We start from the raw sequence: 57671 nt of genomic DNA on the forward strand, positions 1-57671 counted from the left end.
CGTGCGGCTGCCAGGTGCCGCCCTGCGGCGGAACCCCGGACGACGGGCGGCCGCGACCCTTGCGGCGGCCGAGCAGCCGGCCCAGCCCGGAGCCGGTGTCCCGGCCGCCGAGCCGCGAGACGTCGTCCGTCTGCCGGGCGAACAACTCCGTGTCGATCACGCGCAGTTCCGCGCCGAACAGCGTCGACAGGGCCGGGCGCGGCCGGCCCGTCTGGAGCGCCACGACCTCCCGCAGCACCCCCGTCAGCTGCTCGGCCATCTCCGCGGCGGAGGCGAACCGGCGGGCCGGGTCCGGGTCGGTGGCCCGCACCAGCAGCCGGTAGAACGACTCGTAGGTGCGGAACACCTCGATGTTGTCCGGGTCCGGCAGCGAGTCCACGAAGACGTTCGTGTACCCCTGGAAGTCGAAGGTGAGGACCGCCAGCGTCCGGGCCACCGTGTACAGATCGGAGGCGACCGACGGACCGACCTCCGCGACCTCGGGCGCCTGGTAGCCCACCGTGCCGTAGATCGCCGACTCGTCGTCGTCCATCCGGCGCACCGCGCCCATGTCGATCAGCTTGAGCTGGTCCTCGGTCTGGATCGCGTTGTCGACCTTGAAGTCGCAGTAGAGGAGGTTGCGGCTGTGCAGATGACCGAGCGCCTCCAGCGCCTCGATCCCGTACGCGCAGGCCTGCTCGACCGGCAGCGGGTCACGCTTCCCGGCCGGGGTGCGGCGCTCGTTGGCGATCTCCTTGAGCGCCTTGCCGCCGACGTACTCCATCACGATGTAGCCGTCGAGCGAGCCGGTCCGCTGGTCCAGGTGCTCGACGAAGTTGTAGATCCGCACGATGTTGGAGTGCTCGATCTCGGCGAGGAAGCGGCGCTCGGAGATCGCGGCGGCCATCGCGTCCTGGTCGCCGGTGTCCAGCAGGCCCTTGAGAACCACCCAGCGGTCCGACACCGCCCGGTCCACCGCGAGATACACCCAGCCGAGCCCGCCGTGTGCCAGACAGCCCACCACCTCGTACTGGCCGTGCACGATGTCGCCGCCGGTCAGCTTCGGCACGAAGGAGTACGGGTGGCCGCACTTGGTGCAGAACCCCTCGGTGCGGCCCGCCCGCTCACCGCGCGAACGGCCCACCGGCGCCCCGCAGTCCGAACGGGAGCAGAACCGCTTGCGCTCGGGCACCTCCGGGTTCTCCATCACGGCCGTGCGCGGGTCGGGCCGCGGCACGTCCGGGACCTCCACCAGGCCGACGCCGAGCCGGCCCCGGGCCGAGGTCGCCGACGTCGAGCCCGAGGAACGCACCGAGACCGAACGCGAGGTGGACGCCCCGGACAGCGAGCGCGACAGCCGGCCGGAGACCGAACGGCGCGAGGTCGACGAACGGGACGAGGACCGGGCGGAGGCACGGGAGCCCGAGCGCTGCGAGGAGCTGTCCCGGCTGCTCGCCCGGCCGCCCCCGGCGATCCCGGTGGGCGGCGAGGAGACCATGCCCGTCGGCGAGACGACCGGCGCCAGACCGCAGGTGTCGCAGTACAGCTCACCGCCGCCCATGTCCTCGTAGTTCCCCTCGCACGCGGGGCGCTGGCACTGCGTACTCATCGTGTCTCCCCCTGCTGTTCGCCGCCGCCCGCGCCCGGCCGGTCCTGCGGTCCGTCCGGCCGGCGGGGCGTCAGCATGTCCGCGACCGCGTGCTGGTAGCGCAGGACGGCCTGCTCGGCGACGCGCAGATCGCACGGCGCGCTCCACAGCATCCGGCGCGCCGCGTCGTACCGCTCGATCAGCACCGGATCCTCCGCCAGACCGTGCCGGGCCACCTTCGCCTTGTACGCGTCGAGCCGGCCGCGCAGCTCCGCGCGGACCGCCAGCGGGGCCGTCACCGAGGTCAGCGACTCGCGGGCGCGCAGCAGTTCGTCCTCGGCTTCCTGCTCCAGCGACTCCAGCAGCGGTGAGAGCCGGTGCCACTGGGCGTGCCTGCGGTGGTCGGAGGCGGCCGCCAGACGCTCCTGGAGGGCGGTCGGCGGCCCGCTGACCGCGGGCACCTCGGAGGCGGCGATCTTCGCCAGCACCTCGCCGCGCGCCGCCCGGGCCTCCGTCAGGGTGCGGTCGGCCCGCGAGAGCACGTCCCGCAGCCGCACCAGCCGGGCCTCCGCGTCCTGCCGGACCGCGAGCACGGCCTCGATCTCCCGCCGTACGTCCTCCAGGGCGCGGGCGGCCCGGTCGTAGCGCGAGGTGTCGGGGCGGCCGCCGCCGGGCGCGGCGCTGCCCGGACCCGGTAGCCAGAACGCCAGCGGGTCGGAGATCACCTGCACCCGCAGCGTGGTCAGCTCCTCGGTGATCTCCGCCAGATCGTCCCCGGCCGGATGCTCACCGGGCCGCACCCCCACGGAGTGCGCCAGCGAACGCGTCCGGTGCAGCTCGGCCGCGAGCAGGTCGATCCGGGCGGGCAGCGCCGACCAGACGGAGTCGGAGGCGACGACCATGTCCAGGGACCTGGCGTACAGCTCGTTCATCCGGGCGACCAGCTCCTGGAGCGAGAACCGCTCGGAGAGCCTCGCCGGACCCGCGACCGAAGGCGGCGGCACGGCGGTCGGGTTGGCGACGGTGACGGCCTCGCCGCGCAGCAGGTCGGTCAGCGCGGCGAGGTCCTCCCGGTTCGGATGGCGGCGCCGCGCACGGATCTCCCGGGCCTCCGACAGGGCCCCCGCGTACGCGTCGAAGTACTCCCACAGCAGGGTGATCGACTGCTCGGTCGTGGCCCAGCGCTCCCGGGTGACACCGGTCAGCTCGGCGCCCTCCAGGAGCCGGCGGCCGGCATGGTCCTGGAGCGCGAGGAGCGAGGTCTCGATGGCCTCGTGCTCCGCACCGAGCCGGGCCAGCGCACGGTCCGCCTCCTCCCGGTCCATGACCGGGCCGGGGGGCCTCCCCGCGAAGCTGGGGAAGGATCCCGCGACGCCCATCGATCACCTCTCCGCTCTCCCCGCCGGGCCGGTGGGCCCGGCGGGATCGGTTGCTTCGGTCTGCTCCGGTCCGCTGCGACCGGTGCGTACTGCGGTGCGCCGGGTCAGTCGGTGCGGTACTTGGGCGCGGGCGGCCCCTTGATGCCGGGCAGCCCGGCCGCCAGCCACTCCTGGTAGGACGTCATCCAGGGGCTGTTCGCGCCGCCGGCGCGGTAGTCCACGAGGACCTTGTTCACCCGGGCCACCAGGTCGTTCGCGCCCTTCTTCGTCGCGACGCCGTAGTACTCCGTGGTGAACGGGGCCTTCCCCTTGAGCTCCACCGCCGGGTCCTGCGCCGCCTGACCGGCCGCCAGGGCGTTGTCCGTGACGACCGCGTCGACCTCGCCGAGCTGGAGCCGCACCAGGCAGTCCAGCTGGTTGGGCACGGTCAGCAGGTCCGGGTCGCGCTCGGTGCCGTCGAAGTCGTCCTTGTAGAGCGCGCCGAAGGACTTCTTCTCCAGCGCCTCGTACGCCGTGGAGCCCTCGGCCGAGCAGACCCGCTTGCCCTTCAGCGAGGAGTCGTAGCCGGTGATCGCCGACTCCTTCGGGGCGAGCACCTGCTGTCCGGCCTGGAAGTAGGCGGTGGAGAAGGAGACCTGCTCCAGCCGCTTGCAGTTGATCGTCATCGTCCGCACGACGACGTCGACCCGGTCGTTCTCCAGGGCGGCGATGCGCTGGTTGGTGGGGATCGCACGGAAGATCACCGCGTTCGGGTCGCCCAGGATGTCCTTGGCGATGGCCCGCACCAGGTCGATGTCGAACCCTTCGAGCTCACGGCTCTCCGGATTGCGGTAGCCCCAGCGGAAGCTGTTCTGGTCGACGCCCGCGATCAGCTTGCCGCGCTGCTTGATCGTGTCGATGTTCGGCCCGTCGTCGCCCGACGGGGGCAGGCTCGCCTCCGGCTCGGTGCACTCCTCGGCCCGCGTCTGGACAGCCGTCACCGCCCCGCCGCCCGAGGTGTCGCCCCCGGCCGCCCCGTCGCCGTGGCGGGCCAGCGGCAGCAGGGTGAGCGCGGCGGTGACCGCGCAGGCCGCCGCCATCCCCGTCACGCCGCCCCAGCCGCGCAGGCCGCCGCGCCCGGGCCGGTCCTTCGACCTGCTCATCGCTGCCCCTCTCACCGGTACTCCGAGAGCCTGCGGTTGACCCCGACGATCACGGCGGCCGCCCCCAGGACCGCCAGCGCCGCGGCCCCGGTCGGCAGGCCCCGCAGGGCCCCGCGCCCGTCCTTCGCCGCCGAGGTGAACTCGCTCTGCTCATGGGCGAGCGCCTTCTCCAGCGCGGCGTCCACCTGCTGGAAGGACTGCCCGGTGGACTTGTCGGTCCCGATGATCTGCTCCAGTGCGCCGTCGTAGTCGCCCTGGTCGTCCGTGGCACGGGCCTCGCGGTGGCGGACCTGCCACTCGGCCACGCCCTCGGTCGCGTCGGCCACCGGCGCGGTCCCGCGCTCGTCGTCCGCCAGCCCCTCGGCCTTCTCCAACTGGCCCTTCAACGCCTTCATCCCCGTGGCGTAGTCCGCCTCGTACTGGTCGGCGGAGCCGTCGGGGGTCAGCACCGCGCCGCGCGCCACCAGGGTGAGGTTCTCGTTGGCGCGTGCCTTCAGGGAGCTGATCCGGGCGTCGTTGAGCACATCCAGGGACGCCTGGCCGTGCACCATCGCCGACCGCAGCTCCGCCCGGGCCACCGCGTGCCCCACGGCCATCCAGAGCACCACCACCGAGGCGGCGGCCGTCGCCGCCAACAGCCCGTGGTTCAGCACCCGGTTCGTCCGGCGGTAGGTGCGCCGCTGCATCCACGCCAGGGCGCCGAGCACCAAAATCCCCGCGCCGAGCGACAGGAGCGGCCACTGCCGGGCGTCGGCGGAGTCGCTCTCCAGCCGGCCCGACTCCGCCGCGTACAGCCGCTCGGCGGCCGGCAGCATCTCGCCGGTCATCTTCTGGTTCGCGTACCGCAGATAGGCGCCGCCCAGCGGCAGGCCCTGGCGGTTGTTGGCGCGGGCGCGCTCGATCAGGCCCGTGTAGACCGGGAGCAGCTTGTTGAGGGTGGCTATCTCACGGCTGGACGCGCTGCCGGAGTCGGTGCTGCCCGACGCCTTCACCAGCAGCCGGGCCGCCTCCTCGATGTCCTTCCGATACTGCTCGCGCACCGCCTCGGGCTCCTGCGCGCCCGCGAGGAACCCACTGGCCGCCGTCGTGTCCGCGTCCGCCAGGAAGCGGTAGATGTCCGCCGCGTCGGCGCTGAGCGGCTGACTGCGGCTGACCACGTCGTCGGCCGCGGAGGCGCGCGAGGAGATCTCCAGCGTGGTCACCGCGCCGAACGCCACGACCAGCAGGGCCAGGACGGCCCCGATGATCTGGAGCCGGCCGGGCTCGGTCGTCGCCACGGCGCGCAGCCGCCCGGTCTGCGCGGCCCACGTGGTGCGGCGCTGTGCGGGCACGCCGACGGGCGCGGACACCGGGTCCGGCGTGCGCGACGTCTGCGTGCCGCCGCTCGGCGGGTGTGTCACTCGACCTCCCCCTCGGTCACTGACGGCGGGTCCCCTCACCGGTCACCGCATTCGATCAGGACGGACGCGGCCGATCAAGGCAAGCGGTGCAACGTGCCCGTATACATCCCCATAAGCGAACGGACTTGAGCGAACGGACTTCCCATCAGGTACACGTTCCGGAAGCCCGATCGGTTCCCTCAGGCCCCTCGCACGCCAGCCGTTCACCCGTACGAGGAACGAACGAGAAGCGTCCCCCCACACGAATCGCGCGGGGGGACGCTCCCTGACGTACGGCGAACCGCGAAGGCGCTCAGGCGTACTGCGCGCGCAGCCTCCGAAGGGCCTCCGGCGCCGCGCCCGTACGGTCCAGGCCCAGCAGCGCCGCGCCCAGCACCGGCGGCTCCGACACGACGCGCACCGAGGCCTTCGGGGCGCGGGCGGCGAGGAGTTCGGCGATCCGGTCGTTCAGCTGCGGATGGCGCGCGGCCAGCACACTGCCGCCCAGCAGCACCGGAACCTCCTCCTCCAGCAGGCCGAGCCGGTCCAGCGCGACCGAGGCCATCGCCACCACCTCCTCGGCCTGCCGCTCCACCAGCGCGAGGGCCACCGGGTCGCCGCCCGCGGCCGTGGCGAACAGCACCGGCGTCAGCTCGTGCCGCCGCTCCAGCGGGATGCCGCCCCGGTGCAGCGCCTCGATCAGCCCGTACATCGAGTCGAGCCCGAAGTGCGCTGGCAGCGCACGGGCCAGCTCGGACGGCTCACCGCGCCCGTCCTCGGCGCGCGCGGCGAACCACAGCGCCTCCTCCGCGAGCCCCGAACCGCCGCCCCAGTCACCGGATATCCGCCCGATCGCGGGGAAGCGGGCGGTCCGCCCGTCCGGCGTCATGCCCACGCAGTTGATCCCGGCCCCGCACACCACCGCGACCCCCCGCGGCTCGTCCACCCCGGCGCGCAGTATCGCGAAGGTGTCGTTGCGCACCTCCACCGATGAGCCCCACCCCCGGGTCTCCAGCGCGGTGGCCAACTCGGCCTCCTCGACCGGCAGATCGGCGTTGGCCAGACACGCGGAGACATGACCGGAGAGGACGGGCGGAACCGGCAGCTCCGCGACGGCCCGCTCCAGGACGGCGGCCAGCACGTCGATCGCGGCCTCCACCCCGACCACGGGCGGCTGGAAGCCGCCGCCGCGCGCCGTGGACAGCACCGTGCCGTCTTCGCCGATCAGTGCCACGTCGGTCTTGCTGTTGCCCGCGTCGATGGCGACGACCGACACGTTCACGCCCACGCGAGGTGCTCCCGGTTGTGTGCGATCAGCCGGTCGGTGAGGCCCTCGGCGTAGTCGAACTGGCCGATCAGCGGGTGGGCCAGCAGCGCCTTGAAGACCCGGTCCCGGCCGCCGCGCAGCGCGGCTTCCAGGGCGAGGTCCTCGTACGCCGTCACATTCGCGATCAGACCGGCGTACAGCGGGTCCAGGGCCGGGACGGCCAGCGGGGCCGCGCCGTCGTGCCCGACCCGGGCCTGGACCTCGATCACCGCGTCGTCCGGGAGGAACGGCAGCGTCCCGTTGTTGTACGTGTTGACCACCTGGACCGGCGAGCCGCCGTCGCCCAGCAGGGAGGCCGCCAGGTCCACGGCGGCCTCGGAGTAGAACGCGCCGCCGCGCTTGGCGAGCAGCTCGGGCTTCTCGTCCAGCGTCGGATCGCCGTACATCGCGAGCAGTTCCTTCTCCATCGCCGCGACCTCGGCGGCCCGGGACGGCTTGGTGCCGAGCTCCCTGACCACCTCGTCGTGGGCGTAGAAGTAGCGCAGGTAGTAGGAGGGGACGACCCCGAGCCGGTCCACGATCCGCCGGTCCATGTGGAGGTCGTCGGCGATGGTGTCGCCGTGCTCGGCGAGCAGCTTGGGCAGGACGTTCTCGCCGTCCGGGCCGCCCAGGCGTACGCCCAGCTCCCAGGTCAGGTGGTTGAGCCCGACGTGGTCGAGGTGCACCTCGGAAGGGTTCACGTCCAGCAGCCGGGCGAACTTCCGCTGGAAGCCGATCGCCACGTTGCACAGGCCGACGGCCTTGTGCCCGGCCTGGAGCAGGGCCCGGGTGACGATGCCGACCGGGTTGGTGAAGTCGATGATCCAGGCGTCCGGGTTGGCGCGGCGGACCCGCTCGGCGATGTCCAGGACGACCGGCACGGTGCGCAGCGCCTTGGCGAGGCCGCCGGCGCCGGTGGTCTCCTGGCCGATGCAGCCGCACTCCAGCGGCCAGGTCTCGTCCTGGTTGCGCGCGGCCTGTCCGCCGACGCGCAGCTGGAGCAGGACCGCGTCGGCGTCGGCGACGCCCGCGTCCAGGTCGGTGGTGGTCGTGATCTTCCCGGCGTGGTCCTGCTTGGCGAAGATCCGCCGGGCGAGACCTCCGACCAGGTCCAGGCGGTCGGCCGCCGGATCGACGAGCACCAGCTCCTCGATCGGCAGCGTGTCCCGCAACCGGGCGAATCCGTCGATCAGTTCAGGGGTGTAGGTGGACCCGCCACCCACTACTGCGAGCTTCATGTCAGCCCTTTACTCCGGTCAGTGTGACGCCCTCGACGAATGCCTTCTGGGCAAAGAAGAAGACGGCTATCACGGGGGCCATGACCAGAACGGTCGCGGCCATGGTCAGGTTCCAGTCGGTGTGGTGTGCGCCCTTGAATGATTCGAGGCCGTAACTGAGCGTCCAGGCGGCCGGGTTCTCGGAAGCGTAGATCTGTGGTCCGAAGTAGTCGTTCCAGGCGGCGAAGAACTGGAAGAGGGCGATGGCCGCGATGCCCGGCTTGGCCATCGGCAGGACGACCTTCATCAGCGTACGGAACTCACCGCAGCCGTCGACCTTCGCGGCGTCCAGGTATTCGTTCGGGATGGTCAGCAGGAACTGCCGCAGCAGGAAGATGGAGAACGCGTCGCCGAAAGCCATCGGGATGATCAGCGGCCACAGGGTGCCGGACAGGTCCAGCTGCTTCGCCCAGAACAGGTACATCGGGATGATCACGACCTGCGGCGGCAGCATCATCATCGAGATGACGAGCATCAGCGAGAGCCTGCGGCCCCGGAAGCGGAACTTCGCCAGGGCGTACGCCACCGGGACGGACGACACCACGGTCAGGACGGTGCCGACGCCCGCGTACAGCAGGGTGTTGCGCCACCAGGTCAGAAAGCCCGGGGTGTTGAAGACCCGCTCGTAGTTGCCCCACTCCCAGGTGTTCGGGGTGAGGTCGCGGGTCAGCGCCTGCTGGTCGCTCATCAGCGAGGTCAGGACCACGAAGACGAACGGCAGCACGAAGAAGAGCGCGGCGGCGATGCCGAGCGAGTGCACGGCGATCCAGTGCAGCAGCTCCTTGCGGCGGGCGGTGCGCGCGGCGGGCGTGCGCGGGGCGGTCGCCGGGGAGGGTGCGTCGGTCTTGTCGAGGAGCTGGGTCATGGCTCAGTCACCGGCCTGGATCAGGTTGTTGCGGCCCCGCATCAGCAGCGCGGTGAAGGCCATGGCCAGGGCGAACAGGACGAGGGCGACGACACAGGCGGCGCCGTAGTCGAAGCGCTGGAAGCCCAGGTTGTAGACGAGCTGCGGGAGCGTCAGTGTCGACTTGTCGGGATAGCCGGGTTCGAAGGACTGGCCGGAGCCGCCGATGATCCCGGAGGCGACCTTTCCGGCGACGAGTGGCTGGGTGTAGTACTGCATCGCCTGGATGACGCCCGTCACCACGGCGAACAGCACGATCGGCGAGATGTTCGGCAGGGTCACGAAGCGGAACTTCTGCCAGGAGGACGCGCCGTCCAGCTCGGCCGCCTCGTACTGCTCGGTCGGCACGTCCAGCAGCGAGGCCATGAAGATGACCATCAGGTCGCCGATGCCCCAGATCGCGAGCATGGTGAGCGCGGGCTTGGACCAGGTGGCGTCGTTGAACCAGCCCGGCGTCGGCAGCCCCAGGTCGCCGAGGATCGCGTTGACGGGCCCGGTGCCGGGGTTGAGGAGGAAGACGAAGGCGAGCGTCGCGGCGACCGGCGGGGCCAGATAGGGCAGGTAGAACAGGGTCCGGAAGACCCCGGTGCCCGTCTTGATCTTCGTGATCAGCATCCCGACGCCGAGCCCGAAGACGACCCGGCAGGTGACCATCACGAGCACCAGCCACAGCGTGTTCCGCAGCGACGGCCAGAACATCGGGTAGTCGGTGAAGATGTACGTCCAGTTCGTCAGCCCGTTGAAGGCCGGCGCCCCGAAACCGTCGTACCGGGTGAAGGAGAAGTAGACGGTCGAGATCATCGGGTAGACGAAGAAGACCGAGAACCCGATCAGCCACGGCGACATGAAGGCCGCCGTGCGCAGCCCCGATCTGCGGCGCTTCGCGCGGAGTGTGTGCGTCGTCATCGGAGGCTACTTGGCCTTGGCGATGTCGGTGTCGATCTGCCGGGCGGTCTTCTCCAGACCGGCCTGGAGGTCCTTCACCGCGCCCTTCTCGTACTGGTAGCCGAAGTCCTGGATCGTCTGCTGGTACGTCGATCCGTTGACGGCCCCGTCGGGGGTGTTGGACTTCGGGTGCTGGGCGATGTCCAGGAAGGTCTTGAACCGCGGGTCGAACTTCAGGTCGGGGGACTTCAGCGCCTCGAAGGTGGAGGGCACGTTGCGGATGCCGTTGGCGAAGTCGACGACCGCCTTCGTGTCACTGGTCATGAACTTGACCAGCTCCCATGCGGCGTTCTGCTTCTTGCTGGCCGGGGCGATGCCCACGATGGTGCCGGAGAGGAAGCCCTTGCCGTAGCTGTCGGCCTCGTCGTCGGCGACGGGCATCGGCGCGACGCCGATCTCGAAGTCGGCTCCGGCGTCCTCCGCCATGCCGAGCCGCCACTCGCCGTCCAGCTGCATGGCGACCTGACCGGTGTGGAAGGGGTGTTTGGCGCCCCACTCGTCACCGAAGGTGCCGCGGTACTTCTCCAGCTTGTCGTAGCCGCCGAGCTGCTCGACGAGCTTCTTCTGGTACGTGAACATCTCCGCGAACGCCGGGTCCTTGGCGATGTTGGACTTGCCGTTCTCGTCGAAGTACGTGTGGTCCCACGAGGACAGGTAGTGGTCGGCGACGGTCTCGTAGCCGTGGAAGGTCGGCATGAAGCCGAGCTGCTCGTAGCCGTCGCCCTTCTCCACCGTCAGCTTCTTCGCGACACTCGCCAGTTCGGACATCGTCTTCGGCGGCGCGGTGATCCCGGCCTTCTCGAAGGCGTCCTTGTTGTAGTAGAGGCCGTAGGCGTCGGTGAGCAGCGGAAGGGCGCAGCGCTTGCCCTCGAACTGGGTGTAGTCGAGGAGGACCTTCGGGAAGGTCTTCTCCAGGTCGAGCTTCGACTTCTCGATGAACGGCTTCAGGTCCGCGAAGGCGCCGGACGAGCAGAACTTGCCGACATTGGCGGTGGTGAACGAGGAGACCACGTCGGGCCCGTTCGAACCGCCCGCGCGCAGCGCCTGGTTGAGCTTGTCGTCGTTGATGCTGCCGGAGATCTTCACCGTGATGTTCGGGTGGGCCTTCTCGAACCGGTCGATGTTGTCCTTGACCGCCTTCACCTCGGCGGGCGAGCTCCAGCCGTGCCAGAAGTTGATCGTGGTCTTCGCCTTCGGGTCGTCGGAGGCGCCGGCCTCGGACTGGCCGGTACACGCGGTGGCGAGCACCGATATCGCGGCGACGGCGACAGCGGTGGCGGTGAGACGGCTTGTGCGCATGACGAAACTCCCAGGGGCGGGGAAGAGGCAGACGGCAGGGACCGGGGGGGGAGGGGCGGTTCAGCGCGAGGTGTCGAACACTTCGTCGCGGGTGTCGGCGAGCGCCCTCTCCAGGGCGCCGCGCAGAACGGGTTCACGGTCGATCTCGCCGACCACCAGCCGCGGCCGGGAGGCGGCGAGCTCGGCCAGCTCGGACTGGATCAGGGAGCGCAGGATCTCGCCGCCGGCGACGACCGCCTCGCCGGAGAGCACGATCAGCCCGGGGTCCAGGACGGCGGTGACGGAGGCGAGCCCGGTGGCGAGCCGCTGGGCGTACTGGCGCAGCAGCTCGGTGAGCGCCTCGTCCCGCTCGTACGCGTCGACCGCCCGCGTCAGCAGTTCGGCGGCGACCTTCGCGTACGGCTGCTGCGGGGTGTCGATGCCCAGCGCCTTCGCGAGCCGGGGCACCGCCTGGGCGCCCGCCAGCTCCTGGAAGCCGCCGCTGTTGGCCCTGACCACCTGGCGTACGAGGGGGGTGCCCGGCACCGGCAGGAAACCGACCTCGCCCGCGCCGCCGGTGAAGCCGCGGTGCAGCCGGCCGTTGATGACGAGGGCGGCGCCGAGGCCCTCCTCGTTCCACAGCAGCACGAAGTCCTCGTGGCCGCGGGCCGCGCCGAGGCGCTGCTCGGCGACGGCGACCAGGTTGACGTCGTTCTCGTACTCCACCGGCATCGGGAGGAACGCGGCCAGCTCGTCCAGCAGGGTGGGGGAGTGCCAGCCGGGCAGATGCGAGGCGTACCGCAGCCGCCCGGTGCCCGGGTCGAAGGCGCCCGGGGTGCCGATGACGATCCGGTGGACGTCGGCGCGGGTCAGCCCGGCCTCCTTCACCGCCCCGTCCAGCGCGTCGGCGACCTGGCGCACCACGCTGTCGGCGCGCCGGCCCGGGGTCGCCAGCTCGAACCGCCCGACGGTCCGCCCGGTCACGTCCGCGACGGCGGCGACGATGCGCTGCCCGTTCACATCGAGCCCGGCCACATGGGCGGCCCGCGCGTTCACCGTGTAGAGCTGCGCGTTGGGCCCGGGGCGCCCCTCGCTGGTCCCGGTGGCGACGACGAGTCCGGCCGCCTCCAGCCGGGCCAGCAGCTGGGACGCGGTGGGCTTGGAGAGCCCGGTCAGCTTCCCGATCCGGGTCCGGGAGAGCGGCCCGTGCTCCAGCAGCAGATCGAGGGCGGCCCGGTCGTTCATGGCCCGCAGCACCCGCGGGGTGCCCGGTGTGCCGGGTGGGCCGGGAGTGGTTCCCGCCATCGTGGATGCACCGCCCTCTGTCAGGAACTCACGTTCGTGACTCTGTTAGGAAAGTTTCCTATTCGGTTGAGAGGACGGTAGGGCGCAGGTCACCGGGGCGTCAATGGGTGCCCCCCGTCCGGCAATCAAAGCGTTACCTGACACGACGACGCCCCCGGCCGCCGTCCTGGGGGCCAGGGGGCGGGCGGGGGCGTCGGAAAGCGAAGGGGCCTACTTGTTCAGGTTCGTGGGCGGCGGTATCGGCGTCGCCGCCAGCGACTGCGGGGAGGTCGCCGAGGCGTACGCCGAGGGGGCCGCCATCGCGGCCGTCGGGTCCGCCGTGGACTCGCCCTCCGTCTGGAGCGGGATCGCGCCGATCATGCGGATGCCCGCGTCGTCCAGCGCCTGCTTGATGCGCCAGCGCAGCTCGCGCTCCACGCCCACCGACTTGCCCGGCATCGTCTTCGCGGTGACCCGGACCGTCATCGAGTCCAGCAGGACCGCGTCCAGGCCGAGCACCTCCACCGGGCCCCACAGCCGCTCCGACCAGGGCTCTTCCTTCGTCAGAGTCTCCGCGGCGGTGCCGATCGCCTCGCGGACGTGCTCCAGGTTCTCCGTGGGGCGCACGGTGACGTCGACCCCGGCCGTGGACCAGCCCTGGCTGAGGTTGCCGATCCGCTTCACCTCGCCGTTGCGGACGTACCAGATCTCGCCGTTGTCGCCGCGCAGCTTGGTGACGCGCAGCCCCACCTCGATGACCTCGCCGGAGGCGACCCCGGCGTCGATGGTGTCCCCGACCCCGTACTGGTCCTCCAGGATCATGAAGACGCCGGAGAGGAAGTCCGTGACCAGGTTGCGGGCGCCGAAACCGAGCGCCACACCCGCGACACCGGCGGAGGCGAGCAGGGGCGCCAGGTTGATCTTGAAGGCGCCCAGGACCATCAGGGCGGCCGTGCCCATGATCACGAACGAGGCCACCGAGCGCAGCACCGAGCCGATCGCCTCCGAGCGCTGGCGTCTGCGCTCGGCGTTCACCAGCAGCCCGCCCAGCGCGGTGCCTTCCACCGCCTGGGCGCTGCGGTTCATCCGCTCGATCAGGTTGGTCAGGGCGCGCCGGATCAGATAACGCAGCGTGATCGCGACCGCCACGATCAGCAGGATCCGCAACCCGGTGCTGAGCCAGGTGGACCAGTTCTCCTCGACCCAGCCCGCGGCGTTCCCGGCGTGTTCGGCGGCTTCGTCCAGCGAGCCGCCCGGCTCGGGAGACGGGGCTGCGGCCAAGAGGGCGGACAGGGACACGAGAGGGACCTCCACGGGGACGACGGCTGGTCAACAACAGTAACGAAGCCGGGGGAGTGGATCGTTGCCGTCGAGCGAGGAGAGACAGGTCTCACCGGGAACACCTCCGCTGTGGCCGATCGCACAGCGCGGACGGCCCCCAGGTGAAACACCTGTTCGGCACCGCCGGGCGGTACGCGGAGCCCGGAGTGAGATAAATCCTCCCGGCCCGTTACCCGTACGTGGTGGCGCTTCGACCAGGCATGAGGAGAGACTGAGATCGGATCGTCCCGGCGCGAGCCACGCGCCGCCGGCGTACAAGGAGGCATCCACCGTGCCGCACGTCCTGGTTCTCAACGCGTCGTACGAGCCGCTCGGCGTCGTACCGCTCCGCCGCGCGCTCGTCCTCGTCCTGGAAAACAAGGCCATCTGCCTGGAGGAGTCCGGCTCCTTCCTGCACAGTGCCACCCGTGCCGTGCCCGCACCCAGTGTGGTCCGGCTCAAGCGCTTCGTCCGGGTCCCCTACCGGGGGCCCGTTCCCCTGACGAGGCGGGCGCTGTTCGCCCGGGACGGCGGGCGCTGCATGTACTGCGGGGCCGCCGCGACCAGCGTCGACCACGTCATCCCGCGCAGCCGGGGCGGGCAGCACGCCTGGGACAACGTGGTGGCGGCCTGTCGCCGCTGCAACCACGTCAAGGCCGACCGCCATCTGCCCGAGCTCGGCTGGCGGCTGCGCCATCAGCCCGCCCCGCCGACCGGCCTGGCCTGGCGGATCATCGGGACCGGACACCGCGACCCGCGCTGGCTGCCGTATCTGCAACCGTTCGGCGCGGACGACGTGATGGCCCGGATCGACGGCGTGTCCGTCTGAGACCGGGCCCCGCTCGTACGGGGCCGGGCCGTCGTGCCCGTACCGCCGTACGGGTCAGTCGTCCGCGACCGCGTACGCCTCCACCGACCAGAGCGAATAGCCGTACTCCGTCGCCCGGCTCTCGCCCTGCACCCGGATGAACCGGGCGTCCTTCTCGTCCATCCGGACCGACTCGCGCCCGCCCCGGCCCTCCGCCACGGTCGCGGCGGTGCGCCAGGTGCGGCCGTCGGCGGAGACCTGTATGCGGTAGCGGGAGGCGTACGCGTCCTGCCAGCTCAGCACCACCTGGCCCAGGCGCACCGGCTTCGGCAGCTCGGTCTGCCACCAGGCCCCGTCCTCCACCGGCGAGGACCACCGGGTCTCCGGATCGCCGTCGGAGGCCGCCGCCGCCGGGAAGTCCGGGGTCTCGTCGCCGGACGAGGAGGCCTTCGCCGTACGCGCCAGATCCGGGCCGCCGGTACGCGGGAAGGCCCGCACGGTCAGCGTGGACTCCTGGCCGCCGAAGGTCAGCGGCACCTCGTACTCGCCCGCCGGGGTGTCCGCCGGGACGGTGATGTCCACGGGCACCTCCGTACGGGAGCCGCGCGGCACGGTCGTCTGCTTGGGGACGCGCACCTCGATGCCCTCCGGGGCCTTCGCGGTGAGCTTGCCCTTCACCTCGACCGGACGCCGCCCGGCCAGCCGCGCCGCGACCCGCTGCGGCTCGCCGCCGATCTCCGCGTCCGTCTCGCCGTGCGTCAGGTCGAGCGTGGCGGCGGGTTCGTCGCCGAACCACGGCACCAGGGCGCGCACCTGCGGGGCCGACGTCACGATGGCGGGGGCGGGAGGCAGGGTGGGGCTCAGATACGAGGGCGGGGCACTCCGGGCGGCCTCCGGCACGGTGACCCGTACGGCGTCCGCCCGCAGCCCCTTCGCGGCGGTCTGGGTGAAGCCGCTCGGCGAGAGCCGCCCGAGAGCCCGCCAGCCCTCGCCGGGCACATGGGCCTCCACGACCGCGTCGGCGAGGGCGGTGCCGGGCTCGGCGAGCGCCGTGACGGCCTCCACCGGACGGGGCCGGTCCAGCCGGACCGTATGGCTGTGGGCGTCCTTCGTGACCTTGCCCGAGGCGCGGTCGGTGCCGTTCCACCCGGCGGACACCTTCGCCGCCTTGTCCAGGAACGGGTCCAGCACACCCTTGCCGACCGTGGCCCGGCTCGCCCTGATCTCCTCGCGCAGCGGCTCCAAGGCCAGCTCGGCGCGCCAGGCGGCGGCGCCGTCCCCGGCGGCCTGGGCCTGGAGCAGATCGACCACGAGCTCACCGGCCCGGCCGTAGCGGGCCAGCTGCTCGGTCCAGGGCCGCACCTCGTCCGTCAGCCGGCCGTCGGCGGGGGTCTTCAGCCGTTCGGGGGCCGCGCGCATCACGGAGAACGCCGCGCGCAGGTCGGCCGCCGCCCGGTCGCGGCGGGAGGCGTCGGCGCGGGTGTTCCAGAAGGCATCGAACAGGGGCTGGAGGTAGGCGGACTCCTCCGCGCCGAGCACCGAGCCCGCGCTGTTCCCGGCCAGCGCCAGCAGCGCGTCGCGGGCCCCCGCGTCCCCGCCCGCCAGATCGTCGATCGCCGCCCGCCAGGACGCGCCGGGGTCGTACCCCTTCGGGTTCCAGGCGAAGTCGGCGGCGGTGAACAGCGGGATCCGGGAGGCGGACGGCTGTTCCATCGCATTGGCCAGCAGCGCCGCGGAACCGCTCGCCACCGCCGGGTCCCGGCCGGTGTACGGGCCGAGGAAGATGCGGTCCTGGGCGTAGTCGTTGACCGGGTAGTTGTCCATCGTCACCAGCGGGTGGCGGAACGCGGCGCGGGCCCCGGCCAGTTCACCGCCGGTGATCTTCTTCGGCACCACCCCGACACCGGTCCAGGCCACCTGCACCCGGTCGTCCAGCTCGGCCGCCAGCGCGGTGCGGTAGTCCGTGGCCCCGTCCTGGTAGAACTCCGTCGGCAGTACGGACAGCGGGGCCGCGTCCGGGTGCCGTTCCTCCAGATGCCGGGCGAGCGCGCCCGCGACCCGGGCCTGGGCGCGGGCCGCCGCCTTCGGGCCGTCGCCGAAGGTCTCCGCGTCCAGGTCGCAGTGCCACTCGCTGTAGCTGACGTCCTGGAACTGGAGCTGGAAGACCCGGATGCCCAGCGCCCACATGGCGTCGATCTTCTTCGTCAGCGCCCGGACGTCCTGGTCCGAGGCCATGCACATCGCCTGACCGGGCGAGAGCGCCCAGCCGAGCGTGACGTGCTCGGCGTGCGCCCGCTCGGCCAGCGCCCGGAAGTCGGCCCGCTTGTCGGCCGGGTACGGCTCACGCCAGCGCGCCAGCCGGAAGGGGTCGTCGCCCGCCGCGTAGAGATAGCGGTTCTGCTTGGTGCGGCCCATGAAGGAGATCTGGGCGAGCCGCTCCTCGCGGGTCCACGGCTGTCCGTAGAAGCCTTCGGCCATGCCGCGTACGGCGGTTCCCGGCCAGTCCCGCACGGTCACCCCGGCCACCGATCCGCCGGTGATCAGTTGCCGCAGGGTTTGGACGGCGTGGAAGAGGCCGTCCCCGCCGAGCCCGTCCAGCGCGACGGTGGCGCGTCCGGCGACCCGGCCCACCGCGATCCGGTAGCCGCCCGAGGGCAGATCGGCCCGGTCGGGAGCGCGCAGCGCCCGCAGCGCCTCACCGGCCCCCGTGCCGCCGACGTGGACCACGGGCCCGCCGCCGGGCAGGCTCTCGTGCAGCGTCGTGACGCCCGCTCCGCGCAGCAGCGAGCGGGCCTGCTCGACGGCGTACGGGTCGGAGCCCGGGGCGGCGACGAGCGTGGCCTCGGAGCCCAGCTCCACGGCGGGGCCGGTGGTCCTCAGGCTCTGCGGCCGGGGCCACACGGACGGCGGGCGCGCGCTGTCGGCGCGGTCGGCCTTGCCCGCGACGGGCCTGCCGGGATCGGTGGGGGCGGCCGTCGCGGCCGGAGCGACGGAGACGGATCCGATGAGTCCGCCGATCACGGCGGCGGCCACGGCCGTCGCCTGCCTTCTGCGCCCGATCCGCACGTCGCACTTCCCTTCCGTACGTACCCACTGCCGGCACTGTGGAACGCCGTGCCGACCGCCTCGGCCCGCAGGCGATGGACCCCGGCGGGGTCCGAGCCCACCACCCGCGCGCAAGGGTGTCAATGCGCGTGGCCGTTGTGCCGCATTTGCCGGGAATAGCGGCACCTTCGGGCCCTGTGGGGCTGGTGTGGCGGCCGGGAGTGGCCGAAAACGCCCCATAGGTGGCAGTCGGGGGAACCGGATGTGACCCAGAGCACGTTGGGCTCGTTGTCATAACGCCTGCATCACGTCCACGTCTGCCGGGGCGAGGCCTGGGTAGGCCTGCTGTGTCCTGTTCTCCATGGCCAGGAGGCCACCATGCCCGCTGCCGCGCAGCTTCTGCTCTCCGCCCTTTCCAAACAGGTCCCCGCCCAGCCCGACTCCGCGCCGCTGACCAGCGAACTTCCCCTTGCCGATGTCGCCCACCTGATCAGCGGTCCGCCGCTCGCCGATGTGTCCCTCCTGCTCGGTGAATCCTCGTTCGCCGATTCCGCGCCGCTGACCAGCGAGCCTCCGCTCGCCGATGCCACCCCTCTCACGAGCGAGCCTCCGCTCGCCGCCGTCGCCCCTCTGACCAGCGAGCCGACCGCACCCGGCACCGCAGGGGGCTTGGAGTTCCCAGGAGTCTGAATGGGCTTGTCCCGGCTCGCCGCACTGCACGGTGTCGCCACCTCCTACTCCCCGTCGCCGGATGTCACGGTGTCCGTCCCCGACGACACGGTCATCGCCGTGCTCGCCGCGCTGGGCGTCGACGCCGGCACTCCGGCGGACGTACGGAAGTGCCTCGTCGCCGCGGAGTCCCGCTCGCGCCTGCTGCCGCCGACCGTGGTGGTCTGGTCCGGCGAGCCCCTGCCGCCCGCCCTGGCCGGGCTGCCCCCCGGCTCGACCGTCACGGTCGAGCCGGAGTCGGCCGAGGCCCTGGGACACCTCCCGGGCCGCCCGCCCGCCCCGCTGAGCATGCGGGCCCGGGCGGCGGCCCCCGCCGCGCCGGTGGCACCCCCGAGAGGCGGTGCGTCCGCCTCCGCCGCACCCCTGGTGCCCCCGGGCGCCTCCGCTTCGCCCGTGACGCCTCCGGCGGGCGACCGGGCCGCCGACGCCCCGGCGGCCGTGCCCGCCTGGTGGATTCCGCCGCCCCACGGCGTCCACCGCATCCACGTCCGGACGCCGGACCACCGCCGGGCCACGGCCACCCTCATCGCCGCCCCGGCCCGCGTCCCGCAGCCGCCCGAGCGGTCGCACGGCTTCCTGGTCCAGCTCTACTCCCTGCTCTCCGCCCGCTCCTGGGGCATGGGCGACCTCGGCGACCTGGCGGACCTCGCCGGCTGGGCCGGGCGCACCCTCGGCTCCGGGTTCGTCCAGGTCAACCCGCTGCACGCGGCCGTGCCCGGACGCCCCACCGACCCCTCCCCGTACCGCCCCTCCTCGCGCCGCTTCCCCGACCCGGTGCACCTGCACGTCGAGTCGATCCCCGAATACGGCCACGTCCGCGACCGGGCCACCCTCGACGACCTCCGGCAGGACGCCGCCGCCCTCAGCGAGGCCGTGCTGAACAAAGGCGCGCTGATCGACCGGGACGCCGTCTGGGAGCTGAAGCGCCAGGCCCTGGAGCTGGTCGTCGAGGTGCCCCTCACGCCCGGCCGCCGTGCCGCCTACTGCGACTTCCTGGCCGAGCAGGGCCAGGCGCTGGAGGACCACGCCCTGTGGTGCGCGCTCGCCGAGGTGCACGGCCCCGACTGGCACACCTGGCCCGAGGCCCTGCGCGACCCCCGCTCCGCGGGAACCGCCCGCGCCCGGTCCGAGCTGCTGGACCGGGTCGACTTCCACTGCCGCCTCGCCTGGCTGACCGCCGACCAGCTCGCCGCCGCCCAGCGCTCCGCCGAGGACGCCGGGATGGGCATCGGGATCGTCCACGACCTCGCCGTCGGCGTGCATCCGGCCGGCGCCGACACCTGGGCCCAGCAGGACGCCTTCGCCCACAGCATGTCCGTCGGCGCGCCCCCCGACGCCTTCAACGCGCGCGGCCAGGACTGGGGCCTGCCGCCCTGGCGCCCCGACGTCCTCGCCGCGACCGGTTACGCCGCCTTCCGCGGCCTGCTCCGCGGGCTGCTGGCCCGGGCCGGAGCCCTGCGCATCGACCACGTCATGGGCCTGTTCAGGCTCTGGTGGGTGCCCGAGGGCCGCCCGCCCACCGACGGCACCTATGTCACCTACGACGCCGAGGCGATGCTCGCCGTCCTCGCCCTGGAGGCCCACCGGGCCCGGACCGTCGTCGTCGGCGAGGACCTCGGCACCGTCGAGCCCGGCGTCCGCGAGGCGCTGGCCCGGCGCGGCGTGCTCGGCACCTCGGTGCTCTGGTTCGAGCGCGACTGGGACGGCGACGGCCGGCCGCTCGCCCCGGAGAAGTGGCGCCGGGACTGCCTGGCCACCGCCACCACCCACGATCTGCCCTCCACCGCCGCCCGGCTGACCGGCGATCATGTGACGCTGCGCCACCGCCTCGGCCTGCTCACCCGCTCCCTGGAGGAGGAGCTGACCGAGGACGCCGCCGACACCGCCGAGTGGCTGGCCCTCCTCGCCCGGCTGCGGATGCTCCCCGAGGGCGACGGCGACGAGGAGGCCGCCGTCCGGGCCGTCCACCGCTTCCTGCTCCGCACCCCGGCCCGGATGACCGGCGTCTGGCTCCCCGACACCGTCGGCGACCGCCGCCCGCAGAATCTCCCCGGCACCTGGGACCAGTACCCCAACTGGCGCCTCCCGATCGCCGACGCCGAGGGCCATCCGGTCACCCTGGAGGAGATCGCCGCCTCGCCCCGGCTGCACGCGCTGATGGACGTCCTGCGGCCCCGAAAGCCCCGTACGGCACCCCCGGGCGAGCGCCGTCCCTAGGCGTTCGCTACGTTGGCACCGTGGACAAGAAGAACGCTATGCGCGCCGGCGTCGTTGCGGCCGGGACGACGCTGATGATGCTGCTCATGTCGGCCCCGGCACTCGCGCTCACGCCCGACGACGGTGACGACCCGGCTCCGCGCCTGAGCGCGATCGAGACCATCGGTCTCTACGTCGTCGCGCCCATCGCCCTGTTCGTGGTGATCACGGGCCTGGTCATGGTCCTGGACAAGTCCAAGAAGCAGGTCTGACCCACCCCCGTACGACATGCGTGACGGGTGCGCCGCCGGTACGAGCTACCGCGCGGCGCATCCGTATGTCCGGGCCCGGACGTGCGCGGGGTGAGGGCCGGGCCGGTAGGTTGCGCCCATGACCGAGTGGGACGTCAAGAAGCTCCGCATCCTGCGCACCCTGCGCGACCGGGGCACCGTGACGGCGACCGCCGAAGCGCTCCTGATGACCCCCTCCGCGGTCTCCCAGCAGCTCACCAACCTGGCCAAGCAGCTCGGGGTGGACCTCCTGGAGGCCCAGGGCCGCCGGGTCCGCCTCACCGACGCCGCCCACCTCGTCCTGCGCCACGCCGAGGCGGTCTTCGCCCAGCTGGAGCGCGCCGAGGCCGAACTGACCGGCTATCTGCGCGGCGAGGCCGGCGAGGTCAGGGTCGCCGCGTTCTCCACCGCCGTGCCCGCCCTCGTCGTACCCGCCGTCCGGCTGCTGCGCGCCGAGGACCGCCCGGGGCCCGACGTACGCGTACGGGAGGCTGAGGCCGCCCAGGCGTACGAGCTGCTCACCGCGGGCGAGGTGGACCTGGCCCTGTCGCTGGCCGCCCACGCGCCCACCGCCCGCGACCCCCGCTTCAGCCTCTTCCCGCTGCTCGCCGACCCGCTGGACGTGGCGCTGCCCGCCGATCACCCGCTGGCCGCCGCGCCCGCCCTGCGCCTCGCCGACCTGGCCGCCGACCGCTGGATCTTCGGCGGCTCGGGGCCCTGGTCGGAGATCACCACCGCCGCCTGCGAGGCGGCCGGCTTCGTTCCCGAGCAGGCCCACAGCGCCGCCGGCTGGACCGCGATCCTCGCCCTGGTCGAGGCGGGCATGGGCGTCGCGCTGGTGCCCCGGATGGCCGCCCGGGAGCGCCGTGAGGGCGTGGTGATGCGGGTGCTGGCGGCGGACCGGCCACGCCGCCATGTGGTGGCGGCGGTCCGGCACGGGGCGGAGAGCGGCCCGGCGGTGGCCCGCGTCCTCGCCGCGCTCACCGGCACCGCCCGATCGTTCAGCTGAACTGAACGATATCTGCGAAAACTTTCGATGGACCTGACGGGTTCGGTGGCGCGAAGGTAAGAGCCATGACCTTCGACGCGAGCGAGACCACATTCCAGGACACCGACACCGACCCCCATGCCAATGACGCCGCGCCCTACGGCGGCGGCGACCCGTACGCCGACTACCGAGAAGCCGGAGACCTCCCCTTCATCGAGCTGGTCGACCTCGCCGACCGCCGCCTCGGCGCGGGCGTGATAGCCGCCAACGACGAGTTCTTCGCCGAGCGCGAGAACCTGCTGATCCGTGAGCGCGCCGTCTTCGACCCCGAGCACTTCGGGCACAAGGGCAAGATCATGGACGGCTGGGAGACCCGCCGCCGCCGCGGCGCGGACGCCGGCCACCCCTTCCCGGCCCCCGAGGACCACGACTGGGCGATCGTCCGCCTCGGCGCGCCCGGCATCGTCCGCGGCCTGATCGTGGACACCGCCCACTTCCGCGGCAACTACCCGCAGCGCGTATCGGTGCAGGCCACCGCCGTCGAAGGCGCCCCGAGCCCCGAGGACCTGCTCGCCGACGACGTGAAGTGGGAGGAGATCCTTCCGCCCACCCCGGTGCGCGGCCACGCCGCGAACACCTTCGAGATCACCGGCGGCCGCCGCTACACCCACCTCCGCCTCTGCCAGCACCCCGACGGCGGCATCGCCCGCCTCCGTGTGCACGGCGAGGTCGTCCCGGACCCGGCCTGGCTCGCCGCGCTCGGCACGATCGACCTGATCTCGGTCCTCAACGGCGGTACGTACGAGGACGCCTCCGACCGCTTCTACTCCTCGCCCACCCAGATCATCCTGCCGGGCACCTCCCGCAAGATGGACGACGGCTGGGAGAACCGCCGCCGCCGGGTCCGCGACACCAACGACTGGGTCCGCTTCCGCCTCCCCGCCCAGGGCGCGGTCCGCGCGATCGAGATCGACACCGCCTACCTCAAGGGCAACTCCGCCGGCTGGATCGCCCTCCAGGGCCGCAACGGCGACACCGGCGAGTGGTTCGAGATCATCCCGCGCACCCGCCTGCAGCCCGACACCCCGCACCGCTTCGTGCTGCGCGCCCAGGCCGTCGTCACCCACGTCCGCCTCGACGCCTTCCCCGACGGCGGCGTCGCCCGGATGCGCCTGCACGGCAGCCTCACGGAGTCCGGCACCGCCGAACTGACCCGCCGCTACGAGGAGTCGGGCGCGTAACCCCGTAGGCCCGTCACACCTGCGGCACCCCATGCTCCGCCCGGCGGACGGCTGCGCTCCAGAGCCCGTCCGCCGGGCGGTTTCCAACCGGGCCGGGAGGCTCAGGCGGCGTACGCGGTCCAGCGCAGCGTCTTCGCCAGCACCCGCCAGGTGCCCCAGGCGAACACCCGGTTCACCGTGTTGCAGAACGCCGCGCCCGTGCAGTCGGTGGGCCGGTCCTGCCAGGCATGGACCGTCAGGGTGTGGAAGCCGAAGGTGCGCGAGAACGCGAAGCGGATGTGCATGCCCCGGCCCAGCTGGTGCCCCGGCAGCGTGTTGATCTGGAAGAAGTCGTTCCCGATGTACTCCACCTCGACCGGATTGCCGCCCAGCAGCTCGCAGCGCGCCCCCGCCCGGATCCGCCCCGCACAGCCGCCGCTGACCGGGAACAGCCAGAAGTGGTCGGTCAGCTGCCGCCGGACGTCGTCCGCCCCGGTGAACGGATGCAGCCCCAGGCCGTACCCGTACGTATAGAGGTCGTAGCAGCCCTCCGGACCGGCCCGGCAGTCCGGGCGGTCGGCCGCCGGCGCGGCGGGGCCCGCCAGCAGACCCGCGCACAGGGCCAGCGCGACCGGCACGGCGGCGAAGCCGGGCATCGACCCTCCCGTGGCCTGCGACCGAAGAATGCGACGACCCTTCGGACCGTAGGCCACGGGAGATCACATCGCGCGCGTACGGCCGCCGAACGCGCGACGGCGGCCGGAAGCCGGAGCCGTACGGACCGGGCCCCCGGAAACCCGAAAGGGCGCCCCCTCCGCCGCAGCGGAAAGGACGCCCCCGGGGCATGAGCGTTACGCGGTGGCCGCCGCCGCGTCCGCCGCCTGGGCCTTCAGGGCGCGCTCCACACCGGACCGCGACTCCGACATCAGCCGCCGCAGGGCCGCGCTCGGCTCGGCCGAGGCCAGCCAGGCGTCCGTGGCGTCCAGCGTCTCCTGCGAGACCTGGAGGGCCGGGTAGAGGCCCACGATGATCTGCTGGGCCATCTCGTGGCTGCGCGAGTCCGAGACCTCCTTCACCGAGGCGAAGTACTTCTCCGTGTACGGGGCGAGCAGCTCGCGCTGGTCCGTCTGGACGAAGCCGCTGATGACCGCTTCCTGGAGCGAGTTCGGCAGCTCGCCGGACTCCACGACCGAGGCCCAGGCCTGCGCCTTGGCCTCCTCGGACGGCTGGGCCGCCCGCGCGGAGGCCGCGTGGCGCTCGCCCGCCGCCGTCCTGTCGCGCTCGTACTCGGCGGCGATCTCCTCCTCGTCCAGCAGACCGGCCGCCGCCAGCCGCTGCACGAACGCCCACCGCAGCTCGGTGTCGACGGTCAGGCCCTCGATCGACTCCGTGCCGTCCAGCAGCGACTGGAGCAGGTCCAGCTGCTGCGGGTTGCGGGCCGTGGCCGCGAAGGCACGGGCCCAGGCCAGCTGGTGGTCGCTGCCCGGCTCCGCCGCGTGCAGGTGCGCCAGCGTCGCCTCCGTCCACTGGTTGAGCGCGCCCTCACGGGTCTCCGGCGCGGCGTACAGGTCCAGCGCCAGCTTCACCTGGCGGTGCAGCGACTGGACGACGCCGATGTCCGTCTCCTTGCCGATGCCGGAGAGCACCAGGGCGAGGTAGTCGCGGGTCGCCAGCTCGCCGTCGCGCGTCATGTCCCAGGCCGAGGCCCAGCTCAGGGCGCGCGGCAGCGACTCGGTGAAGTCGCCCAGGTGCTCGGTGACGACGCGCAGCGACTCGGCGTCCAGGCGGACCTTCGCGTACGAGAGGTCGTCGTCGTTGAGCAGGACGACCGCCGGACGGGCCTTGCCCACCAGGGCGGGCACGTCGGTGCGCTCGCCGTCGACGTCCAGCTCGATCCGGTCGGTGCGCACGAGCTTGCCGTCCGCGTCGAGGTCGTAGGCGCCGATGGCGATGCGGTGCGGGCGCAGCGTCGGCTCGCCCTTCGCCCCGGCGGGCAGCGCGGGGGCCTCCTGGAGCACGGTGAAGGAGGTGACGCGGCCGTTCTCGTCGGTCTCGATCTCCGGGCGGAGGATGTTGATGCCCGCCGTCTCCAGCCACGCCTTCGACCAGGTCTTCAGATCGCGGCCGGAGGTCTTCTCCAGCGCGCCCAGCAGGTCGGAGAGGCGGGTGTTGCCGAAGGCGTGCGCCTTGAAGTACGCCTGCACGCCCTGGAAGAACGCGTCCTTGCCGACGTACGCCACGAGCTGCTTGAGCACCGAGGCGCCCTTGGCGTACGTGATCCCGTCGAAGTTGACGAGGACGTCTTCCAGGTCGCTGATGTCCGCCATGATCGGGTGCGTGGAGGGCAGCTGGTCCTGCCGGTACGCCCAGGTCTTCATGGAGTTGGCGAACGTGGTCCAGGAGTGCGGCCACTTCGAGCCCGCCGCGTCCGCCTGGCAGGCGATCGAGGTGTAGGTGGCGAACGACTCGTTCAGCCAGAGGTCGTTCCACCACTCCATCGTGACGAGGTCGCCGAACCACATGTGGGCCAGCTCGTGCAGGATGGTCTCGGCCCGCACCTCGTACGCCGCGTCCGTCACCTTGGAGCGGAAGACGTACTGGTCGCGGATGGTGACCGCGCCCGCGTTCTCCATCGCGCCCGCGTTGAACTCCGGGACGAAGAGCTGGTCGTACTTGGCGAACGGGTACGCGTAGTCGAACTTCTCCTGGAACCACTCGAAGCCCTGCCGGGTGACGGCGAAGATCTCGTCCGCGTCCAGGTACTCCGCCAGCGAGGGGCGGCAGTAGATGCCGAGCGGGACGGACTGGCCGTCCTTCTCGTAGCTGCTGTGCACCGCGTGGTACGGGCCGACGATGAGGGCCGTGATGTACGTGGAGATGCGCGGCGTCGGCTCGAAGGACCAGACGTCGTCCTTCGGCTCCGGCGTCGGCGAGTTCGAGATGACCGTCCAGCCGGCGGGGGCCTTCACGGTGAACCGGAAGGTCGCCTTCAGGTCCGGCTGCTCGAACGAGGCGAAGACGCGGCGGGCGTCCGGAACCTCGAACTGCGTGTACAGATAGGCCTGCTCGTCGACCGGGTCGACGAACCGGTGCAGGCCCTCACCGGTGTTGGTGTACGAGCAGTCGGCGACGACCTTCAGCTCGTTGACGCCCTCGCGCAGATGCGGCAGGGCGATCCGCGCGTCGCGGAACACGGCGGCGACGTCCAGGTCCTTGCCGTTCAGCACCACGTCGTGGACGGCCGGGGCGACCAGGTCGATGAAGGACTCCGCACCCGCCTCCGCGCAGTCGAAGCGCACGGTGGTCACGGACCGGTAGGTGCCGCCCTCCTGCGCTCCGGAGAGGTCGAGATCGATCTCGTACGCGTCCACGGTCAGCAGGCGCGCCCGCTCCTGTGCCTCTTCGCGGGTCAGATTCGTGCCAGGCACGCGGTCATCTCCTTCGCTGGTGATGTTTCGGATCATCCTTCCACGTTCGCCCCCGCCGGACGACGGGTAGCGCCTCTTGTCCTACCACTGGTAGCATCTTTGGTATGAAGATCAGTGTGAGCCTGCCCCAGGAGGATGTCGCCTTCGTCGACGAGTACGCGGCGAAGACCGACGCCGATTCCCGGTCCGCCGTCATACACGCCGCTATCGAGTTGCTGCGTACCGCCGGCCTGGAGGCGGAGTACACCGAGGCGTTCCAGGAGTGGGATGCGGGCGAGGACGCCGCTCTGTGGGACCGCACGGTGGCCGACGGGCTCAACGATGCGTAGGGGCGACATCCACCTCGTGAACCTGGAGCCCGCGCGCGGGAGTGAAGCCAACAAGGTGCGTCCGGCGGTGATCGTCTCCAACAACGCCGCCAACCGGTCGGCCGAAGTGTCCGGCAGGGGCGTCGTCGCCGTGGTGCCCCTGACCTCGAACACCTCGCGGATCCTCAGCTTCCAGGTCCTTCTCGCCGCGGAGGAGAGCCACCTCCCGCAGAAATCCAAGGTCCAGTGCGAACAGATCCGGGCGGTCTCCCCCGAGCGGATCCTGAAGCGCATCGGTGAGGTGCCCCGCCGGCGCATGGCCGAGATCGACACGGCCCTCCGCCGCCATCTCGCGCTCTGAACCCTCGGCACACGCGAAGGGGCGGCCACCGGTGCACTCCGGTGGCCGCCCCTTTCCTTACGCGTACGGGTGACGCCGCTGGTCAGCCCTTCAGCTCGGCCGCCACCAGCTCCGCGATCTGCACGGCGTTCAGCGCCGCGCCCTTGCGGAGGTTGTCGTTGGAGACGAACAGCGCGAGGCCGTTGTCCACCGTCTCGTCGACCCGGATGCGGCCCACGAAGGAGGCGTCCTTGCCGGCCGCCTGGAGCGGGGTCGGGATCTCCGAGAGCTCGACGCCCTCGGCGTCCTTCAGCAGCTCATAGGCGCGCTCGACACCGATCGGGCGGGCGAAGCGGGCGTTGATCTGGAGCGAGTGGCCGGAGAAGACCGGGACCCGGACGCAGGTGCCGGACACCTTCAGCCCCGGGATCTCCAGGATCTTGCGGGACTCGTTGCGGAGCTTCTGCTCCTCGTCCGTCTCGAACGAACCGTCGTCCACGATCGAGCCCGCCAGCGGCAGCACGTTGAAGGCGATCGGACGCTTGTAGACGGCCGGCTCGGGGAAGTCCACGGCCTCGCCGTCGTGGGCCAGCTTGTCGGCCTCGGCGACGACCTTGGCCGCCTGGCCGTGCAGCTCGGCGACACCGGCGACGCCGGAGCCGGACACGGCCTGGTAGGTGGCGACGGTCAGCGCTTCGAGACCGGCCTCGTCGTGCAGCGGGCGCAGCACGGGCATCGCGGCCATCGTCGTGCAGTTCGGGTTGGCGATGATGCCCTTGGGGCGGACCTTGGCCGCGTGCGGGTTGACCTCGGAGACGACGAGCGGGACCTCGGGGTCCTTGCGCCAGGCGGAGGAGTTGTCGATCACCACGGCGCCCTGGCCGGCGACCTTCTCGGCCAGCGCCTTCGAGGTCGCGCCGCCGGCGGAGAACAGCACGATGTCCAGGCCGGTGTAGTCGGCCGTGGAGGCGTCCTCGACGGTGACGGCGGAGCCCTTGAAGTCGATCGTGGAGCCCGCGGACCGGGCGGAGGCGAACAGCCGCAGCTCGTCGACCGGGAAGCTGCGGTCGGCCAGGATCCTGAGCATGACTGTGCCGACCTGACCGGTGGCGCCGACGATTCCGACCTTCACGAGGACTCCTCTGTTCTGTACACCTGTGCGTCTGTGCGGTCCGTATGCCGCTCCATGATGCGTATGTCCCGGCCCGCCTTGTCCAATCCATTGTCCGACCTGCGGACTCTTCGCGCGAGGACCGCAGATTCTGCAATGTCCGTGCCCGCGCGGGGAAACATCTGCGGCGGCGTACGCGGCCTGTGACGAGGAACACGCCCAGCGGGGCGGGTGCTCGTGAGAGCGCCCGCCCCGCCGTCCTGCCGGTGGAATCCGTTACGGCGTGACCTTCTCGATCACGACGCTGCCGGTGCCCGCGGCGGTGCCGCGCGCGTTGACCACCTGGACCTCGCCGAAGAACTGACGGCCCTCAGGAGCCGCTCCGGCGACCACGACCTCGGCGCCGACCTGGGCCGAGGCACCGTTGGCCAGGTTCACGGCCTTGGTGGCGTCGACCTTGATCGTGCCGAGCGACGGTGCGTAGAACACGTCGCGGTAGTCGTACGTGGTGGTCCCGGCCGGGACCGAGTAGCCGTCGATGACGACCGTGTACGTGCCCGCGGCGGGCTTGACCAGGCTGACCGACTCGTCGGAACCGGAGGTGGTCGAGCTGGCGACCTGCGTGGCGCCCCGGAAGACGTACAGGTCGATGTCCGCGTTGGCGTCCGAGGTGCCTCCGACGGCGATGTCGAGCTTCTCGACACCCGCGCCGATGGTGACCGTGGTCTCACGGGTCTGACCCGTGGAGATCGACGGCTTGTCCACCTTGGCCGAGCCCAGCGAGCCGCCCTGGAGCTTGCCCTGGAGGGCGGCGGCGCCGTTGGTGACCGTCCAGCTCACCGGGGCCGGAGTGCCGACCTTCGCCTCGGCGATGGTCTGCACCGCCGGGTCGAAGGAGACGCCGAGCAGCGAGACGTCCAGCTTGAACGGGTTGTCCAGGAGCGGCGACGTACGACGCGCCTCGACCTCGATCTCCCAGACGCCGGGCTGCGGGTTCTTGTAGGAACGCACGTCCGGGCGGCAGGTGTTGGCCGGGTTCTCGTAGTTCGGGTAGCAGTTGATCGTGGACGTCGGGTCGACCGGCGTCCCGTACGGGTGCAGGGCGATGAACCGGGTCTGGCTGCCCGAGCGCAGTGCGCTGATGGCGACCTCGAGGTTCTTCGCGCCCTCGGGCACGTTGACGAAGTACGACGTGGTGCCGTTGCGCTGCACCGAGCCGGACGACTTGAAGGCGTAACCGGGCTGCTGGAGCTCCTGGGCGATGACGACCGTGGTCATGATCTGGTGGTCGACGCCGGAGGTCTTCTTGTCGTCGAGCTGCAGGATCGCGCTGTGCACCCCGGCGGTCTTCGCCTTCGCCTTGACCTTGAGCTTGACCGGCGTGTCGAGCGGCAGCGAGACGTACTCGGGGCTGCTGAGCTCGAAGGTGCCGTCGTTGTTCTTCCACGTCAGCCGGTGCTGGACATTGCGGTCCGGGCCGGTGGTGCGGGTGACGACGACGTCGTAGACCTTGGTCTCGCCGACCTTCAGGCCGCCCTCGCGGTCGTAGAGGCCGGTGCCGAAGCCCGGGTCCTTGAGCGCGAAGTCGATCGCGGTGTCGACCGGGGCCTTCACCGAGAACTCGTGCGCGGGCTTGCCCTGCTTGGCGATCTGCTTCCAGGCGCCGACGATGTCGATCAGACCGGAGCCCTGGACGTGCGCGGGCACGTCCTTGATGTGGCTGGCGGTGCTGGTCAGCGCGGTGCGCAGATCGGCCGGGGGAAGCTCGATGTCCTTCTGCTTCGCGGCCGAGAGCAGCAGCGCCGCGGCGCCCGCCACCTGCGGGGAGGACATCGAGGTGCCCTGGAGCATGGAGTACCCGGCCGGCAGGTCGTAACCCGCCTCCTTGACCGGACCGCCCGGCGCCCAGGTCTGGGTGGTGTTGATGGACGCACCCGGAGCCGAGATGACCGGCGTGAAGCCGCCGTCCTCACGCGGACCGCGCGAGGAGAAGGGCAGCATGTCGTACTTCTTGGTGACGTTGGAGCCGTAGTTGGCCGCCCACGTCTCCTTGGAGATCGACGCGCCCACCGAGATCACGTGGTCGGCGACGGACGGGTCGCCGATGGTGTTGAGACCCGGGCCGCTGTTGCCGGCCGAGATGACCAGCTGCACGCCGTAGATGTCGATGAGCCGCTTGTACAGCTCGGCGCGCGCGTTGTTGCCGTCGTTCAGCGGCGGCAGGCCGCCGATCGACATGTTGACGATGTCGACGCCGCGGTTGACGACGAGGTCGATCATGCCCTCGGTCAGCGCGATGTTGGTGCAGCCGCCGGACCAGGTGCAGGCACGCGAGGAGACGATCTTGGCGCCGGGGGCGGCGCCGTTCATCTCGCCGCCGAACAGGCCGTTGGCCGCGGTGATGCCCGCGACGTGCGTGCCGTGCGCGCCCTCGATGACACCGATGTTGACGTAGTCGGACTTGGCGCCCGCCGCGTTGTAGACCACGTTCTTACGGGTCTCGACGACGAACGGGATGCGCTCGGCGACCTGGGTCCGCGGGTCGTCCTCACCGAAGTAGGAGACCTGGAACTTGTCCTTGTACGGCTTGAGGACCTTGTCGTCGGAGAAGTCCGCGTTGTTGTTCAGGTCGACCCGCGTGGTGCCGGTGACCGGGTCGTACAGCACGCCCCAGACATCGGTGGTGTCACCGTCGCGGTTGAGGTCGCCCGCCATCTCGCCACCGGTGGTGGCCGCCTCGGCGAACGTGGCGAACTTGTAGCTGCCCGCCGGGGCCGCGTACGTCTTCCCGCCGGACGTGAACGCCGGGCCGCTGACGGACTCGGTCATCCGCAGCCAGGTGCCGTCGCCGTCGCTCACCGGGTCGGTGGCGGTCACCCAGTCGACGACCTTGCGCTCGCCGGTGGTGGTCTTCTTCAGGGCCGGGTGACCGAGGTCGACGCCGGAGTCCAGGATGCCGATGGTGATCCCACGGCCATCGGCCTGCGGGTGCTTCTCGACGAACTCGACCGCGCCCGTCTCGAAGGACGGGTTGTACGGGTTCACCGCCGGGGTCTTCTTGTTCGGCGCCGCGTAACTGCCCGTGGCCTTCAGCTGCTTCGCTCCGGCCGCCCGGTCGCCCTTGGGCGTCGGGTCGTCCAGCTTGATCTCCTGCTTGAGATCGATGCCGAGGACGGAGGAGAGCTTCGAGGCCGCCGTGATGGTGGACTCGGCGCTCTTCGTCGGGACCGTCGCCCGGACGTAGCCGAGCTTGTCGTAGGTCGTGCCGAGCACGGAGCCCTCGACGGCGTCCAACTGCTTGCTGACCTGCTCGGTCGCACCGGGGGTGGTGGCGACCATCATGGTGATGTTCTTCTCGCCCTTGGCCTCGGCCTTCGCCAGGAGATCGGCGTCGGCCTTGCCGAGCTTGTCGCCCCGGTCGCTGGTGGCGGCCGGTTTGACGGGTGCCGGAGCCGGGTCGTCGACGGCGAAGGCCGGTGCGGCGCCGGAGGCGGCGAGTGCCGCCGCCAGGCCGGCAGCGGCCGCGATACGAGCCGCGCGTCTCGCCCCGGGTATGGAGCTGGGGGATTCCTTGGTCATCAGCATCCCTGTAATTGAAAGAGAGAGTCCGGAATTCGGTACCGGATGACCGCTCAGCCTGTCGTAAATGACAGGGGTTTGTGGAGAGTTGACGGAGACGAGTCAGGGACATGGCATAGATCCGCCATGGGGCGCGATATGCCACGAGGGAGGAAAGAGGCCAAACGGTACGCGGGTGACGCCCGGTGAGGCGCGGTGGTCCGGACCAGGGTGCATCGCGGGCCCGCGTCCGCGATGTCCGTGCGCCCGTCGTCCGCCCGCTCAGCGCGGCAGCACCATCACATACGCGGCCGGCTCCCGGTCGGCCGCCGCCATCAGCGCCGTCCGTACGACCGTCGCCTGCTGGTCCACCGCCTCGCGCAGCTTCCTCGGCGTGAGGTGGACGACCGTCACCCCGAGCCGCTCCAGCTGCTCCCGCCTCGCGGCGTACGCGGACCACTGCGGGTCCTCCTCGGCCCGGCCCCTCCGGCCCGGCACGCCGTACCGGGGCGCCCGGGTGTCCAGCTCCACCGCCACCGCCTGGTCGGGCCAGTAGGCGTCGACCCCGCCGAGCCCGGGCCCGCCCGGCAGTCGCAGCTCCACGTTCCACACCGGCTCCGGCAGCCCGTGCTCGCGCACCATCGCGTACAGCCGCGCCTCCGCCACCGCCCGCCCCTCGGCCAGCAGCGCATCGACCGCGCCCACCACGGCGGGCCGCCCCAGCAGCTTCGCCTCGCTCAACTCCCGTACCACAGCGGCTGGTTCGCAGTGCCCGCCGCGCACCGCCTCGGTCAGCAGCCGCCGGACGTCCGCCGCGTCGTCGGTGCCCGCCACCGTGTCCGCCAGGGCCCGCTCCACCGGGGCGACGGGTACCTCGCCCACCCGCACCGCGCTCGGCATCGAGGCGGTCCGCAGCACCTCCACGAACCGGGTGGACCGCAGCCGCCGGGTGCGCGGGACCAGTACGTCGATCCGGTGCAGCGCCCCCAGATCCCCGGCGGTGGCGAAGCCGTACAGCGCGAGCGCCGCGATTCCGGTGACCATCGCCTCGCCGTACCCCGCGTCCGAAGGCTCCGCCGGCGCGCGCCGCGCGGAGACCGGCGGACGACCCGCGTACAACAGCGCTCCGTGCAGCCGCTCCTGCCCGGTGGGCGGACCCGGGTGGAGCAGATAGACCCCCGGCAGCAGATGCTGCCAGGGGCCGCCGGGCAGGCACTGCGCGGACGTCTGTGCGGCGGACACGCCCCGCGCCCTCAACTGCGCGGCGGACAGGACACGCTGCGTGACGTCCCCGGGGTGGAGGGGGAGCCGGGAGAGAGGGGAGAGGCGAGGGGAGAGCGGGGTGTTCTTCTGGGTCATGTCCCGGGGTTTCCCGCCCGGGGAGGGCGCCCTAACCCCTGTTACACGCCCGTCGACATTCCCGGACAACGCCGTCCTAAAGTACGGACGTTCGACAACCGAAAAGGGCCGTCGCGCCGGGAATCGGGGGCGGGGCGTCTCGGGCAGGTGTACGAGCGCCGCTTTCGCGCCGCACGCACGCCCCACCCGAGCGCCCCCGCATTCCCTCCGGGCTACGCCACCGCGGCCCGGTCGCACTCCTGGCCGCGCAGCGCCCGCGCCAGATCGTCGCGGGCCTCCAGCACCAGCCGCCGCAGCGCCGGAGCCGCGTCCTCGTGCTCGTTCAGCCAGGCGTCGGTCGCCGCGAGGGTCTCGGGGCTGTCCTGGAGCCCGGGGAACATCCCGCGCACCACGTGCATGCCGATCTGGATGGACCGCTCCGCCCAGATCCGCTCGATCACCTCGAAGTAGCGGTGCGCGTACGGGGCGAGCAGCTCCCGCTGGGAGGGCTGCCCGAAGCCGGTGATCGTCGCCTCGACCAGCGCGTTGGACAGCTTGTCCGACTCCACGACCGCCGCCCACGCCTGCGCCTTGACCGCTTCGGACGGCCGCGAGGCGAGGCACCGTACGTGGTGGCGCTTGCCGGACGCCGTGTCGTCGCGGGCCAGTTCGGCGTCGATCGCCGCCTCGTTGGCCACCCCGTGCGAGGCCAGCGGGGAGAGGAAGGACCAGCGCAGCTCCTGGTCGACGTCGAGGCCGTCGACCCGGGCCGTGCCGTCCAGCAGTCCGCCGAGCAGCTGGAAGTCCTCTTCGGACGAGGCGACCGCCGCGAAGAAGCGGGCCCAGGTCAGCTGGTGCTGGCTGCCCGGCTCGGCGGTCCGCAGCTCGCGCAGCGCGCCCTCGGCCAGCGCCCGGCCGCCCTCCTCGCGCCAGTCGGGGGCCGCGTAGTTGACCAGCGCCGACTGCGTCCAGGCGTGCAGCATCTGGAGCACGCCGATGTCGCTCTCGCGCCCGGCGAACGCCAGCACCAGCGCGACGAAGTCGCGGGCCGGCATCAGCGCGTCCCGGGTCAGGTTCCACAGCGCCGACCAGCACAGGGCGCGGGCCAGCGGGTCCGTGATCTCGCCCAGGTGGTCGCGGAGCGTGGCCAGCGACCGCTCGTCGAAGCGGACCTTGCAGTACGTGAGGTCGTCGTCGTTGACCAGGATCAGATCGGGCCGCTCGGCACCGGCCAGCGCCTCCACCACGGTCCGCTCGCCCGCCACGTCCACCTCGGCGCGCGCGTAACGCGTCAGCTCGCCCTCCGGCGTACGCCGGTACAGGCCGACCGCGACACGGTGCGGGCGCAGCTCCGGGTGCGAGGCGGCGGCCTCCTGGACGACGGCCAGCTCGGTCAGCGTGCCCGCCGCGTCGTACGCGGGCACCGGGGTGAGCACGTTGACGCCCGCCGTCTGGAGCCAGGAGCGCGACCAGGCGGTCATGTCCCGCCCGGAGGTCTCGGCCAGCACGGACAGCAGGTCCCCGAGCCGGGTGTTCCCGTAGGCATGCTGCTTGAAGTAGCGCCGGGCGCCTTCGAGGAACGCGTCGCGCCCCACGTACGCCACGAGCTGCTTCAGGACGGAGGCGCCCTTGGCGTACGTGATCCCGTCGAAGTTCAGCTTGGCGTCCTCCAGGTCACGGATGTCGGCCGTGATGGGGTGCGTGGAGGGCAGCTGGTCGGCGCGGTAGGCCCAGGCCTTGCGGTTGTTGGCGAAGGTGATCCAGCCGTTGGTGAAGCGGGTCGCCTCGACCATCGAGAAGGAGCCCATGAAGTCCGCGAAGGACTCCTTCAGCCACAGGTCGTCCCACCACTCCATGGTGACCAGGTCGCCGAACCACATGTGCGCCATCTCGTGCAGGATGACGTTGGCACGCCGCTCGTAGGCCGCCGAGGTGACCTTGCCGCGGTAGATGTACTCCTCGCGGAAGGTGACCATGCCCGGGTTCTCCATGGCCCCGAGGTTGTACTCGGGCACGAACGCCTGGTCGTACTTCCCGAAGGGGTACGGGTAGTCGAAGTTGTCGTGGAAGAAGTCCAGGCCCTGCTTGGTGATCAGGAAGACGTCGTCCGCGTCGAAGTGCTTGGCGAGCCCCTTGCGGCACATCGCGCCGAGCGGGATCTCCAGCGTGGAGCCGTCGTCGAACGTACGGGTGTAGTGATCGCTCACATAGTGGTACGGACCGGCGACGACGGCGGTGATGTACGTGGAGATCGGCTTGGTCTCGGCGAAGGTCCACACCCCGCCCTCGTGCGACTCCTCGGCTCCGTTGGACCAGACCCGCCAGTCCGCCGGTGCGGTCACCCGGAAACGGTAGGGCGCCTTGAGGTCGGGCTGTTCGAAATTGGCGAAGACGCGGCGGGCGTCGGCCGGCTCGTACTGCGTGTAGAGGTAGACCTCGCCGTCCTCCGGGTCGACGAAGCGGTGCATGCCCTCGCCGGTCCGGCTGTACGCGCAGCGGGCGTCGACCACGAGCACGTTCTCGCCCTCGACGAGCCCGTCCAGCGCCACCCGCGTCCCGTCGAACACGACGGCCGGGTCGAGGGCCGTCCCGTTCAGGGTCACCGCGTCCACACCCGGCGCCACCAGGTCGGCGAAGGTCGATGCGCCGGCCCGGGCGGAGCGGAACCGGATCGTGGTGAGCGACCGGAACGTCCGCGGACCGCCGTCCCCGTCGCCCCCGTCGGCCCCCTCGGGCTCGCCGACGGCGGACCGCAGGTCGAGGTCGACCTCGTATCCGTCGACGGTCAGCAGCTCGGCCCTCTTCTGGGCCTCGTCGCGGGACAGGTTTTCACCGGGCACGGGCACTCCTTCGTGACGCGCGTCATGTGTCGTGTTCGAACCCATTGATCCTTGCATGCGTCTCGCGGCGACGGCAGACAGGGAATGGGAGGCCTTCCGGAGACGTTCTCGCCCGCAGGTGGAACACGCCCTTCTGTGGAACAGCCCTCTGAGGAGAGACATGTCCGAGAACACCCCGGCCAACGGCAAGACCCCGGTCGACTTCTGGTTCGACCCGCTCTGCCCGTGGGCGTGGATGACCTCCCGCTGGATCCTGGAGGTCGAGAAGGTCCGTGACATCGAGGTCCGCTGGCACGTGATGAGCCTGGCCGTCCTGAACGAGGACAAGCTCGACGAACTGCCGGAGGAGTACCGCGACCTCCTGGAGAACAAGGCCTGGGGCCCGGTCCGGGTCGTCGTCGCCGCCCGGCAGCTGCACGGCGACGAGGTCGTCGGCCCCCTCTACACCGCGCTCGGCACCCGCTTCCACAACAACGGCGAGGGCCCCACCCGCGAGGCCGTGGCCGCCGCGCTGAAGGACGTGGGCCTGCCCGCCGACCTCGCGGAGTACGCCGACAAGGACACCTACGACACCGAGCTGCGCGCCTCCCACAAGGAGGGCATCGACAAGGTCGGCCAGGAGGTCGGCACCCCGGTCATCGCGGTCCCCGGCGCGGACGGCGAGCAGGTCGCCTTCTTCGGCCCGGTCGTCACCCCCGCACCCAAGGGCGAGGAGGCGGCGAAGCTGTGGGACGGCACGCTGCTGGTCGCCTCGATCCCGGGCTTCTACGAGATCAAGCGGACGCGCACGCAGGGCCCGATCTTCGACTGACGCGGGCAACCTCACGGGCTGGAGGCCGCGCTGGTCCGAGGGCGCCCGGGGCCCCGGCGGGCCGGGTTCCCGGCCGTTGTCAGTGGTGGCTCGTACGGTGGGGAGCATGCGAATCTCACCGGAGATGATCACGATCGACTGCGCCGACCCGCAGGCCCTGGCCGCCTGGTGGGCCGAGGCGCTGGGCGTCGAAGAGGTCCAGGACTACGACGCGTTCGTCGTCCTCGCGGCGACCCCGCTGGTCCTCGGCTTCCAGCGGGTGCCCGAGCCCAAGCCCGGCAAGAACCGGGTGCATGTCGACTTCGCCTCGCCCGACCGCCCGGCGGACGTGGAGCGGCTGGCGAAGCTGGGCGCGACCGTGGTCGGCGAGCAGTCGATGCAGGGGATGTCCTGGACCGTCCTCCAGGACCCGGAGGGCAACGAGTTCTGCCTCGCCGACGCGGGCAGCCACTGACGGGGACAGCAGTCGGCCCCGGGGTCGGCCGACCCCGGGGCCCATGGATCCCGGGGTCCACCGCTCCCCGGAATCGCGCTACTTGATGCCGAGCACCTGCTCCAGCGGGTCGATGAGGAAGTAGACGAGGAAGAGCGCCGCGGTGCCCCACAGCAGCCAGTGGACCTCGCGGGCCTTGCCCAGGCACGCCTTGATGACCACGTAGGCGACGAAGCCGGCGCCGATGCCGTTGGTGATGGAGTAGGTGAACGGCATGACGACGATGGTGAGGAAGGCCGGGATGGCGACCTCGTAGCGGTCCCAGTCGATGTGCTTGACCTGGGTCATCATCAGGAACCCGACCACGACGAGGGCCGGCGCCGCCGCCTGCATCGGCACGATCGTCAGGACGGGCGTGAGGAAGAGGGCGAGGGCGAACAGCCCGCCGGTGATCATGTTCGCGAAGCCGGTGCGGGCTCCTTCACCGACGCCCGCGGCGGACTCGATGTAGGTGGTGGCCGACGACGAGGACATGGCGCCACCGGCGACGGCGGCCGCGCCGTCGATGAGCAGGACGCGGCCGAGACCGGGCACCTGGCCCCGCTCGTCGAGGAGACCGGCCTCCGCCGTGACGCCCACGACGGTGCCCATCGTGTCGAAGAAGTCGGACAAGATGAGGGTGAAGATGAGCAGGACGACGGTCAGAACGCTGACCTGACCGAACGAGCCGAACAGATCGAAGTGCCACAGCAGCCCGAAGTCGGGTGCGGCGACGGGGTTGCTGGGAACCGACGGCGAGGTCAGGCCCCAGGACTTGATGTCGGCGATCTCGTTGATGACGATGGCGACGGCGGTCATCAGGACGATGCTGATGAGGATCGCGCCCTTCACCTTCCGGGTCATCAGGACGATCGTCAGGAGCACACCGAGGCAGAAGACGAGCATCGGCCAGCCGCTGAGCGTGCCGGTGCCGAGCTGGACGGGCACGGTGGAGTTCGCGGCATCGGGGATACGGGTGACGAAGCCGGCGTCCACGAAGCCGATGAAGGCGATGAACAGGCCGATGCCGACACTGATCGCCTGCTTGAGGGGTTGCGGGATGGCGTGCATGATCGCCTCGCGCAGCCCGGTCATCACCAGGACGCAGATCAACAGACCTTCGAGCACGATGAGCCCCATCGCGTCTTCCCAGCTCATCAACGGAGCGATCTGGAAAGCGACGACGGCGTTGATGCCCAGACCCGCGGCCAGGGCCAGCGGCAGGTTGCCGCCCACACCCATGATGAGCGTCATCACCGCGGCGACCAGGGCGGTGGCGGTGACCAACTGCACGCTGTCCAGCTGCTCGCCGAACTTGTCCTCGGCCCCGCCGAGGATGATCGGGTTGAGCACGAGGATGTATGCCATCGTGAAGAACGTGGCGAATCCGCCGCGTATCTCCCGGATGTAGGTCGAACCGCGTTCGCTTATGCGGAAGAACCGGTCGACGGCGCCCCCTGATCCGGCGGGCTTGGCGTCGGGCGGCGGGCTGGTCGTGCTGGAGTGCATGGCTGAATCTCCTGGACCTGCGAATGATGAAGGGAAGAGATGGCGCCGGTGCTGCCCGACGTGAGCGGCGGGCACTGTGCGAACGCACATGCGGCACCTTGCGAGCGGATCATACGCGGCGGCGTCAGGAGCGCAACTACCCGCGTAGAGCGCGCAGTTGATACCTTTTCGGCCCTGTGGCTTCCTACGGAATCGGTGGCGACCTTTTCCGTCAAACCGGCAGGCAGCCGACAGTGGGCATGGAAGTGTCGGTGACAGCTCCCCTACGCTCCGTATGTGCACCCACCACTCCCCTTCAATGCGCGGGCAGCCCGCGCCTTGCGCGAGAAGCTCGGGATGGCGCCCGGCCATGTCGCCTACGGCATGCGCGCGTCCTTCGGCACCACGCATGTCAGCCCCGAGCACGTGGTCGCGTGGGAACGCGGGACCCATGTGCCGGACGCGACCGAACTCACGGCCCTCGCAGCCGCGTTGTGGTGTCAGCCCAGCGAACTCATGGGGCGGCCGCGCACCCTGCTCGAACACCGCATCGCGCGCGGTGTCTCGGCCGAGGAGGTCGCCCGCGCCACCGGCCTCTCCCACGACGCGTACCTGGCCATGGAGGAAGCCGGTCTGTGGGACGGCGACAAACGGCAGTCCGTCAGGCTGGGCGAAGTCCTCGCCCTGCCCCCGCGCGACTTCATCGCCATCACCAGGCTGGAGGAGGAGCTGGCCCGCCTCCTCACCGAGGCGGTCTCCACCCGCTGGCAGGCGCACATCCGTGCCATCGCCAAGCTCGTCTCCATGGACCGCCGCGACCTGAAGGCCCCGTTGGCCGCCATGCAACAGGACTACCAGGCCCTCATGACGGCCACCCTGAGCCGGGCTGGCGGCACCACCGCGTCGGGCGAGGACGGCCGCCGCTACGTCGAGCAGATCGTGGACCACTTCTGGTCCCGGCTGCCGGGCTCTACGGAGCGGCCGTCGTCCCCGCATCACTCCTGATGCGGGCGTGAGGCCCGACGTACCGACTCAGTCCATGTCCTCCCGCATGCTCTCGTACCCGTCGTGGAACAGCGCGGAGAAGTCGGGATACTCCTCCGGGACGCCGTACTTCGGCGGGAACGCGTACGCGGCCCACTCCCCGTCCGGTCCGACGTCGGTCGGATCGAGCAGCCAGAAGTCCTCTCCGTGGGCGATCTCGATGGACCGGCGGAAGAGCTCCACGATGTCCTCGTTGCCGGGTATCGAGTCGTAGACGTCGACCACGCGTCCGCCGTCCTCGCTGTCCCGCATCCACACGACGCGGTCGCAGGAGTACACCTCGTCCACCCAGCCGTCCAGGCGTGTCCACCCGTTGCTGGCCAGGAAGAATCCCCGCAGGCTCGGCGGGAACCGCACACCGAGACGCTCCTCGGCCGCCACCAGAGCTTCCTCCCGGGCCGGAGCCTCACCCAGCCACAGCCCGACCCGCCCCCCTCGCTCCAGGACTTCGATCTGATCGTCGTCCAGATCGGCCAGCTCTTCACCGTCACCGCGAACGACCGCGTACAGCTCGCCGTATCGCTCCAGAAAGACCCGCCACTCCTCCGGCGTGGTCAGAACCGCGGCAACTTCAGTCTCTTCAGGCTCAGTTGACTCATCCACGCCGATCATGGTGCCAGGCGGGTATGACAACGCCCACGGCCGTTGACCGTACGGCGTGCGAGGGCCCCGGTCCGTGGTTCAGGAGGCCGGTGGCTCGTGGGCGGCGAGTTCTCCCGCCAGTTCCATGCAGCGCAGGCGGGCCGGGGAGAAGTCGTAGGGCATCCTGCCGATGGCTTCGTATGCGCTCATGGACGCGTGCCGCCCGCCGGAGCCCTGGCCGGCCTCGGGTTCGTCCTCATCGGCGGCAGCGACGCGGTCGGACTCCTCCCGCAGATCCGGGTGGGTGGCCAGGGCGATGAAGCGGGAGGCCTGGACGGCCGCGCCGAGAGGGCCGAAGATCCGCTCGGTGACCAGCAGGCTGTCCAGGTCCGCCTGACGCAGGGAGCCCTCGGGCAGGCTCCTGAGGCGGTCGGTGACGAAGTGGGAGAGCAGTCCCATCCTGCTGCCCTCGGTACGCATGCGCCGCACGGCAGTCCGTTGCCGCCGCAGCTCTGCTTCCTGGGCGAGCAGCGTCTCCTCCAGCCGTTCCAGGATGCCCGCGATGCCGTCGTCGCTGTCGGCATCGGCGGAAGCCGTGCCGGCGAAGGCGTCACGGATGTCGTCCAGGGCGATCCCGGCGTCGGCCGTCCTGCGGATCCACAGGAGCCGGATCATGTCCTCGTACCCGTAGCGCCGGCGGCCGTCGCTGCCTCGCTCGGGCTCGGGGAGCAGGCCGATCTCGTGGTAGTGACGGATCGCCCGCGGTGTGATGTCGACGAAGGCCGCCGCGTCACCGATCTTGACCCGGCACGCCGCCCCGGGCGTCCCCGTCAGCCGCCGATCGGCTTCCGGTAGCGGACGTACTCGTTCCGACGCCGGAACCCCACGCTCTCGTAGAGGTCGTAGGAGCGGTGCGGATTCGCGGTCCCGGTGTACAACCGGGCTGTCTCCGCGCCGTGTTCGCGGAGACAGCGCAACCCGTCCAGCAGCAGAGCCCGCCCGAGGCCCAGCCGTCTCGACTCCGCCCGGACACTCAACTCCTCCACCTCGCCCACCGTGGGGTCCTGCCGGCGGATCGAGCACAGGGCCACGCCGCCCAGGTGCTCCCCGACCCAAGCGGCCCGCCAGCAGGTCGGGTCGGCCGTGGCGAGGAACCCCTCGAACGTCCACGTCTCGGTGAAGGCGGAATCCGCGTACGAATCGACGACCGTCTTCCAGGCCGCGTGATAGCTGCTCGGATCGACGGCGCCCACGCGTATGCCGGGCGGCAACGGCCCGCTTTCGGGGAGCGTCCGGAGATCGGTCAGCTCCAGCTCCACCAGGCTGAAGACGCGCCGGTAGCCGGATGCGAGGAGCAGCGCCGTCGCGTCCTGTTCGCAGGCCGTGGCGTTCGCGCCGAGCACGGCCGTCCGCGCCGTTCCGTGCTGCCGTACGAGACGGCGGATGCGGTCCTCTGCCCAGGTGAGCATGGTCGAACCAACGCCCTGGCCGCGGTGCTCGGGCAGCAGGTAGCCCCGGTGCAGGTACAGCCACGTCCCGTCCCGCTCCTCCCACCACCTGATCGTCGCGTAGCCGACGACGCCACCGTCGTACTCCACCAGGACCTGGTTCTCGGACGGGTCGTCCAACTCGGCGGATGCTTCGGCGATCTCGGCTGCCGTAGGGACTCCCTCCACGACCGAGCGAGCGTCGATCTCGTCCCGCCCCGCAGAGCCCAGGCGCACAGCGGCCATCGCGCCGTGGTCCTCGCCGCCGCGACAGGGCCGGAAGACGTAGCCGGGCAGTCGTTCCAGCGACGCAAGGCCGCTGCCGCTGTCACTGTTCTCGCCCACGCCAAGCCCCTTCCGTCACGCCGGACATGCAGTGCCGTCGGTCAGCGAGGTTACGTCGTGCTGATCAGGCGGAAGAACCCGTTTTTCCGGGGTACGACCGGCTTCACGTGAGGGGCCGGTCAGGGCCGGCGGCATGTCTGCCGAGCCCGCCCTCGTCCTCACGCTGCGTCCCGCGACCCGCGCCGACCTGCCCGCGGTGCTCGCTCTGCTCGCCGATGAAGAGCGGGTGGTGGACCCAGCGGACATCACGGTCACTCAGGCGTACGAGCACGCCTTCGCGGCGATCGACGCGGACCCGCGCAACGAGATGCTGGTCCTGGTCCTGGTCGAGGACGCCGACGAGCGCGGGGCTGCGGACTGGTCCAGTTGACGAGCGACGAACAGCGCGAGCAAGCGCACCGCTTCTATGCCGGGCTCGGCTTCGCCCGCAGCCACGACGGGTTCAAGCTCAGGTTCTAGGGCCCGCCCGCCGTGCTTCCCCCGGGCGGCGGAGGCGGACCATCACGCGGCAGGACGTGCCGGGCCGGGCCGTACGCGAGATTCGGGTCATGACGACGACGGACCCCGCCCCGCCCGAACCCAGCCCGGAACCCCGCCGCCCGCCACCGGTGCCGCCACCGGCCCGGCAGCCGATCCCGCCGCCACCGGCCTCGGCCCCGGCCTCGGCCCCGGCTTCGGCCCCGGCCTCGGCGACGGCCCGCCCGCCGCTGCCGCCCGCCCCGCGCTGGGCGGTCCGCGCCGCCCAGGTCGCGGCCTGGTCGACCGTCCCCTCCGGGCTGTGGCGTGTCGCGCTCGTGCTCGGGGTGCCGGTCGGAGTGATGGAGCGCGAGGAGTTCCTCGCCGCGTTCCCCCGCAACTCCGTGCTCATCGGCCTGGCTTACGTGCTGCTGATCGGCGCGGTCGCCGAGGCCGCCTCGTACCTCACGCTCGGACTGGTGCGGCCCTGGGGAGAAGTGGCGCCGCGCCGGCTTCCGCTGATCGGAGGGCGTCCGGTCAACGGCGGGCTCGCGGTCCTCGCCGCCTCGCTGGGAGCCCTCACGGTCACCGTCCTGTGGTGGGTGTTCTTCTTCGGCGGGCTGCTGACCGCCCCCAGCCCGAACCCCGGCGTCTCGGCCGGTGGAGTCCTCTTCGTCGCCGCCTACGCCCCCCTCCTGCTGTGGGGCCCGCTCCTATCGGCGGTGACCTGGTCGTACCACCGACGGCACCGGGCTCGCACGCGGTCGTGACCGATCGCCGCTTCAGTCGTCGGCCGCGACGAGCAGGGTCATCCGCCCTGCCGAGCGGTCGATGAGCACGAACTCGTGGAAGTCGCTGTGCACACCACCCCAGTCGTGGACCGCCTCACCGTCGAGCTCGCTCAGGCAGTAGATGCGCTCGGCGGCGGCCAGCCGGTCGAACACCTCCCGTCGCAGATCCGTCGCCAGATCGGCGGGCACGTCCTCGAACTGGTTCGCCCACTCCCGCAGGATGAGGTCGCTCTCCTCAGGGCCGACGGCTCCGTACGCGTCAGGGGTCACCGCTTCCACCCAGTACGGGCCGTGCCGGAGCCCGTCCGGCAGCACTCCGCCGCCGGCATAGTCGTCCCGGAACTGCTCATGCCCGATGAGTGCGGCAAGCAGCTCCGTATCGGCGGCCTGCTCCGCCGCGAACCGCAGACGCTTGACGTCGACCCACCTGAAGGCGGCCGACCTCGCATCCTGGAACGTGTAGTTCCGGAAGTTGATGAAGGTGTCGCCCTCGTGGGTGAGCTCGTTCTGCACGCCTGTCAGCCTAGGCAGAGGTCTGCCTATTCCGCCTCCGGCGCCGCCGCCTCCAGCTCCGCCACCGTGCCCGACATCACCGTACGGATGTGGCGCGTCAGGTGCTCCGCAGGCCAGTCCCACCACGCCACCGCCAGCAGGCGCGCGATGTCCGCCTCCTCGTACCGGGTACGGATCAGACGGGCCGGGTTGCCGCCGACGATGCCGTAGTCCGGGACGTCCGAGACGACCACGGACCGCGAACTGACGATCGCGCCGTGCCCGATGCGGACGCCCGGCATGATCACCGCCTCGTAGCCGATCCAGACGTCGTTGCCGATCACGGTGTCGCCCCGGTTGGGGAGGCCCGTCAGCAGGTCGAAGTGGTCGGTCCAGGAGCCGCCGAGAGTCGGGAACGGGAAGGTGGACGGGCCGTCCATACGGTGGTTGGAGCCGTTCATGATGAACCGCACCCCCGTGCCCAGCGCGCAGAACTTGCCGATCACCAGGCGCTCCGGGCCGTAGTGGTACAGCACATTCCGGGTCTCGAACTCCGTGGCGTGCTCGGGGTCGTCGTAGTACGAATAGTCGCCGACCTCCACCAGCGGCGAGGTGACCAGCGGCTTCAGCTGCACCACGCGCGGCTGGCCGGGCATCGGGTGCAGGACGGTCGGGTCCGCAGGGACGGGGGCGGGGGCGGCATTCATGACGCCATCGTGGCATCCGCGCCCGCCGATCCACCGGCATTTTCCGGCCCGACCGCGCCCCCATAACCGCCCTAAGCAGCCGCAGGTCCCGATCCAGACGCCGCCCCCGCACCCGCCCCGCACCCCAGCCGGAACGGCTCCCCCTGCGACCAGTCCGCTGCCACGCCCCGCATCACCAGCGCGCTGTCCAGCACCGCGCTGCCCGGCGGGAAACGGTCCAGGTCCTCGAAGAACGAGGAGCGTACGGTACGGGGCCGGCCCGCCGTCACCTTCCAGGCGTCCGTGGACAGTTCGAGGACGTCCAGGTGGCTGCCGCCGACGTTGGGGGAGAGGCCCTTGCTGCCGAGGCGGAAGAACTCCGACGCCTCCGCCAGATCCGCGAACAGCCCGCTGCCGCGCAGTTCCTCGGCCGGCTCCACGGTCGCGTCGACCTCCACCTCGCCGTCCCGGGTCGCGAAGGCCACCCGTACGGCGTCGGCGTCCTCCCGCACCGTGAAGTCCGCACGGCCGTGCTCGCCCGGGTAGATCCGGCCGCCCGCGAAGGCGTTGAGGCGGGAGGCGGTGTCGCGGCGCGGGATGTAGACGCCGCGCTCGACGCCGTCCGGCCCGTCCCACTCGACGGAGATCCGGTGCGCCGCGTTCTCGCTGGTCAGCCCGGTCGCGGCCGGGGCCCAGCCGGGCCGGACGCCACCGATCCGGAGCAGGCAGATGCCCGCCACCGCCTGGCCGCGCACCAGTTGGGGCCGCAGCGGCGCGGGCAGCAGGGCCGCCGCGATGTACGGGTCGACCCGGTAGTTCACCAGGAGGCGGCGTTCGATGACGCTGGAGAGTCGGGACCTGATCATGAGGCGTCGCCTTCCGGCGCGGAGCGCCACTTGGTGTTGCGGAGCACGATCTGCTCGGGGCACACGGCGCTGAGGAAGCGACCCACGCACATGGCGAGCCGCTCCTCGGCGAGCGAGTAGAGGATGCGGTTGGCGTCCCGGCGCTCGGTGACGAGCCCGGCGCCCTTGAGGACGCCCAGATGGCGCGAGATGGACGGGGCGCTGATCGAGAACCGGCTCGCGATCTCCCCGGCGGCCAGCTCACCGCCCCGCAGATCCTCCAGGATCTGACGGCGGGTGGGGTCGGCGAGCGCGCGGAAGGCGCTCGCCTCTTCGTCGGCCGGAAGGGCGGGTGATTCCATGTGTGCATGTTTAGCACATGAGCTAAACAGCTAAACAGCCGCCATGGAAGAGCCCCCGCGAGTCACGTCCTCGCGGGGGCTCTTCTTTCATCCGCCTGCCGTGGTGAAGGTTGAGAAGACGATCACGAGGCAGGACGTCTGTGGTGCGTCGGCGTCACGTCAGGGGGTGAGCAGCAGCACGTCCGCGCGCTCCTTGGCGGCGGCGTAACGCTTCGCCACGTCCTGCCAGTTGACGACCTGCCACATCGCCTCGATGAAGTCCACCTTCTGGTTCTTGTACTGCAGGTAGAAGGCGTGCTCCCAGGCGTCGAAGACCAGGATCGGGACCGAGCCCTGCCCGACGTTGCCCTGGTGGTCGTAGACCTGCTCGACGATCAGCTTGCCGCTCACGGGCTCGTACGCGAGCACGCCCCAGCCGGAACCCTGGGTGGTGGCCGCGGCCTTCGTCAGCTGGGACTTGAAGCCCGCGTAGGAGCCGAAGGACTCGGTGATCGCGTCGGCGAGGTCGCCCACACCGTCCGCCGCGAGGGGCTCGCCGCCGCCGTCGCCGGTCATGTTGTGCCAGTAGATCGAGTGCAGGATGTGGCCGGAGAGGTGGAACGCGAGGTTCTTCTGAAGGCCGTTGATCGCGCCCCAGGCCTCCTTGTCGCGGGCCTCTTCCAGCTGCTCCAGGGTGTCGTTCGCACCCTTGACGTATGCGGCGTGGTGCTTGTCGTGGTGCAGCTCGATGATCTGCGGATTGATGACCGGTTCGAGCGCCGCGTAGTCGTACGGGAGTTCCGGGAGCGTGTACGTGGCCATGATGCGAGCCCTCCGACTGCTGGGAATGCCGTCCAGTTGTTATTGCAACCTATGTGCAGAAGCAGGCTAACAGCAGGAGCGTTCCGAAGTGATCAGCCCTTCGGCCTAGGACCAGCGGCGCGATCGGTCGGGGCGCGGCGGAGGCCGGGGCGGGTCGGTGGGGGGCTTGTGCGACGGGCCCGTTCGGTGAGGATTGACGGTGAACGTGCCCGTTCGGTGAGGGTTGAGGATGAACGGGCCCGTCGGCGGGTCGGGTGGAATCAGTGGGTCGGGTCGCTGCCCTTCCGCTCCTGCGGGTCGACGCCCGTATGGGCGGACGCGTCCTTCTTTCCGCTGGGGCGCCGGGACTTTCCTCGGCGGCCGGTTCCGTGCAGGTCGGAGTCTCCGCCGCGGTCCTCTCCGCGGCGCGTCGAGCTCTCCGTCGTGGTGCCTTCCAGGGAGGCGCGCTTCTCCTCCTCGGTCGGCTTCTTGCGGGGGCGGTCCGGCTCCGGGGCGTATGTGTCCGGGTTGAAGGAGCGGTGCGCGCTGGGATTGGGCCGCTGCGACGTCTCGTCCACGTCGGGGGCCCAGCCGTGCTGTCCCTCGCCCTCGAACCTGCTCGGCCCCTCGCCGTGCCGGGGCGGCTTCTTCGACATGGTGGGCCTCTCGTTCCTGTCGGGTGTCCTATTATCCTCCCTTTTCTTGTTATAAAGGCGTTCCGTCTTCTTGCCTGCCTCTCTCCCACGAGCGCCCATGTCTGGACGCGGCCTCCCGGGGCATCCGCGATACGGCCGAGCAGCCCGCGCAGTGGCGGCCGGGCCGCCCGGGGGCCGCCGAGCCCGCTTCGGCGCCGGGTGCGCGTGCGCCGCGCGCTTCGCCCCCGCCACATCGATCAGGAGGACTTGATGCCATCCCCGAACGCCCCCGACGCCCCCGACGCCCCCGACGCCCCGAACGGCTCGAACGCCTTCCGGAGCTCCGGCGCTCACCCCCGCGACCCGAAACTGGCCCTGCCCCTCGCGGACGCGGCCGGGTGGGGCCCGCTCGATGTCCGCGCCGTCGACACCGTGCGGCTGCTCGCGGCCGACGCCGTGCAGAAGGCGGGCCATGGCCACCCGGGCACCGCGATGAGCCTGGCCCCGCTGGCGTATCTGCTGTTCCAGCAGGTGATGCGGCACGACCCGGCGGACGACCAGTGGCTCGGCCGGGACCGCTTCGTGCTCTCCTGCGGGCACTCCAGCCTCACCCTCTACATCCAGCTGTACCTGAGCGGTTACGGCATGGAGCTGGCGGACCTGGAAGCGCTGCGCACCTGGGGTTCCGCCACCCCCGGACATCCGGAGTACCGCCACACCCGGGGCGTCGAGATCACCACCGGGCCGCTCGGGCAGGGGCTCGCCTCCGCCGTCGGCATGGCCATGGCGGCCCGGCGCGAGCGCGGCCTCCTCGACCCCGACGCGCCCGCCGGCACCAGCCCCTTCGACCACCATGTGTACGTCGTCGCCTCCGACGGCGACCTGATGGAGGGCGTGACGTCCGAGGCCAGTTCGCTGGCGGGACACCAGGAGCTCGGGAACCTGATCGTCTTCTACGACTCCAACCACATCTCCATCGAGGACGACACCGACATCTCCTTCAGCGAGGACGTCGCCGCCCGCTACGCCGCGTACGACTGGCACGTCCAGACGGTCGACTTCACCCGGACCGGCGACTACGTCGAGGACGTCGACGCCCTGCTCGCCGCCGTCGAGGCCGCGAAGAGCGAGCACGGCCGCCCCTCGCTGATCGTCCTGCGCACGATCATCGGCTGGCCCGCGCCCACCAAGCAGAACACCGGCAAGGCCCACGGCTCCGCGCTCGGCGACGACGAGGTCGCCGCCACCAAGAAGCTGCTCGGCTTCGACCCGGACGCCCACTTCACCGTCGAGGACGACGTACTGGAGCACGCCCGCGCGGTCGTCGAGCGCGGGGCCGCGGCCCACCGCGCCTGGGAGCCCCGCTACCAGGTGTGGCGCGCCGCCCACCCTGAGCGCGCCGCACTCCTCGACCGGCTGCTGGAGCAGAAGTTGCCCGACGGCTGGACCGACAGCCTGCCCGTCTTCGACGCCGCCCCCAAGGGCATCGCCACCCGCAAGGCCTCCGGCGATGTGCTCACCGCCCTGGCCCCCGTGCTGCCCGAACTGTGGGGCGGCTCGGCCGACCTCGCGGGGAGCAACAACACCACCATGGAGGGCGAGCCGTCCTTCGTACCTGAGCGCAAGCAGACCGGCGAGTTCCCCGGCGACCCCTACGGCCGCACGCTCCACTTCGGCATCCGCGAGCACGCCATGGGCGCGATCCTCAACGGCATCGCGCTCCAGAGCCTCACCCGGCCCTACGGCGGTACGTTCCTGATCTTCAGCGACTACATGCGCCCGGCCGTCCGCCTCGCCGCCCTGATGAAGCTGCCGGTCACCTATGTCTGGACCCATGACTCCATCGGCCTGGGCGAGGACGGCCCCACCCACCAGCCCGTCGAGCAACTGGCCGCCCTCCGCGCGATTCCCGGCCTCGACGTCGTACGGCCCGCCGACGCGAACGAGACCTCCGTCTGCTGGCGCACCGTCCTGGAGCACCACGACCGGCCCGCCGGCCTCGCCCTGACCCGGCAGCCGCTGCCCGTCCTGGAGCGGGGCGAGGGCGACGGCGCGTACGCCTCCGCCGAGGGGGCCGCCCGGGGCGGCTACGTCCTCGCCGACAGCCGTAACGGCACCCCCGACGTCATCCTCGTCGCGACCGGCTCGGAGGTCCACATCGCCCTGGAGGCGCGGGAGTTGCTGGCCGCCGACGGACACGACGCGCGGGTGGTCTCGCTGCCCTGCCGCGAGTGGTTCGCCGAGCAGCCGTACGCGTACCAGGACGAGGTCCTGCCGCCCGCCGTACGGGCCCGGGTGAGCGTCGAGGCGGCCGTCGCCCAGGGCTGGCGGGACGTGGTGGGCGACGCGGGCCGCATGGTGAGCCTGGAGCACTTCGGAGCGTCCGCCGCCTACGAGCGCCTGTACGAGGAGTTCGGCATCACGCCCCGCGCGGTCGCCGACGCCGCACGGGAGAGCATCCGCGCGGCGGCAGGCCCCGTCCGGCCCGGCGGCGAGCGGCCCGGCGCCGCTCCGGCGGAAGGCGGCACAGGGGACGTCGGCCAGGACGTATCCGGTTGATCAAGGCCGGCAGCCCGGGGCAGGAGCAGGAGCAGAGGCAGAGGCCTGGGCCTGGGCCGGGGTTCGGGCCCCCGCCCCGGCTCCGGCCCGGGGCAGAGGTTCGGGTCGGAGCCCCGGTCACGCCCGCAGGTCGTCCCTCGCCTGCACCGCGATGTCCGGGAAGTCCGTCACCACCGCGTCCACGCCCTGCCCGTAGTGGAACGCGTACTCCGCGAACGCGTCGCCGAAGTCGTTCGGCCCGCTGCCCCGGCGGTACGCGGCCGGGAGGTACTGGTTCTCCGCCCGGAAGGTGTACGCGCCGACCTTCAGGCCCGCCGCGTGGGCGTCCGCCAGCAGGGTGTTCGGCGGGACGACCGAGGACTTGTCCGGGCCGATCCACTCCGCGTACGAGGCGATCTCGCGCAGCCCGGCCGGGGTCATCATGTCCCGGTAGGTGAGCTCGTGTCCGTACGGGCCGCCGCTCGTGCCCAGCGCCTGCCACAGCGGGAGCCCGAGGCGCGCGGCGGCCACCCGGCGCAGGCTCGCGGGCTCGAAGGACTGGACGACGCAGTCCCGGGCGGTCAGCCGGTTGCGGCGGATCACCCGGATCAGCTCCTCCTCCAGCGGCAGCCCGATCGAGCGGAAGTACGTCGGGTGCTTCGTCTCCGGGAACACCGCGATCCGCCGGCCCGACTCCCGCGACAGCCGCCGGGCCAGGTCCACGACCTCCTGGAACGTCATCACCCGGCCCCGCCCGTCGAAGACCGTGTTGCGGTCGCGGACCAGCGGAAGCCGCTCCACCGTGCGCAGCGTCCGCAGCTCGCTCAGCGTGAAGTCCTCGGTGAACCAGCCGGTCACCGCCTTGCCGTCGACCGTCTTCGTGGTGCGGCGGTCCGCGAACTCCGGCCGGCCGGCCACGTCCGTCGTCCCGCCGATCTCGTTCTCGTGCCGCACGACCAGGACATGGTCCTTCGTCGGCACCAGGTCCGGCTCGATCCAGTCGGCCCCGGCCCGTACGGCATAGGTGTACGCGTCGGCGGTGTGCTCGGGCCGCCAGCCCGCCGCCCCGCGATGCCCGATGACCAGAGGCCAGGTGGGCCGCTGCGGGCGACGCTCGGCGGCGGCGGCGGCGGTGGAGGAGGCGGCGACGGCCGGGGCGGTGGCCGCGGCGGTGACGGCGGCGGTGGCCAGGAGGATCGAACGACGCCTGGGGGCAACGGACATGACGGCTCCTCGTGTGGGTGGAGCCACCACGGAAGCGAGGGCGGATGACAGCCCGGCGTACGGTGCCCGGCCCTGCGATGTCCTGTCGGTCACGGGTGCACGCCGGAACCGCACACCGGAACGCCGAACGCCGAAACGCCGGGCTCCGCCCCGATCGTACGAGGAGGAGCCCGGCGTTCGTAGAGGCCGTGCGGGAACCGCTGCCGTACGGCCGAGCGGGCGCTACTTCCGCTGGGCCGGGATCTCGGCCGTACCGGCGTCGCCGCCCCGCCGCCGCTGACGTACGAGGCCGATGCCGATCAGCACCACCGTCAGCGCTCCGGTGGCCAGCAGCTGGTCACGGGTGTCCGGCTGGCGCAGCATCAGCAGGAAGATGCCCACCATGGCCGCCAGGGCGACGATCGTGCCGATGGGGAAGAACCACATCCGCACGACCAGCTTGTCCGGAGCCTCGCGCTCCGTGCGGCCGCGCAGGATCAGCTGCGAGGCGGCGATGAAGATCCATACGACCAGGATCACCGCGCCGATCATGTTCAGCAGCCAGGGGAAGACGTCGTCCGGCCGCCAGTAGCTGAGCAGCACGCACAGGAACCCGAACACCGAGGAGAACAGCACCGCGTTGCGCGGCACCCCGGAGCTGATCTTGCCGAGCACGGCCGGGCCCTGGCCACGGGCGACCAGCGACCGGGCCATGCGGGACGCGCCGTAGATGTTGGCGTTCATCGCGGAGAGCAGCGCGATGAGGATGACCACGTTCATGATCTGCGCGGCGCTGCCGATGCCCAGGTGGTCGAGCATGGCGTAGAACGGGCCGACCTCGGCGACCTTCGGGTCGTCCCAGGGGACCAGCGTGACGATGACCGCCATCGAGCCGATGTAGAAGACCGCGATGCGCCACATCGCCGTACGGACCGCCTTCGCGACGCCCTGCACCGGGTTCTCGGACTCGGCCGCCGCGATGGTGACGGTCTCCAGACCGCCGTACGCGAAGACGGAGGCGAGCAGTCCGATGATGAAGCCGTCCATGCCCTTGGGCAGGAAGCCCCCGTCGCCCGTGAGGTTGGACAGGCCGGGCGCGTCCGTGTCGGGCAGCACGCCGAGGATCGCCAGCAGGCCGAGCACCAGGAACAGCGTGATCGCGATGACCTTGAGCGCGGCGAACCAGAACTCGAACTCACCGAAGTTCTTCACGGCGGCCAGGTTGGTGCCCAGGAAGATCACCATGAACAGCGCGACCCAGGCCCATTCCGGTGTCCCCGGCAGCCAGCCGCTGACGATCTGCGCGGCCCCGATGCCCTCCAGGCCCACGGCCACGCAGAGCAGGAACCAGAAGGACCAGCCCGCGGTGAACCCGGCCCACGGGCCGATCGCCCGCTCGGCGTGCACGGAGAAGGAGCCGGAGGCCGGATTGGCGGCCGACATCTCGCCGAGCATCCGCATCACCATCATGACGAGCAGCCCGGAGATGGCGTACGCGATGATGATCGAGGGCCCTGCCGCGGCGATACCGGCGCCCGAGCCGACGAAGAGACCGGCGCCGATCACCCCGCCGAGGGCGATCATCGAGAGGTGTCGCTGTTTGAGACCGTGGGTGAGCGCGGAGTCCGCCTGGGCCCCGGCGGGGGCCGCGGAGTCAGCGGTGGGGGGAGACGCGGAGGTCCGAGGCATGGACGAGCTCTGTTCGGTAGCTGAGACAAGGGGACGAACCCACAGTCTGAGCATCCGTACCGCTCACACGGAATGGGTGTCCGCTATACGGTCACCAGGCTCACACAAGGTGCGCACCCGCCTACCGGGCGGTAAAGCCCGCGCCCGGTCCACGCCCGGCCCGTACCCGTCCGCTCAGCGGCCTGTCGGCACCGCGGCCTTGCGCTCCCGCCGCTCACGGCCCACCGCCACCAGCAGCACCAGCGCCGTCGCCCCGGCCGACCACAGCACCTGCGGGCGCGCCGCCTCATCGGTCAGCATCAGCAGCAGCACCCCCAGCAGCCCGGCCAGTGTCACCCACGTCAGATACGGGAACCACCACATCCGCAGCGTGAGCGCCTCGGGGGCCTCCTGCTCCAGCCGGGCGCGCAGCCGCAGTTGGGAGGCGGCGATCAGCGCCCAGACGAACAGCAGCACCGCGCCGACCGAGTTGAGCATGTAGAGGAACACCGTGTCCGGCCACAGCAGATTGAGCAGGACGGAGACGAAGCCGAAGGCCACCGACGCCAGCACCGACCGCCGCGGCACGCCGCCCTCCGCCCCGGCTTCGTGGGACACCTTCAGCAGTCCGCGCGGGGCCTCGCCGCGCTCCGCCAGCGAGAAGATCATGCGGGAGGAGCCGTACAGATTGGCGTTCAGCGCGGAGAGCAGCGCCACGAACACCACGATGTTCATGATCTGCCCGGCCGACGGCACCCCGATCGCGTCCAGCACCTTCACATACGGGCTCAGCCCGGCCTGCTGCGCGGTCCACGGCAGCACGGTCACGATCACCAGCATCGAGCCGACGTAGAAGAAGAGGATGCGCACCACCGCGCTGCGCACCGCCCGCCCCACCGCGCGCGCCGGATCGTCCGTCTCGGCGGCGGCGATGGTGACGACCTCCAGGCCGCCGAAGGCGAAGACGACGGTCAGTACCCCGGAGACGACCCCGCTCCAGCCGTTCGGCAGGAAGCCGCCCTGTCCGGTCAGGTTCGTCATCCCGACCGGGTCGGTGTCCGGGAGCCATCCGAAGACCGCCAGCAGCCCGAGCACCAGGAAGACGACGATCGCGCCGACCTTCAAGGAGGCGAACCAGAACTCGAACTCGCCGAAGTTCTTCACCGCCGTCAGGTTCGCCGCGGTGAAGACCACCATGAACAGCAGCACCCATGCCCACGGTTCGATGCCCGGCACCCAGCCATGGGCGATCTGCGCGGCCGCCGTCGCCTCCACGGCGAGCACCACCACCAGCAGGAACCAGTACAGCCAGCCGACGCTGAACCCGGCCCACCGCCCGAGCGCCCGCTCGGCGTGCACGGAGAACGAACCGGAGGCGGGCATCGCGGAGGACATCTCGCCCAGCATCCGCATCACCAGCATCGCGAGCGCCCCCGCGATCAGATACGAGACGACGATCGCGGGCCCCGCCACCGCGATCCCGGCGCCCGAACCGACGAACAGCCCGGCCCCGATCACCCCGCCGAGCCCCAGCATCGTCAGATGGCGCTGCTTCAGCCCGTGCGACAGCGGCTCGGCCGGGGGAGCGGGAGGGGTGGGGGGAGCCTCGTGCATGGGGTGCGGTTCACTCTCGGGTCATTTATGGGGAACCTACAGTCTGGGGCCGCGATCCCTCTCCCGCCAAAACGGCCCCTCACCCGCCCCACCTCCGTGACGAGCGTCACGCGGGAACGCGATTGCGCCGCAGGCTTTGTGTGAATTCCACCAACCCATCAACCGCCGCTTTGTGGGCGGCTGATGGTGATCGGGCGTCGACCCGTGGGCTAACGTCGGCGGAAGCCCGACCCCACCCTGCCCGGCGGGGGCCGTCCCGGCCCACCTGCCCTCACCCGCGGAGTCCCGATGAGCACTGCTGCCGCCCCCGTCCGCTCCGGAGCGGTCCTCGCCGACCTGCTGCCCGCAGCCCGGCACCGCTACGCCGTGGACGCGGCCCTCGTCCTCGGCGGCGCGGCCCTGACCGGCATCGCGGCCCAGATCGCCGTCCCGGTCCCCGGCTCCCCGGTCCCCGTCACCGGCCAGACCTTCGCCGCGCTCCTCATCGGCACCGCGCTGGGCGCCCGCCGCGGCTTCCTCTCGCTCGCGCTGTACGCGCTCGTCGGCATGGCGGGCATGCCGTGGTTCGCCGAAGGCACCTCGGGCTACGCGATGCCGTCGCTCGGCTACGTCTTCGGCATGCTGCTGGCCGCCACCGTCGTCGGCGCCCTCGCCCGGCGCGGCGGCGACCGCTCGGTGCTGCGCACCGCCGGCACGATGGTCCTCGGCTCCGCGATCATCTACGCCATCGGCGTGCCGTACCTGGCGCTCTCCACCGGGATGTCGCTGAGCGCCGCCGTCGCGGCCGGCCTGACCCCGTTCCTGATCGGCGACGCCGTGAAGGCGGCGCTGGCCATGGGCGTTCTGCCGACCACCTGGAAGCTGCTGGGCCGTCGCGGCTGACCAGCCTTCAGCCCTCGTAAGGCCCTCCGAATAGGCCCGCCGGATCGTACTGGGAGACCAGACCGGCGAGCCTCTTCGCCGTTTCCGGCTCGTGGAATCCAGCCGTACGGTCCCCGCCGCCGAAGGAGAAGTTCAGCGACCGCCCCTGAACGAGCGGCCCCAGCACCCCGGACACCTCCCCGTACAGCGAGCGCACCGACGCCACGTCCGTACCGTCCAGCGGCGACAACAGCCGCAGCAGGAAGCCCGCGTCGCGGTAGGGCACCGCGTCCGCCGCCTCCGGCCGCTGGGCCAGCGCTCCGCCGAGGTGGTTGAGCTGCACCACCGTCATCATCGGCGCCCCCGGCCCGGTCAGCTCCAGCACCCGCGCGGCCCTGTCGGCGTCCAGCTCCCGAAGCATCAGCCCCTCCCCGTGGTACGCGTGCGGGAACGGCGGGTCGTTGTGGATGGTCGGGCTCTCCGCGTACGGCATCTCCCGCAGCGAGTCCGCCAGGGCGGGCCCGATCGCCCGCAGCGGGGCCACCAGCCGCCCGCCCTCCGCCGCGTCCCCCGTGAAGGCGACCCGCACCGAGACGACGTACCGCCCGCGCACCTCCTCGGGCACCTGCGGCAGGTCCGGATACGGCAGCGCGGCCAGTGAGGACGTCAGCGTCTCCGGCACGGTCCGGGTCCACTCCAGATAGCGGGCCATCACCTCGGCCGCCCGTTCCCCGTCGAACGCGATCGAGCCCCCGTACAGCCGCTCCACCGCCACCAGACCGATCTCCAGCGAGGTCACCACCCCCAGTCGCCGCCCGCTGCCGCGCAGCCCCCGGAACAGCTCCGGCTCGCGCTCCGGCGTGACCCGGCGCAGGACCCCGTCGGCGGTCACCACCTCCAGCGCCCGGACATGATCGGCGGCGTACCCGAACTCCCGGGCCAGGACGCCCAGTCCGCCGCCCAGCGTGTACGAGACCGCGCCCACGGAGGGCGACGAGCCGTTGAGCGGGGCCAGCCCGTGCGGGATCGCCGCCGCCGTCACCGCGCCCCAGGTCGCGCCCGCGCCGATCGTGGCGGTGCGGGCGACCGGGTCGACGGTGACGGAGTCCAGGGCGCGGGTGACGACGAGGACGCCGCCCTCGACCGCTCCGGGCAGCCCGTGGCCGGTGGCGTGCGCGGCCACGCGGAGCCCGTGCTCGGCGGCGTACGCCACGGCCTCCCGTACGTCGTCGGGGGTACGGGCCTCGATCAGCCGGTCGGGCCGGATCGGAAAGCCGGTCTGGAAGGTGGCGGGGGCGGCGGGTCGTTCGGGGCCTGCGGATGCGTCTGAGGATGCGGAAACCATGAGGGGAGGCTCTCCTTCGCTCGCGTGGTGGGCGGTGCGAAGAAGAGCCTCCCCGGGATACCTGACAGCCTCCGTCAGGTATGGATCACTCGGCGGCGGCCTTGCGGCCGCGCATCTCCCGGAACAGCGAGATGCCCACGACCAGGGCCGCGACCAGCAACGACAGCACGACCTGCTCGCGCGCGGCGTCGTCGGTCAGCATGTAGACCAGGACGAAGGAGATCATCGCGATCGTCGCCCAGGTGAGGTACGGGAAGAGCCACATCCGTACGACCAGCTTGCCGGGCGTCTCGCGCAGGATGATCCCGCGCATCCGCAGCTGGGTGAAACAGATGACCAGCCACACGAAGAGAGCGACCGCGCCGGAGGAGTTCAGCAGGAACTGGAACACCGTGTCGGGCCACTGGTAGTTGAAGAACACCGCCACGAAGCCGAAGACGACCGAGGACAGGATCGCCGCCTGCGGCACACCCCGCTTGTTGACCTTGGCGAAGGACCTGGGCGCGTCCCCGCGCTCGCCCAGCGAGAACGCCATCCGGGAGGCGGTGTAGAGGCCGGAGTTGAGGCAGGACAGCACCGCCGTCAGCACGATGAAGTCCATGACCTGGCCGGCGTGCGGGATCCCGATCACGTCAAGGGCGGCGACATAGCTGCCCTTCTCGACGATCGACGGGTCGTTCCACGGCAGCAGCGTCAGTACCACGAAGATCGAGCCGAGGTAGAAGACGGCGATACGCCAGATCACGCTGTTGGTGGCCTTCGAGACCGCCCGCTGCGGGTCCGACGACTCACCGGCGGCCAGCGTCACGATCTCGCTGCCCATGAACGAGAAGACGACCATCAGCACACCGGTCAGGATCGCGCCCGGCCCCTCGGGGAAGAACCCGCCGCTGTCCGTCAGATGGGCCAGCCCCGACGCCTCGTTGTCCGCCCCGGGCAGGAACCCGAAGACCGCGAGGAAGCCGACGACCACGAACGCGCCGATCGCCACGACCTTGATCCCGGCGAACCAGAACTCGAACTCGCCGTAACTGCCCACCGAGACCAGGTTGGTGGCGGTCAGCACGACCATCACGATCAGCGCCCAGGCCCACTGCGGGACACCCGGGATCCAGCTCTCCAGGATCTTGGCGCCGGCCGTGGCCTCGACCGCGAGCACCACGACCCAGAAGAACCAGTAGAGCCA

47 protein-coding genes and 1 pseudogene (1 of these 48 running past the window's edge) are annotated in these 57671 nt (G+C 71.5%); 15 read left to right on the forward strand and 33 right to left on the reverse strand.

All coding sequences use genetic code 11. The annotated features are described in order from the left end of the window. The 11 genes from G3I54_RS08560 to G3I54_RS08610 form a co-directional block, all read right to left on the reverse strand. Positions 1 to 1588, reverse strand: a 1588-nt coding sequence (locus G3I54_RS08560) for a serine/threonine protein kinase (RefSeq protein ID WP_239144297.1), incomplete at its 3' end; no start/stop codon positions are given. Next, positions 1585 to 2946 carry a hypothetical protein gene (locus G3I54_RS08565; protein WP_164612682.1) on the reverse strand — a complete coding sequence of 454 codons (1362 nt, stop codon included), beginning with the start codon at positions 2944 to 2946 and terminating at the stop codon, positions 1585 to 1587. The genes G3I54_RS08560 and G3I54_RS08565, both read right to left, overlap by 4 nt. Before the next feature lie 104 nt (positions 2947 to 3050). Beyond that, the gene (locus tag G3I54_RS08570) at positions 3051 to 4088 is read right to left on the reverse strand and encodes a glutamate ABC transporter substrate-binding protein (protein ID WP_164612685.1); all 1038 of its coding nucleotides are present in this window, start codon (positions 4086 to 4088) and stop codon (positions 3051 to 3053) included. Between the two features lie 11 nt (positions 4089 to 4099). Next, on the reverse strand, positions 4100 to 5488 hold the full coding sequence (locus tag G3I54_RS08575; RefSeq protein ID WP_164612688.1) for a hypothetical protein: 1389 nt from the start codon (positions 5486 to 5488) through the stop codon (positions 4100 to 4102). Between the two features lie 292 nt (positions 5489 to 5780). Continuing rightward, entirely contained in the window at positions 5781 to 6755 is a 975-nt protein-coding gene (locus G3I54_RS08580; RefSeq protein ID WP_164612690.1) for a BadF/BadG/BcrA/BcrD ATPase family protein, read from the reverse strand. Next, a complete protein-coding gene (locus tag G3I54_RS08585; RefSeq protein WP_164612693.1) occupies positions 6746 to 8011 on the reverse strand; it encodes a 6-phospho-beta-glucosidase in 1266 nt (421 codons plus the stop codon). The genes G3I54_RS08580 and G3I54_RS08585 overlap by 10 nt, the downstream gene beginning before the upstream one ends. 1 nt (position 8012) lies before the next feature. Next, complete coding sequence (locus G3I54_RS08590; protein ID WP_164612695.1) at positions 8013 to 8915, reverse strand: carbohydrate ABC transporter permease; 903 nt, start codon at positions 8913 to 8915, stop codon at positions 8013 to 8015. A gap of 3 nt (positions 8916 to 8918) precedes the next feature. Then, complete coding sequence (locus G3I54_RS08595) at positions 8919 to 9860, reverse strand: sugar ABC transporter permease (RefSeq protein ID WP_164612698.1); 942 nt, start codon at positions 9858 to 9860, stop codon at positions 8919 to 8921. Between the two features lie 6 nt (positions 9861 to 9866). After that, on the reverse strand, positions 9867 to 11198 hold the full coding sequence (locus G3I54_RS08600) for an ABC transporter substrate-binding protein (protein WP_164612701.1): 1332 nt from the start codon (positions 11196 to 11198) through the stop codon (positions 9867 to 9869). A gap of 60 nt (positions 11199 to 11258) precedes the next feature. Then, positions 11259 to 12482, reverse strand: coding sequence for an ROK family transcriptional regulator (locus G3I54_RS08605; protein WP_164612704.1), 1224 nt, complete (start codon positions 12480 to 12482; stop codon positions 11259 to 11261). Between the two features lie 210 nt (positions 12483 to 12692). Further along, positions 12693 to 13760 carry a mechanosensitive ion channel family protein gene (locus tag G3I54_RS08610; RefSeq protein WP_164612707.1) on the reverse strand — a complete coding sequence of 356 codons (1068 nt, stop codon included), beginning with the start codon at positions 13758 to 13760 and terminating at the stop codon, positions 12693 to 12695. A gap of 313 nt (positions 13761 to 14073) precedes the next feature. On the opposite strand from G3I54_RS08610, the gene G3I54_RS08615 reads away from it, so the two are divergent. After that, positions 14074 to 14610 (forward strand): HNH endonuclease, encoded by a 537-nt coding sequence (locus G3I54_RS08615; RefSeq protein WP_164612709.1) that lies wholly within the window; start codon positions 14074 to 14076, stop codon positions 14608 to 14610. A 54-nt stretch (positions 14611 to 14664) separates the two neighbouring features. Here the strand turns inward: G3I54_RS08615 and G3I54_RS08620 are convergent, their stop codons facing one another. After that, a complete protein-coding gene (locus tag G3I54_RS08620; RefSeq protein WP_164612711.1) occupies positions 14665 to 17655 on the reverse strand; it encodes a beta-N-acetylglucosaminidase domain-containing protein in 2991 nt (996 codons plus the stop codon). Between the two features lie 357 nt (positions 17656 to 18012). Here G3I54_RS08620 and G3I54_RS08625 point away from each other — a divergent pair, with 357 nt between their 5' ends. The 5 genes from G3I54_RS08625 to alc all read left to right on the forward strand — a co-directional run bounded on the left by G3I54_RS08625 (position 18013) and on the right by alc (position 23078). Further along, the gene (locus G3I54_RS08625) at positions 18013 to 18324 is read left to right on the forward strand and encodes a hypothetical protein (protein ID WP_164612713.1); all 312 of its coding nucleotides are present in this window, start codon (positions 18013 to 18015) and stop codon (positions 18322 to 18324) included. Further along, positions 18325 to 20580 carry a 4-alpha-glucanotransferase gene (malQ, locus tag G3I54_RS08630; RefSeq protein ID WP_164612715.1) on the forward strand — a complete coding sequence of 752 codons (2256 nt, stop codon included), beginning with the start codon at positions 18325 to 18327 and terminating at the stop codon, positions 20578 to 20580. It begins immediately after the preceding gene. A 38-nt stretch (positions 20581 to 20618) separates the two neighbouring features. After that, positions 20619 to 20831, forward strand: coding sequence for a hypothetical protein (locus G3I54_RS08635; protein ID WP_030077684.1), 213 nt, complete (start codon positions 20619 to 20621; stop codon positions 20829 to 20831). Positions 20832 to 20949: 118 nt separating this feature from the next. Beyond that, positions 20950 to 21858: a LysR substrate-binding domain-containing protein gene (locus G3I54_RS08640; RefSeq protein WP_164612718.1), complete on the forward strand. Its 909-nt coding sequence runs from the start codon at positions 20950 to 20952 to the stop codon at positions 21856 to 21858. Positions 21859 to 21923: 65 nt separating this feature from the next. Beyond that, positions 21924 to 23078, forward strand: coding sequence for an allantoicase (gene alc, locus G3I54_RS08645; protein WP_164612721.1), 1155 nt, complete (start codon positions 21924 to 21926; stop codon positions 23076 to 23078). Between the two features lie 101 nt (positions 23079 to 23179). On the opposite strand, the gene G3I54_RS08650 is transcribed toward alc, so the two are convergent. Further along, positions 23180 to 23713: a hypothetical protein gene (locus G3I54_RS08650; RefSeq protein WP_164612723.1), complete on the reverse strand. Its 534-nt coding sequence runs from the start codon at positions 23711 to 23713 to the stop codon at positions 23180 to 23182. A 195-nt stretch (positions 23714 to 23908) separates the two neighbouring features. Then, positions 23909 to 26485 carry an aminopeptidase N gene (gene pepN, locus G3I54_RS08655; RefSeq protein WP_164612726.1) on the reverse strand — a complete coding sequence of 859 codons (2577 nt, stop codon included), beginning with the start codon at positions 26483 to 26485 and terminating at the stop codon, positions 23909 to 23911. Positions 26486 to 26589: 104 nt separating this feature from the next. On the opposite strand from pepN (G3I54_RS08655), the gene G3I54_RS08660 reads away from it, so the two are divergent. Both G3I54_RS08660 and G3I54_RS08665 read left to right on the forward strand, forming a co-directional pair. After that, complete coding sequence (locus G3I54_RS08660; RefSeq protein ID WP_164612729.1) at positions 26590 to 26814, forward strand: ribbon-helix-helix domain-containing protein; 225 nt, start codon at positions 26590 to 26592, stop codon at positions 26812 to 26814. After that, the gene (locus tag G3I54_RS08665) at positions 26807 to 27154 is read left to right on the forward strand and encodes a type II toxin-antitoxin system PemK/MazF family toxin (protein ID WP_164612731.1); all 348 of its coding nucleotides are present in this window, start codon (positions 26807 to 26809) and stop codon (positions 27152 to 27154) included. Before G3I54_RS08660 ends, G3I54_RS08665 begins: the two co-directional genes overlap by 8 nt. Before the next feature lie 82 nt (positions 27155 to 27236). On the opposite strand, the gene G3I54_RS08670 is transcribed toward G3I54_RS08665, so the two are convergent. The 4 genes from G3I54_RS08670 to pepN (G3I54_RS08685) form a co-directional block, all read right to left on the reverse strand. Beyond that, on the reverse strand, positions 27237 to 28265 hold the full coding sequence (locus G3I54_RS08670; protein WP_164612733.1) for an aspartate-semialdehyde dehydrogenase: 1029 nt from the start codon (positions 28263 to 28265) through the stop codon (positions 27237 to 27239). Between the two features lie 255 nt (positions 28266 to 28520). Further along, positions 28521 to 31829: a S8 family serine peptidase gene (locus G3I54_RS08675; protein WP_203685734.1), complete on the reverse strand. Its 3309-nt coding sequence runs from the start codon at positions 31827 to 31829 to the stop codon at positions 28521 to 28523. A gap of 255 nt (positions 31830 to 32084) precedes the next feature. Then, the gene (locus G3I54_RS08680; protein WP_164612739.1) at positions 32085 to 33161 is read right to left on the reverse strand and encodes a hypothetical protein; all 1077 of its coding nucleotides are present in this window, start codon (positions 33159 to 33161) and stop codon (positions 32085 to 32087) included. A gap of 212 nt (positions 33162 to 33373) precedes the next feature. After that, positions 33374 to 35980 carry an aminopeptidase N gene (pepN, locus tag G3I54_RS08685; protein WP_164612742.1) on the reverse strand — a complete coding sequence of 869 codons (2607 nt, stop codon included), beginning with the start codon at positions 35978 to 35980 and terminating at the stop codon, positions 33374 to 33376. 160 nt (positions 35981 to 36140) lie between these two features. Between pepN (G3I54_RS08685) and G3I54_RS08690 the strand changes: the two genes are divergently transcribed. Both G3I54_RS08690 and G3I54_RS08695 read left to right on the forward strand, forming a co-directional pair. After that, a complete protein-coding gene (locus G3I54_RS08690) occupies positions 36141 to 36791 on the forward strand; it encodes a DsbA family protein (protein ID WP_164612745.1) in 651 nt (216 codons plus the stop codon). Between the two features lie 106 nt (positions 36792 to 36897). Next, positions 36898 to 37245: a VOC family protein gene (locus tag G3I54_RS08695; RefSeq protein WP_164612747.1), complete on the forward strand. Its 348-nt coding sequence runs from the start codon at positions 36898 to 36900 to the stop codon at positions 37243 to 37245. 78 nt (positions 37246 to 37323) lie between these two features. Here G3I54_RS08695 and G3I54_RS08700 read toward each other — a convergent pair whose 3' ends face one another. Then, the gene (locus G3I54_RS08700) at positions 37324 to 38772 is read right to left on the reverse strand and encodes an NCS2 family permease (protein WP_164612750.1); all 1449 of its coding nucleotides are present in this window, start codon (positions 38770 to 38772) and stop codon (positions 37324 to 37326) included. A gap of 336 nt (positions 38773 to 39108) precedes the next feature. On the opposite strand from G3I54_RS08700, the gene G3I54_RS08705 reads away from it, so the two are divergent. After that, positions 39109 to 39756, forward strand: coding sequence for a helix-turn-helix transcriptional regulator (locus tag G3I54_RS08705; protein ID WP_164612823.1), 648 nt, complete (start codon positions 39109 to 39111; stop codon positions 39754 to 39756). Positions 39757 to 39783: 27 nt separating this feature from the next. Here the strand turns inward: G3I54_RS08705 and G3I54_RS08710 are convergent, their stop codons facing one another. The 3 genes from G3I54_RS08710 to G3I54_RS08720 all read right to left on the reverse strand — a co-directional run bounded on the left by G3I54_RS08710 (position 39784) and on the right by G3I54_RS08720 (position 42209). Next, complete coding sequence (locus G3I54_RS08710) at positions 39784 to 40407, reverse strand: SMI1/KNR4 family protein (protein ID WP_164612753.1); 624 nt, start codon at positions 40405 to 40407, stop codon at positions 39784 to 39786. Between the two features lie 69 nt (positions 40408 to 40476). After that, positions 40477 to 41211, reverse strand: coding sequence for a MerR family transcriptional regulator (locus tag G3I54_RS08715; RefSeq protein WP_164612825.1), 735 nt, complete (start codon positions 41209 to 41211; stop codon positions 40477 to 40479). Beyond that, entirely contained in the window at positions 41208 to 42209 is a 1002-nt protein-coding gene (locus tag G3I54_RS08720; RefSeq protein ID WP_164612755.1) for a GNAT family N-acetyltransferase, read from the reverse strand. Before G3I54_RS08720 ends, G3I54_RS08715 begins: the two co-directional genes overlap by 4 nt. A gap of 133 nt (positions 42210 to 42342) precedes the next feature. Between G3I54_RS08720 and G3I54_RS08725 the strand changes: the two are divergent. Continuing rightward, a pseudogene (locus G3I54_RS08725) lies at positions 42343 to 42668 on the forward strand (hypothetical protein). Between the two features lie 89 nt (positions 42669 to 42757). After that, positions 42758 to 43435, forward strand: a complete 678-nt coding sequence (locus tag G3I54_RS08735; protein ID WP_239144298.1) for a hypothetical protein — start codon at positions 42758 to 42760, stop codon at positions 43433 to 43435. Between the two features lie 12 nt (positions 43436 to 43447). Here G3I54_RS08735 and G3I54_RS08740 read toward each other — a convergent pair whose 3' ends face one another. The 6 genes from G3I54_RS08740 to G3I54_RS08765 all read right to left on the reverse strand — a co-directional run bounded on the left by G3I54_RS08740 (position 43448) and on the right by G3I54_RS08765 (position 47277). Beyond that, positions 43448 to 43969 (reverse strand): hypothetical protein, encoded by a 522-nt coding sequence (locus tag G3I54_RS08740; protein WP_164612758.1) that lies wholly within the window; start codon positions 43967 to 43969, stop codon positions 43448 to 43450. 26 nt (positions 43970 to 43995) lie between these two features. Further along, positions 43996 to 44655: a CatB-related O-acetyltransferase gene (locus tag G3I54_RS08745; protein ID WP_164612761.1), complete on the reverse strand. Its 660-nt coding sequence runs from the start codon at positions 44653 to 44655 to the stop codon at positions 43996 to 43998. Between the two features lie 71 nt (positions 44656 to 44726). Then, complete coding sequence (locus tag G3I54_RS08750) at positions 44727 to 45500, reverse strand: DUF2071 domain-containing protein (RefSeq protein ID WP_164612763.1); 774 nt, start codon at positions 45498 to 45500, stop codon at positions 44727 to 44729. After that, positions 45497 to 45841, reverse strand: coding sequence for a metalloregulator ArsR/SmtB family transcription factor (locus G3I54_RS08755; protein ID WP_164612765.1), 345 nt, complete (start codon positions 45839 to 45841; stop codon positions 45497 to 45499). The genes G3I54_RS08750 and G3I54_RS08755 overlap by 4 nt, the downstream gene beginning before the upstream one ends. A 159-nt stretch (positions 45842 to 46000) precedes the next feature. Beyond that, positions 46001 to 46642 (reverse strand): superoxide dismutase, encoded by a 642-nt coding sequence (locus G3I54_RS08760; RefSeq protein WP_164612767.1) that lies wholly within the window; start codon positions 46640 to 46642, stop codon positions 46001 to 46003. A gap of 260 nt (positions 46643 to 46902) precedes the next feature. Continuing rightward, positions 46903 to 47277, reverse strand: coding sequence for a hypothetical protein (locus G3I54_RS08765; protein ID WP_164612770.1), 375 nt, complete (start codon positions 47275 to 47277; stop codon positions 46903 to 46905). Positions 47278 to 47526: 249 nt separating this feature from the next. Between G3I54_RS08765 and tkt the strand changes: the two genes are divergently transcribed. Next, complete coding sequence (gene tkt / locus G3I54_RS08770; protein ID WP_164612772.1) at positions 47527 to 49815, forward strand: transketolase; 2289 nt, start codon at positions 47527 to 47529, stop codon at positions 49813 to 49815. Positions 49816 to 49932: 117 nt separating this feature from the next. Here the strand turns inward: tkt and G3I54_RS08775 are convergent, their stop codons facing one another. From G3I54_RS08775 to G3I54_RS08785, 3 genes are all read right to left on the reverse strand, one after another. Beyond that, positions 49933 to 51018, reverse strand: coding sequence for a glycerophosphodiester phosphodiesterase family protein (locus tag G3I54_RS08775; RefSeq protein ID WP_164612774.1), 1086 nt, complete (start codon positions 51016 to 51018; stop codon positions 49933 to 49935). A 222-nt stretch (positions 51019 to 51240) separates the two neighbouring features. Continuing rightward, positions 51241 to 52686, reverse strand: coding sequence for an amino acid permease (locus G3I54_RS08780; protein WP_164612776.1), 1446 nt, complete (start codon positions 52684 to 52686; stop codon positions 51241 to 51243). A 174-nt stretch (positions 52687 to 52860) separates the two neighbouring features. After that, on the reverse strand, positions 52861 to 54279 hold the full coding sequence (locus tag G3I54_RS08785) for an amino acid permease (protein ID WP_164612778.1): 1419 nt from the start codon (positions 54277 to 54279) through the stop codon (positions 52861 to 52863). Between the two features lie 288 nt (positions 54280 to 54567). Between G3I54_RS08785 and G3I54_RS08790 the strand changes: the two genes are divergently transcribed. Then, positions 54568 to 55161, forward strand: a complete 594-nt coding sequence (locus G3I54_RS08790; RefSeq protein WP_164612780.1) for a biotin transporter BioY — start codon at positions 54568 to 54570, stop codon at positions 55159 to 55161. 7 nt (positions 55162 to 55168) lie between these two features. Here G3I54_RS08790 and G3I54_RS08795 read toward each other — a convergent pair whose 3' ends face one another. Together G3I54_RS08795 and G3I54_RS08800 are read right to left on the reverse strand one after the other, a co-directional pair. Further along, positions 55169 to 56485, reverse strand: a complete 1317-nt coding sequence (locus tag G3I54_RS08795) for an FAD-binding oxidoreductase (protein WP_164612781.1) — start codon at positions 56483 to 56485, stop codon at positions 55169 to 55171. A gap of 85 nt (positions 56486 to 56570) precedes the next feature. Continuing rightward, positions 56571 to 57671: the 3' portion of an amino acid permease gene (locus tag G3I54_RS08800; RefSeq protein ID WP_164612783.1), read on the reverse strand. 333 nt of this gene lie beyond the right edge of the window; only the last 1101 of its 1434 coding nucleotides appear in the window; the start codon falls outside the window, past its right edge; its stop codon occupies positions 56571 to 56573.

The organism is Streptomyces sp. SID14515 (assembly GCF_010548505.1).
GTDB classification, from domain to species: domain Bacteria; phylum Actinomycetota; class Actinomycetes; order Streptomycetales; family Streptomycetaceae; genus Streptomyces; species Streptomyces caviscabies.

Coding starts and splice junctions, on each gene's coding strand:
- G3I54_RS08565 (WP_164612682.1), bottom strand. CDS start 2,946: ATGGGCGTCGCGGGATCCTTCCCCAGCTTCGCGGGGAGGCCCCCCGGC.
- G3I54_RS08570 (WP_164612685.1), bottom strand. CDS start 4,088: ATGAGCAGGTCGAAGGACCGGCCCGGGCGCGGCGGCCTGCGCGGCTGG.
- G3I54_RS08585 (WP_164612693.1), bottom strand. CDS start 8,011: ATGAAGCTCGCAGTAGTGGGTGGCGGGTCCACCTACACCCCTGAACTG.
- G3I54_RS08590 (WP_164612695.1), bottom strand. CDS start 8,915: ATGACCCAGCTCCTCGACAAGACCGACGCACCCTCCCCGGCGACCGCC.
- G3I54_RS08595 (WP_164612698.1), bottom strand. CDS start 9,860: ATGACGACGCACACACTCCGCGCGAAGCGCCGCAGATCGGGGCTGCGC.
- G3I54_RS08600 (WP_164612701.1), bottom strand. CDS start 11,198: ATGCGCACAAGCCGTCTCACCGCCACCGCTGTCGCCGTCGCCGCGATA.
- G3I54_RS08605 (WP_164612704.1), bottom strand. CDS start 12,482: ATGGCGGGAACCACTCCCGGCCCACCCGGCACACCGGGCACCCCGCGG.
- G3I54_RS08625 (WP_164612713.1), top strand. CDS start 18,013: ATGCCCGCTGCCGCGCAGCTTCTGCTCTCCGCCCTTTCCAAACAGGTC.
- malQ (WP_164612715.1), top strand. CDS start 18,325: ATGGGCTTGTCCCGGCTCGCCGCACTGCACGGTGTCGCCACCTCCTAC.
- G3I54_RS08635 (WP_030077684.1), top strand. CDS start 20,619: ATGCGCGCCGGCGTCGTTGCGGCCGGGACGACGCTGATGATGCTGCTC.
- G3I54_RS08640 (WP_164612718.1), top strand. CDS start 20,950: ATGACCGAGTGGGACGTCAAGAAGCTCCGCATCCTGCGCACCCTGCGC.
- alc (WP_164612721.1), top strand. CDS start 21,924: ATGACCTTCGACGCGAGCGAGACCACATTCCAGGACACCGACACCGAC.
- G3I54_RS08650 (WP_164612723.1), bottom strand. CDS start 23,713: ATGCCCGGCTTCGCCGCCGTGCCGGTCGCGCTGGCCCTGTGCGCGGGT.
- G3I54_RS08660 (WP_164612729.1), top strand. CDS start 26,590: ATGAAGATCAGTGTGAGCCTGCCCCAGGAGGATGTCGCCTTCGTCGAC.
- G3I54_RS08665 (WP_164612731.1), top strand. CDS start 26,807: ATGCGTAGGGGCGACATCCACCTCGTGAACCTGGAGCCCGCGCGCGGG.
- G3I54_RS08675 (WP_203685734.1), bottom strand. CDS start 31,829: ATGCTGATGACCAAGGAATCCCCCAGCTCCATACCCGGGGCGAGACGC.
- G3I54_RS08680 (WP_164612739.1), bottom strand. CDS start 33,161: ATGACCCAGAAGAACACCCCGCTCTCCCCTCGCCTCTCCCCTCTCTCC.
- G3I54_RS08690 (WP_164612745.1), top strand. CDS start 36,141: ATGTCCGAGAACACCCCGGCCAACGGCAAGACCCCGGTCGACTTCTGG.
- G3I54_RS08695 (WP_164612747.1), top strand. CDS start 36,898: ATGCGAATCTCACCGGAGATGATCACGATCGACTGCGCCGACCCGCAG.
- G3I54_RS08700 (WP_164612750.1), bottom strand. CDS start 38,772: ATGCACTCCAGCACGACCAGCCCGCCGCCCGACGCCAAGCCCGCCGGA.
- G3I54_RS08705 (WP_164612823.1), top strand. CDS start 39,109: ATGGCGCCCGGCCATGTCGCCTACGGCATGCGCGCGTCCTTCGGCACC.
- G3I54_RS08710 (WP_164612753.1), bottom strand. CDS start 40,407: ATGATCGGCGTGGATGAGTCAACTGAGCCTGAAGAGACTGAAGTTGCC.
- G3I54_RS08735 (WP_239144298.1), top strand. CDS start 42,758: ATGACGACGACGGACCCCGCCCCGCCCGAACCCAGCCCGGAACCCCGC.
- G3I54_RS08745 (WP_164612761.1), bottom strand. CDS start 44,655: ATGAATGCCGCCCCCGCCCCCGTCCCTGCGGACCCGACCGTCCTGCAC.
- G3I54_RS08750 (WP_164612763.1), bottom strand. CDS start 45,500: ATGATCAGGTCCCGACTCTCCAGCGTCATCGAACGCCGCCTCCTGGTG.
- G3I54_RS08755 (WP_164612765.1), bottom strand. CDS start 45,841: ATGGAATCACCCGCCCTTCCGGCCGACGAAGAGGCGAGCGCCTTCCGC.
- G3I54_RS08760 (WP_164612767.1), bottom strand. CDS start 46,642: ATGGCCACGTACACGCTCCCGGAACTCCCGTACGACTACGCGGCGCTC.
- G3I54_RS08765 (WP_164612770.1), bottom strand. CDS start 47,277: ATGTCGAAGAAGCCGCCCCGGCACGGCGAGGGGCCGAGCAGGTTCGAG.
- tkt (WP_164612772.1), top strand. CDS start 47,527: ATGCCATCCCCGAACGCCCCCGACGCCCCCGACGCCCCCGACGCCCCG.
- G3I54_RS08775 (WP_164612774.1), bottom strand. CDS start 51,018: ATGTCCGTTGCCCCCAGGCGTCGTTCGATCCTCCTGGCCACCGCCGCC.
- G3I54_RS08780 (WP_164612776.1), bottom strand. CDS start 52,686: ATGCCTCGGACCTCCGCGTCTCCCCCCACCGCTGACTCCGCGGCCCCC.
- G3I54_RS08785 (WP_164612778.1), bottom strand. CDS start 54,279: ATGCACGAGGCTCCCCCCACCCCTCCCGCTCCCCCGGCCGAGCCGCTG.
- G3I54_RS08790 (WP_164612780.1), top strand. CDS start 54,568: ATGAGCACTGCTGCCGCCCCCGTCCGCTCCGGAGCGGTCCTCGCCGAC.
- G3I54_RS08795 (WP_164612781.1), bottom strand. CDS start 56,485: ATGGTTTCCGCATCCTCAGACGCATCCGCAGGCCCCGAACGACCCGCC.